This window comes from Burkholderia sp. Ac-20344, from assembly GCF_017104975.1.
Taxonomy (GTDB): Bacteria; Pseudomonadota; Gammaproteobacteria; order Burkholderiales; family Burkholderiaceae; genus Burkholderia.
Window position 1 is genome coordinate 1 of the sequence record NZ_JAAGPP010000036.1, and the last position, 55,533, is coordinate 55,533.

Here is a 55,533-nt window from a genome sequence, read left to right on the forward strand (position 1 = left end):
CGGGCGGCAGCGGCCGCGCGGGCACCGCGCGCCAGAAGCCGCCGCGCGCGACGAGCAGTACGATCCAGATCATCAGCGACAGGCCAGACACCAGGAAAGCGAGGGCCAGCATCATCGGCGCGCCTCCTGCGGGGCGCCGGCATCGGCAGAATCAATAGGGGTCAGGAACAAAACGCCCGAAACCGCACGGGCGGCCGGGCAATACGCGTAAGAATCGACGGTCATCGAATGGCCTTGAAATGAGCGCGACGCCGGGCAGCCGGAGCGGCTGCCCGCGAAACCGCCTAGTTTACTGGGTTCCGCGCGCGCCAGCGCCGACGCGGCTCTCCCGCAAATGCAACACGGCAGACACAGCACCGAAGCAAGGACTGCCCGATAGGGTTAAAATGCGCGATTAATTCGGGGTTCCGGGGCCTGGCCGGCCGGTTCGTTCCTGCCTTCATAACATCAAGCCGGGGCGAGCGAGCAAGTGCCAGCTCCTCGAACCCCGGCGTCTGTCGTCGGAGTTCGCTCACTTATGCGAGTCATCCTTGCCCAGCCCCGCGGCTTTTGTGCGGGGGTTGTCCGTGCGATCGAGATCGTCGATCGCGCGCTGCAACAGCACGGTGCGCCGGTCTATGTGCGTCATGAGATCGTGCATAACCGGCATGTCGTCGAAAATCTGCGTAATAAAGGGGCACGATTCGTTGAGGAACTCGACGAGGTGCCCCACGGCGCTGTCGCGATCTTCAGCGCGCACGGTGTCGCCCAGACGGTCGAGCGCGACGCGGAAACGCGTGGGCTCGACGTGCTCGACGCCACCTGCCCGCTCGTCACGAAAGTGCACGTGCAGGGCCGCCAGTACGTCGCGGCGGGCCGCCGGCTGATCCTGATCGGCCATGCGGGCCACCCGGAAGTCGAGGGTACGATCGGCCAGATTCCGGCCGAGGTGATCCTCGTGCAGAGCGAAGCCGAAGTCGATACGCTGACGCTGCCCGTCGACACGCCGGTCGCGTACATCACGCAGACCACGCTGTCGGTCGACGACACGCGCGGCATCATCGAAGCGCTGCAGCGCCGGTTCACCGACCTCGTCGGCCCGGACACGCGCGACATCTGCTACGCAACGCAGAATCGCCAGGCCGCCGTGCGCGAGCTGAGCGAACAGGTCGACGTGCTGCTCGTGGTCGGTGCGACGAACAGTTCGAACTCGAACCGCCTGCGCGAGATCGGCACCGAAAGCGGTGTGCCGAGCTACCTCGTCGCCGACGGTTCGGAAGTCAAGGCCGAATGGTTCGCGAATGCGAATACCGTTGGCCTGACCGCCGGGGCGTCCGCGCCCGAGGAGATGGTCGAAGATGTAATCGGCGCGTTGCGCGCGCTGGGGCCCGTCGACGTCACGACGATGTCGGGCCGTGAAGAAAAAGTCGAATTCAAGCTGCCGGCGAAGCTCACGCAAGCTGTCGCCCGCGAAGTTTAAGGAGGACATCTCTTGTCTATTCCGCTGCTCCAGCAAGTCCGCGTCGGTGCGTACATCACGCGCCAACACCTGTCCGGCAACAAACGCTATCCGCTCGCGCTGATGCTCGAGCCGCTGTTCCGCTGCAACCTCGCGTGCAACGGCTGCGGCAAGATCGATTACCCGGATCCCATCCTGAACCAGCGCCTGTCCGTCCAGGAATGCCTGGAAGCGGTCGACGAGTGCGGCGCACCGATCGTGTCGATCGCAGGCGGCGAGCCGCTGCTGCACAAGGAAATGCCGGAAATCGTCCGCGGCATCATGAAGCGCAAGAAGTTCGTCTACCTCTGCACGAACGCGCTGCTGATGGAAAAGAAGATGGACGACTACCAGCCGAGCCCGTACTTCGTCTGGTCGGTCCACCTCGACGGCGACGCACAGATGCACGACCACTCGGTGTCGCAGGAAGGCGTGTACGACAAGGCCGTCGCGGCGATCAAGGAAGCGAAGCGCCGCGGCTTCCGCGTGAACATCAACTGCACGCTGTTCAACGATGCGATCCCCGAGCGCGTCGCGAAGTTCTTCGATACGCTGAAGCCGATCGGCGTCGACGGCATCACCGTGTCGCCGGGCTACGCGTATGAACGCGCGCCGGATCAACAGCACTTCCTGAACCGCGACAAGACGAAGAACCTGTTCCGCGAGATCCTGAAGCGCGGCGAAGGCGGCAAGCGCTGGTCGTTCAGCCAGTCGTCGCTGTTCCTCGACTTCCTGGCCGGCAACCAGACGTACAAGTGCACGCCGTGGGGCAACCCGGCGCGTACGGTGTTCGGCTGGCAGAAGCCGTGCTACCTGGTCGGCGAAGGTTACGTGAAGACCTTCAAGGAACTGATGGAAGACACGAACTGGGACAACTACGGCGTCGGCAACTACGAGAAGTGCGCGGACTGCATGGTCCACTGCGGCTTCGAAGCGACCGCCGTGATGGACACGATGGCGCACCCGCTGAAGGCGTTCGCCGTGAGCCGCAAGGGCATCAAGACCGACGGCCCGTTCGCACCGGACATTCCGATCGACAAGCAGCGCCCGGCCGAGTACGTGTTCTCGCGTCACGTCGAGATCAAGCTCGAGGAAATCCAGCGCGCCGGCAAGGGCAAGCTGCAGAAGGCGGCGAAGCCGGCAGCAGCAGCCTGAATGCGTTTCGCCACGCGGGGGCCATGCCTCCGCGCCGGCGGGGAAAAAATGAAGCGCCACGGAGTCCGCTCCGTGGCGCTTTCGTTTTGGGCCGTGGTTTCGAGTCGCGTTTCGCCGTCACCGTGTTGAGTGCCGCGACAGCCACGCATTCGCTGAAACAACGCGACTGCGTCGCCGCGCCGGTGCGGTCGGCCCTGTCTCCTCCATCCTCCCTGCGAAACCGGTGCGATCTTACGCGGCCAGCGATTCGGCCGCATGCACGCGCATCTTCTCCGCCGCGCTCGCAACGAGCGCCGGCTGACCGCTCGATGCGAACGCGCAGACGTGCTCCCACAGCTCGGCCAGCCGATGCCGCGTGAGCGTCGTGACGCACGTGTCGTTCGCCGCAAGCACATGCTCGAGTACCGCGCACTCATCGTCGCGCAGCGTCCATGCGCCGCTTTGCGCCGCGCGCGCCACGCCCGCATCGAGCGCACGCTCCGCGTCGACGCACAGGTCGATGTCCGCGTCCGCGCATACCGCATCGTCGAGCGCCAGGAACACCAGGTAGACGCTCGTGCGCAAGCGCATCAGCAGCGCTTCGTTGCCATGCCCGCCACGCAGCGCGACGAGCGCCATGTGGCATTTCAGCGAGATGTCGCGCGCATGCACGGGCGGCAGCGGCAGCAGCCACTCGCGGGTCAGCGGCACGTGGCGACGGTTCTTCCGGGTGCCCTTCATGATTGGCCCCCGCTTGCGGGCGCATCGCCCGCCGCGACGGCCGGCCATGCGATGCGGCACGCAACGGCGTCGCGGCGCACATGGCGCACATGGCGCGGATGTTTCGCACGACGCCGCGCGCCGTGCCCATCGTCCCGCCGCTGCGTCGCTCGCGCGTCCGGCAGCCGGCGCGGTGCCGACGCGCGCACGACGCCGGCAAATCGGATCGGGCAAGCCATGCTCGTCTCCTGCATCAGAACGTGTTCTCGCCCTTCAGGTAATACGCGGTCTTCACGAAGAACGCCTTGACCGGATGGCCGCCCTGCACATCGCGCGCGGCGCGCGCTTCCATCTCGGCCCGCTCTTCGCGCGACCGGTCCGGCACCGGATTGCGGACACGTTCGAGGGCACGCTGCATCGCGAGCGGATAGTTCTGGTTGCCGGCCGACGTCGCGCGATAGCCGGCACGCGTCATTTGCATCAGTTGCGCGTCGGTTTCGGCACGCGCCGCCGACCAGGTCGGCTGTGCGGCATACGGCGCGCCATCGGGTACGGCCGACTGTGCAAAGCTGACGGCGGGCAGCGCAACGAGTGCGCAGGACAGTACAGCAACGGGAACGAGGGATCGCATCGTGGCCTCCAGGTGGTTGTCCCCGCATCGATCGGGTTCGACGATGCGGGGACAACCATCGTATGTCGCGCTGCATTCCGCTTGAATAGCCGATTCTGCAATTGATATTTTCGGCTTCGGGAATCGGTGCGCAAACCGCGTGATGCGCGAATCCCGCCAAACCGGAATTTCTTTATTTCATTCAACGCGCTGATCGCATTTGTTCAGACGATCCGGAGCAGCGCATGCAGCGCTTTTTCAATTTCCGAAATGACGTGTTGCCGATGCGATCACGGCCGGCGTACCTTCCGACAAGGCTTCCGGCGTGATATCGCGCGTGCGGATACCGGATATCCCAAGCACCGGCCTTATCGAATCGAACGATTCTCCTGATTCAGGACAAGTCGTCGCGTCCGGATTGCCGGATCGCGACACGACGCGCACAGCAAGGACGCGCGATAATCATCCATCGGCCGTTTCGCACGGCACCTCATGCATTCCCATTTTTTTCGAGTCCTTCCATGGCTGCCCTCGACACCACCGCCATCCACAGTTGGCACGCGCACGTCTATTTCGATGCGGCCAGCCGCGACGCGGCCTGGGCATTTCGCCAGGTCGTCGACGAACGGTTCGGCGCGGTCATCGAACTCGGCCGCTTTCACGAACGCCTCGTCGGCCCGCACCCGGCGTGGTCGTACCAGATCGCGTTCGACGCCGCGCGCTTCGACGACATCGTGCCGTGGCTCGTGCTGAACCACGGCGCGCTCGATATCTTCCTGCATCCGAATACGGGCGACGAACTGCGCGACCATCGCGATTGCGCGGCGTGGATCGGGAAGTCGCATGTGCTGAATCTGGACGCGCTGGCCGGATAACGGCCGGCACGCGGCCACCCGCGCCGCGGCGACATCCACGTTTCGGGTTGACGTGAAACGTGTCGCGGCGGCGCGCCCCTACAGTGGGTTCCGTTATCGATGCTTCCGGAACCCGCCATGACACACACCGACGCCGATGCCCGGCACATTCATGAAAACTGGCACGCGGCCGTGGTCGCGCGCAACGTCGATGCGCTGATGGCGCTGTATGCCGACGACGCGGTGCTCGAAACGCCGCTGGTCGTCGTCACGCTGCCCGGTCACGGCTCCGGCGTGCTGCACGGCAAGGCCGCGATCCGCGCATTCTTCGCGGCCGGCCTGCGCAATCCGGGTAACGGGCTCGGGCGCTGGTACCGCACCGGGCTGTTCTTCTCGAACGGCCGCCAGCTCACGTGGGAATATCCGCGCGCCACGCCGGACGGCGACCAGGTCGATCTCGTCGAGGTGATGGATCTGCGCGACGGGCTGATCGCGCATCATCGCGTGTACTGGGGATGGGTCGGCTTTCTCGCGCTGCAGGCCGCCACGCGCCGGTAACGCACGCGCCGTCAACGGATCAACGCTCGCCGCCGCTCACGCGACATACATCGCGACACTGACGAACTGGCACAGGCTCCCGGCCAGCACGAACAGGTGCCAGATGCCGTGCCCGTGGCGGATACGCTCGTCGTTGATGAAGAAGTAGATCCCCGCGCTGTAGATCAGGCCGCCGGCCACGAGCCACGCGGTGCCGACCGGCGGCAGCGCATGGATCAGCGGGCGCACCGCGACGAGCGCGAGCCAGCCCATCGCCACGTACAGGATCATCGACAGCATGCGCGTGCGCCGTCCGAGCGTCAGTTCCTGCACGATGCCGAACACGGCCAGCCCCCAGCTCACGCCAAACAGCGACCAGCCCCACGGACCGCGCAGCGTGACCAGCGTAAACGGCGTATAGCTGCCGGCGATCAGCAGATAGATCGCCGAGTGGTCGCATTTCTGCAGGATCGCTTTCAGGCGCGGGCTGCGCACGCTGTGATACAGCGTCGAGATCGCATAGAGCAGGATCAGCATCGCGCCGTACACGCTGAAGCTCACCACCTTGTACGGATCGCCTTCGAGCGCGCCCATCGTCACGAGCGCGACGAGACCGACCACCGACAGCACAGCGCCGACGAGATGGGAAATGCTGTTGAAACGCTCACCGACATGCACGACGTGTTCTCCTGCGGGTCCATCGGGAAAAGTGAACCCTATGATACCGGCCGCCGGCCGTTGCCGCGCTGCGCGCCGGCAAACGACGCGGCGATTCCCGCTGCATGCGCGCCGCCGGTGCGCCAAAGAAAAAGCGCCGCGAAATCCTTCGCGGCGCTTCCCTGTCGATCACCGAACCGCGATAGCGGTGCGGTTCAACAGCACTTCCCTGCCCCCGACCCGTACCGCGCATTCTGACGCTCGCGGAAGAATTCCTCGTACGTCATCGGCTCGCGGTCCGGATGGGTTTCGCGCATGTGCGCGACATAGGTGTCGTAGTCGGGCAGGCCGACCATCAGCCGCAACGCCTGCCCGAGGTAACGCCCCGCACTGCGCAGGTCGCTGCCAAGATCGCTGAACATCGCGGCCTCCCCTTAACGTCCGCTGCCGAGCGCCTGCGCGACCGGCGCCGCTTCGTACGGCGTCTCGCGCACGGTCGGCTTCGATTCGCGGCGCGCGCGCAGCACGGCGATCACGCCGTACACCGCGATGCTCACGACGACGAAGATGAACAGCCCGGCCAACGCCGCGTCGATGTAGTCGTTGAAGATAATCCGCTTCATCTGCGCGATCGACTTCGCCGGCGCGAGCACCTTGCCTTCATCCACCGCGGCCTGCAGCTTCGCGGCGTGCGCGAGGAAGCTGACCTTCGGGTTCGCGTCGAAAATCTTCTGCCAGCCGGCGGTCAGCGTGCAGATCAGCAGCCATACGGTCGGCACGATCGTCACCCACGCATAGCGCTCGCGCTTCATCTTGAACAGCACGACGGTGCCGAGCACCAGCGCGATCGCGGCGAGCATCTGGTTCGAGATGCCGAACAGCGGCCACAGCGTGTTGATGCCGCCGAGCGGATCGACCACGCCCTGGTACAGGAAGTAGCCCCACGCGGCCACGCACAGCGCGGTGGCGACCAGGTTCGCGGGCAGCGACTCGGTGCGCTTGAGCGCCGGGTGGAACGTGCCGAGCAGATCCTGCAGCATGAAGCGGCCCGCACGCGTGCCGGCGTCGACGGCCGTCAGGATGAACAGTGCCTCGAACAGGATCGCGAAGTGATACCAGAACGCCATCATCGCTTCGCCGCCGATCACCTGGTGCAGGATGTGCGCCATGCCGACGGCCAGCGTCGGCGCGCCGCCCGCGCGCGCGACGATCGTCGTTTCGCCGACGGCCTTCGCGGTCTGCGTCAGCATGTCGGGCGTCAGCACGAAGCCCCATTGCGTGACGGTGCTGGCCACCGCTTCCGGCGTCGAGCCGAGCACGGCGGCCGGCGCGTTCATCGCGAAGTAGATGCCCGGCTCGATCACGCACGCGGCGACCAGCGCCATGATCGCGACGAACGATTCCATCAGCATCGCGCCGTAACCGATGAAGCGCGCGTTGGTTTCGTTGTCGATCAGCTTCGGCGTCGTGCCCGACGAGATCAGCGCATGGAAACCCGACACGGCGCCGCACGCGATCGTGATGAACAGGAACGGGAACAGGTTGCCCGACCACACCGGGCCCGTGCCGTCGACGAACTTCGTCAGCGCGGGCATCTTCAGCTCCGGCGCGACGACCAGGATGCCGATCGCGAGACCGAGGATCGTGCCGATCTTCAGGAACGTCGACAGGTAGTCGCGCGGCGCGAGCAGCAGCCACACCGGCAGCACCGATGCGACGAAGCCGTAGCCGATCAGGATCCACGTGAGCTGCGTGCCCGTGAACGTGAACCATGCGGCGAGCGTCGGCGAATCGTGCACGTGCTGGCCGAACGCGATCGATGCCATCAGCAGCACGAAGCCGATGATCGACACTTCGCCGATGCGGCCCGGACGGATGTAGCGCGTGTAGACGCCCATGAACAGCGCGATCGGGATCGTCGCGGCGACGGTGAACGTGCCCCACGGCGAATTGGTCAGCGCCTTCACGACGATCAGCGCGAGCACCGCGAGGATGATCACCATGATCAAGAACGCGCCGAACAGCGCGATCACGCCGGGCACCGTGCCGAGCTCCATCTTGACGAGATCGCCGAGCGAGCGGCCGTCGCGGCGCGTCGAAATGAACAGCACGATGAAGTCCTGCACCGCGCCGGCGAACACGACGCCGGCCAGGATCCACAGCATGCCGGGCGTGTAGCCCATCTGCGCGGCGAGCACGGGCCCGACGAGCGGTCCGGCGCCGGCGATCGCGGCGAAGTGATGGCCGAACAGCACGTACTTGTTGGTCGGCACGTAGTCGAGGCCGTCGTTGTACTTGACGGCCGGCGTCATCCGCAGCCCGTCGAGCTGCATCACCTTGCTGGCGATGAAACGGCTGTAGAAGCGATACGCGATCAGATACACGCAGACTGCGGCGATCACGATCCAGAGGGCACTGACGCGCTCGCCGTGTGCGAGTGCGATCGTGCCGAACGCGAACGCGCCGAGCAGCGCGACCGCGATCCAGAGCAGGGTACTGGAAGCCCGATTCATGGCGTCTCCTGGTCTCCAATGTGGTTTTAGATGGCATGCGGCGAGGGTGCCGCACACACGTGACGTCGATGCGTCGTGCCGCGGTCTCGCGGAGACCGGGGCGATGGGCCGTAGTATTCCGCGCGACCGGGGCGGCTTACAAGCGGATAACTACGTATGCGAAGCTACGTAGAATTACGTAGATGCACGGTGCTGGCACGACATCGTGCGGCGATTGATCGCGAACGGCGAGCGACGTACAGTGTTTGCCTGCCCCCTTCCGGAACTGTCATGCCGCTCGGATTTCAGAAGATGAACGCGAATGGCGATGACTTCGCCATCGTCGACCTGCGCGGTCACGACCAGGATCAAGCGCACCACATCGCCCCTGACCTGGTGCGGCGCATGGGCGACCGGCGTTTCGGCATCGGCTTCAACCAGCTCGCGGTCGTGTCGGACTGCGACGACGCGGCGGCCCGCGTCGCGTTCTGGAACGCGGACGGCTCGCCGCTCGACACCTGCGGCAGCGCGACGCGCGGCGTCGCGTGGCAACTGATGCGGGAAACCGGCCTGTCGTCGCTCGTGCTGCGGACTCCCCGCGGGTATCTCGTGTGCTCGACGGAGGCGAACGGCCTGATCACCGTCGAGATGGGCCGGCCGCTCACCGGCTGGCGCGACGTGCCGCTCGCCGACGCACTCGACACGCTCGCGCTGCCGCTGCCCGGCGCGCCGGCCGCGTGCAACATGGGCAATCCCCATTGCACGTTCTTCGTCGACGATCTCCGCGCGCTCGATGTCGCGGCGCTCGGCCCGGCCATCGAAACGCATCCGCTGTTTCCGCGGAAAACCAACGTGCATTTCGTTCAGGTCATCGATCGCACGCATATTCGCCTGCGCATCTGGGAGCGCGGCGGCGGCGTGCCGCTCGGTTCGGGATCGTGTTCGTGCGGGGCGGTCGTCAACGGCATCCGGCGCGGGCTGCTCGACGAGACCGTGCGGGTCGAGTGCGACGGCGGCGACGTGACGGTGCGTTGGGATGGCGCCGGCAGCGTATTCCTGAGCGGGCCGGTCGCGTTCGGGTTCAGCGGAACCTGGCTGGGCGAGCAAGCGCCCGAGGCCTGAAGGTCCAGGCCGGCGCACGAGCCTCTTGAGCGTGTGGTCGGCTGGACCCAGCCCGGCGCGTTGCGCGCCGGGCCGTGCAAATCAGTGCTGGCTCAGTGCTTGTCGTCGACCTTCTTCGGCTTCGGCGGCGACGGCACCTTCGCGTACTGGAACGCGGGCGTCGACTTCAGCGCGTCCTTCGTCGCGCCCGGCAGGTAGATGTTGCCGTTGCGCACGTCGAGCGACGCGATCGGCACCGCGACGTCGTGCGCGGCCACGCCGAGGAAGCCGCCGGCCGACACGATCGCCGCCGACACCGAGCCGTCCGGTGCGACGATCAGGTCGCGCACGGTGCCGACCTTCTGGTTCGCGTCGTTGTACACGGTCTTGCCGAGCACGCTCTTCTTCACGCTCCAGCCTTCGAGCAGCGCCTGCGATTGCTCGACGGTCACGCTGAGCGGCTGCGCGCCGGCGATCTGCGCATGCGCGCTGACGCTCGAGGCGAGGACGGTTGCTGCGATGAGGGTCTTGTAGAAAGCCATGCTGTCAGTTACTCCGGTGAATTGTTGTCGGTGTCGGCGGCCGGCCAAGCCGCCGCCGTGCATGCGCCGCGCGAAGCACGGCGGCTCGCGCACGACGCATCGCACCGGCCCATGTTAGCGCCACTCGCGCAACGCTGCATTGGACGCGATGACGCAGCACCCGTCACGCGTTGCGCGAATACACGCGCCGATGCCGCACCGCCTCCGCCAGCACGTCGAGCACCGGCTCCGTCTGCGTCCAGCTCAGGCATGCATCGGTGATCGATACGCCGTATTTCAGCGGCACGCCCGGCTTCAGGTCCTGGCGTCCGGCCTCGAGATGGCTCTCGACCATCACGCCGACGATCCGGTGCTCGCCCTGCGCAAGCTGCCGCGCGAGATCCTGCGCGACGTCGATCTGCCGGTCGTGCGACTTGTTCGAGTTCGCGTGCGAACAGTCGACCATCACCTGCTCGCGCAAGCCGGCCTTGCGCAGCACCGCGCAGCTCGCCTCGACATGTTCGGCGTCGTAGTTCGGGCCGTTCTTGCCGCCACGCAGGATCACGTGCGCGTCGTCGTTGCCGCGCGTCTCGAAGATCGCGGCCATCCCCATCTTCGTCATCCCCATGAACGCATGGCTCGCAGCCGCGGCGACGATCGCGTCGGACGCGACCTGCACGCCGCCGTCGGTGCCGTTCTTGAAGCCGATCGGGCAGCTCAGGCCCGACGCGAGCTGGCGATGGCTCTGGCTCTCGGTCGTGCGCGCGCCGATCGCGCCCCACGCAATCAGGTCGGCGATGTACTGCGGGCTCAGCAGGTCGAGAAATTCGGTCGACGCCGGCAGGCCCAGCGCGTTGATGTCGAGCAGCAGTTGCCGCGCGGCGCGCAGCCCTTCGTTGATGCGGAAGCTGCCGTCGAGGCGCGGGTCGTTGATGTAGCCCTTCCAGCCGACCGTCGTGCGCGGCTTCTCGAAGTAGACGCGCATCGTGATCAGCAGATCGTCCTTCAGCGCCTCGGCGGCGATCTTCAGGCGGCGCGCGTATTCGAGCGCCTGGTCGTGATCGTGGATCGAGCACGGGCCGACGACGAGCAGCAGCCGGTCGTCGCGGCCGTGCAGGATGTCGCCGATCGCGCGGCGCGTATCCTCGACGAGCGTCTGCGTGGCGACCGGCACCGGCAGTTCGTCCAGCAGCAGCGCCGGTGAAATCAGCGGGCGCACGGCGCCGATGCGAACGTCGTCGATGCGCGTGGTGTCCTGCGTCGCGTCGGCGCTGCCTACCTCGCGATCGTGAGAAGGATTGTCGAGGTTCTGCATGGTGATTCTCCGGGGGGCGTCTGGAATGATGGGCAGACTCGATTATGGCACCCGGGCGGGACGGCGGCGGGTTGCGGCGGGGGGACGGCCGCGGTCATGCGCCCCCGGTCAATCCCGGAAAGTAAAAAGGCGACCCATGAAGGGTCGCCCGGCCATGCGCCGCGTCGTGCGGTGCGGTGCGGTGCGGCTAGTGCAGCGTCTCGGGCGCCAGCGAATTGCTCGGCAGCAGCGACGTCAGCCAGCAGTTGCTCGGCGCGGCTTTCCCGTTGAAGCGGTCGTAGAGCCACGGCAGCATCCCGGCCACCCACGGCACGATCGCCCCCGCATGCTCGAGCGGATACTCGGTGTACGTGACCGGCGTGCCGCTGGCGCAGAACTTCTGCGCCAGTGCGCGCACATCGTATGCCAGCATCACGCCGTCGCCCACCTGGCTGCTGAAGGTGCCATCGAGCACGCCAGCCGTACCCTGGCCGATGAACATCGGGATCGTCGGCGACGCGGCCAGCCCGGCATTCACCTTGTTCGCATACGTCACGTACGCGGGAATGCTGTTGATGTCGTGCGCGTATTGCGGCTTGAACAGCGTGCCCCAACGCAGCCCCGTGTACTTCGGCAGGATGTATGCCAGCGACTGGCTCTGGATGTCCTTGAACACGGCGACGCCGGTATCGCTGAGATACGGCGTCAGGTCGAAGCCGTAGCCGCGCGACAGCCCGGCCAGCGCGGCCGCGGCCACGCCGCCCCACACGATGCTGCCGTCGACGTAGCGCAGGTTGTGTGCGGGGTCGACCAGCACGCCGCCTTCCGCCGCGCCGACGAGCTGCTTGTTGATCTCGGGCGCATAGCTCGGCGCGAGCTGCGCGGCCCAGTTCGTCGCGATCGCGCCGCCGGAATAGCCGATCATCGCGACCTTGCTCGACGGATTCAGGCCGGTCGACGGCGTATTGAGCGCCGCGCGGATCGAATCGAGCGTCGTCATCCCGTATTCGGGGCCGGCGGCAAAGTCGGCCGTCTGGCCTTCCGTATCGGGCACGATGACGTTGTAGCCGAGCAGCAGCAGCGTCGACAGCGGAATCGATTCCGCGCTGTAGAGCAGCGTGCCGACGTTGATGATCTTGGTGACGTCACGGTCGCCGGCGATCACCTGCGACGGCTCGTCGTACGGGTTCAGCGAATCGTAGGCCGACTGGTACGAGATGGCCTGGCCGTTGCTGACCGGGCTCCGGATCACGGACGTCACGTTGACGACCGGCTGGTTCAGCGCGTTATGGGTGCGATACAGCAACTGCTGCGCGGTCAGTGCGGTGGGAATGCCGGCCACGTGATAGGTGACGTTGCGCGTCTTGAGCACCGTGCCCGGTGGAATCGATGCCAACGGCGTGGTGCCGGTGTACGCGTAGAACGGGTCGGACACGGTCGGCGCGGCGGCGCCGGCCGGCGGTGCGGCGATGGCCAGCGCGGCGGACACGGCGGCGGCGACCATCATGAATCGTCTGGAGGACATGGTTGGGGCCCCTGGGACAACTGCTTTCATCGAAGGAAGTTCGGCGGTGTTGCAGACCATCGTGTGTGCCGCTTCAAAACCGTTTCCGAGCCATCGACTGTCTCCTGTGAATGAGTAATCCAGGCTGTTCCGAATCCGTAATTTTAGTAGGAGTGCAAACCGGATGAATTGAAGCACAACGAGCGCGCGTTCGATGGGCGTTTTCCATTGTTTGAAGGTAAACGTCTAAATCCGCCGCGCGATGCGGGCGCGCCCTGACCGTTCGGCCGACTGTCCGCGTTTTGCCGAAGTGCCGTACGATCACGGCTGTCCGGTGCCGAAGGCCGCGTCGTGCGACGCCGGCCGCACGGCGCACCGCCTGCCTTCGACCGATCGTTCCCTGCCCAACCGACACGCCACGATGACCGTCTCCGAACTGCTCCGCGCCATCCGCCAACCGTATGCCGACCTGCTCGCGAAAGCAGCTGCACAACCGGCCGTGATCGTCGAACCGGCCTACCGGCGCGCCGACGGCACGCTCGCCACCGAAGGGCCGCTCGCGTTGCCGTGTCGGGCCGACATCATCGCGACCGAAGGCGAATCGGCCGGCCAGCCGACGATGGTCGATTCCGCCACGCAGCTGGCGTTCGAACCGTTGGCATTCGACCTCGAAACGGCGGCCGTGTCGATTCGCCCGTTCGTATGGGACTGGGCCGCGATCGAGGCCGACGGCCTCGACGAAAGCGCGGCGGCCGATGCGTTCAAGACGTGGTTCTTCGCGTGGTTCGATGCTGACGATGAAAACACGCCGGCCGAAGACGGCCTGCATGGCATCGCTCACACCCTGTCGGAACCGGTTCGCACGGTACAGGGGTGGCGCGTCAACGCGGATCTCGGCTCCGCGCCCGAGACGGCCGTCGAAGATCTGCTGTTCCGGCTGGTCGATGCGGGCGCTACGCGTATTGTGCTCGGTTGATACCGCACTTCATCCTTCCCCCGTCCATCATGAAAAAAACCTTCACCGCTCTACTGCTCTGCGCGTCGCTACCCGCGTTCGCCAAGGTCTCCACCGAGGTGTACTGCTTCAAATCGGACGGCGACAAACCCGTCCGCTTCGAGATGCGCACCTACTACGACGACACTGTCGATTGGTCGGGAGCTATGGTCCGGTATGCGAAAGCGAAAGCAGCGCTGCCGCTGGTGGTCGAGCACGTGGACGAGGAAGTGCTCGCCGAGGGCCGCCCGCACCAGTTCACGACGACCTGGGTCGAGATGGTAGACGGCAGGATCAATGGGCGTTACGAGATGATGTCGCAGGGCGCGATGATCTATTCGATGACCTATACCAGCGCGCGCACCGGCAAGCAGACCGCGTTCGGCCGTGCGCTGGACGTCGATGCCTCCGAACAAACCGGGTGCCGCTGGTGATGCGCCCGCTGATCCGGATCACGTGGGTGCTGGTCGCGCTGCATGCGGGCATCGCGAATGCAGCGCCGCGCACGGTCTACGAAGGCACGCTGCAAGGCGCCGGCGCCGTCGTGATGGAACTCGACGATCGCCCGGCCGCCGATGGTTCGATCTCGGGCCGCTACTTCTATGCGCAGCACGGTGTCGATATTCCGCTGCACGGCACGCCCGCGAAACTGGTCGAGCCGCTCGTGAGAACGCAGTTGCCGGACGATGCGCGTAGTCCATTGGGAGTCCGCGAGCAGGCCGATTTCGATCATGCCGCGGCCACCTGGCAGGGCACGCGGGACAAGGCCGGCTATCGCGGCCGCTGGACCGATGCGCGTTCCGGCAAGACACGCGCGTTCGCGTTGCGCCGCGTCGCCGGATACGACCCCGACGCAGTCGCGCCCGGCTCCGTCGAGGCGATCACCGATCGCATCGCCGGTGGCGTCGGCAGCGGCATCGCAAGCGGCGCGGCCATCGATATGCGGCAGGCGCCTTATGCAACGCTGAAGCTCGCCGGGCACGCGCAGCCGGCCGGCCCCGAGATCGGAAGCGGGACCGTCGCGTACCGGATGTGGCGCGATCCGCGCACGAAGCTCATGTATCCGCGTCTGAGCCGCCATCCCGATCCGGCGATCATGGCACGGGTCAATCGCCTGCTCGAGCAGCAACATTGGCAGATGAATCTCGCCGCACTCGCATGCGCGTCGACCCGCTACACCGACGACGGGCCGGCCGCCGGTTCGCTCGGCGACTACGACGATGAACACGTGACGGTCACGTGGCTGTCGCCTGCGGTACTCGGCATCGTCGAATCGGGCAGTACGTACTGTGGTGGCGCCCATCCGAACAATCACTACGATCCGGTCACGTTCGACCTGCTGCGTGGTACGTACCTCGACTGGAATCGCGTGATCGACGCGACTTCGCCAAGCAAGGAGGGCGCGCCGGACACGAGCCCCGCGCTGGTGAGTTTCATTACGCGGTTGCGCGACAAGGCCACACAGGGTGAACGAGTGACGGACGGCGAAGGCGATTCGCTGTCGTGCGCCGACGTGCTCCCCGAATATCTGGCGTTCGAACTCGATGCACCCGGCAAGCTGTCATTCGCCGTATCCGGCATCGGGCACGCGATGGGCGCCTGTCTCGGGCCGCAACTCGACGCTTCGTTTGCGGCGCTGGCACCGATCCTGAAACCGGGCGGTTCGCGTTATCTTGTACCGGGCGTCAAGCTGAAGTAGCGCAGCGATGCGGGCGGTATCCGCATCGCTCCCCGGCCCGGCCGCACGGCGGTGGAGCCGGGCGACGCGCACGCACCGCAATCGCCTGGGTCAGGACGCGTCGCCTTGCGCGTCGACGTCGATGCCCAGTTCGCTGGCCATCCGTTGAACCAGCGCATTCAGCCGCGCCACTTCATCCGCGAGGCGTTTCTGTTCGGCCTTCAGCGCTTCGAATTCGGAAGGCGGCACCGAATCCGCGCCGCCGCCGGCATCCGCGCTCGCGAAGTCGGCCATGTTCACTTCACCGCACATCAGGTGCATCCAGCGATTCTCGCGCGCACCCGGTGCACGCGGCAACCGGACGACGAGCGGCTGCGCGCGCGCCGCGAGTTCGTCGAGGAACGCCTCGACCGACGAGATATCGGCGAAGCCGTGCAGGCGCGCGCTGTTCAGGCGCAGTTCGGCGGCCGTCTGCGGGCCGCGCAGCAGCAGGATCGTCAGCAGCGCGATCGCCTGGCTCGGAATGCCGAGCACGCGGTTCATGTTGTGCTCGAAACGCGGCACGCGGCTGCTGCTGCCTTCCATCACGATGCTCAGGTGCTTCAGCCCGTCGAGCGCGGTCGTGACCTCATCCTCGCTGACGTTCATCACCGGCGAGCGCGCGGTTTTCTGGTTGCAGCCCGCGGTCAGCGCATTCAGCGACAGCGGATAGGTGTCCGGCACCGTGTGCTGTTTCTCGACGAGCACACCGATAATGCGGGCCTCGAGGGGCGTGAGTTCGCGAAGGGCGCGTGGCGTGGGCGTATCCGGCGTGGTGTTCATGGTGGCGTCGCAGCGTGAAGCAGGTGAAGGGAAACGATCGCGGCCCGTCCGGCGTCTCGCACGGGCGAGCCATATGATAGCTCGCGTTGCGTGGCCGGGCGCCGCGCGGCGTGCCGGCGCGCGCACTTGCCGCAGCCGGCTTTCATCCAACGTATCGGCAAGCGGGTGCCGCGCGGCGTGGGATACGCATGGCACAGCAGATTCCGCGTCCGCCCACACGGCTGCGTTTGCACGCCGCGCATGCGGGCGCTACGATATGCGTCACCCCGACGTCTGCGGCGCCGCGCAACCGCCTTCGCACGCAATACCACGCATCGCCCGTCACGCACGCCATGCCGCCACGCATGCGCACCGCTCGTCGACGCCACTCATCCGTCCACCCCTTCGCCCCGTTCATCGCCATGACCTCATCCTCCGCACCGCACGTACGCGCCATCGTCACCGGACACACGCGCGGCCTCGGGGCGTCGCTCGCCGAACAACTGCTGCTGGAAGGCATCGCCGTGCTCGGCGTGTCGCGCAGCCGCCATCCGACGCTCGCGTCGCAAGCCGGCGACCGTTTCGCCGAAATCGAACTCGACCTGTCGGACACGTCGGCCGTCGCGGCCTGGCTGGCCGGCGATACGCTGCGCCGCTTCGTCGACGGCGCGTCGATCGTGCTGCTGTTCAACAACGCGGGCATCGTCGATCCGATCGGCCCGCTCGCCGCGCAGGATCCGGCGATCGTCGCGCGCGCGGTCGGCGTGAACGTCGCGGCACCGTTGATGCTGTCGGCCGCGCTCGCGCAGGCGGCGTCCGCCACGACCGAATGCCGGATCCTGCACGTGTCGAGCGGCGCGGCACGCAACGCGTACGCGGGCTGGAGCGTCTACTGCGCGACCAAGGCCGCGCTCGATCACCATGCGCGCGCGGTCGCGCTCGACGCGAACCGCGCGCTGCGGATCTGCAGCGTCGCGCCGGGCGTCGTCGATACGGGCATGCAGGCGACGATCCGCTCGACCAACGAAGACAACTTCCCGATGCGCGAGAAATTCGACCAACTGAAGTCGAGCGGCGCGCTCGCGACGCCCGAGGCGGCCGCGCGACAGCTGATCGGCTATGCGCTGAGCGATGCATTCGGTTCGGCGCCAACGGCCGACGTGCGGGAACTGCCGAGCCACTGAGCCACTGAGTCACGCGGCCGCGCGGCCCGTCAACGTCCTTCGAGCCGCTTCGTCCAGTCTTCGACCTGCCGCTCCGTCCGGCGCTTTTCGAGCATCTTGCGCCAGCCGGGCGGCAGTATCGGAACGTCGCACAGCGCATCGAGCGCAGTCATGTCGAGCGTGCGCCGGTACAGCACGTCGAGCACGGTCGACAGCGGCCATTGCGGATAGCGGCGCTCATGCAGCGCCAGCACGTCGCCCGGCGCCACCCAGCCTTCCTGCAGCACACGGTAGTACCAGCCGGTCCGGCCGCTTTGCTGCACGAGCGCGGCCATCCGCGGATGATCGAAACGTGCGTTGAGCTTCCAGCACGGCTGCCGCGACTGCGACACCTGAAGCACGGCGCCGCCCAGCGTGAACTCATCGCCGAGACACACGTCGTGCTCGGTCACGCCGTGCGTCGACAGGTTCTCGCCAAACGCGCCCGGTTGTGCGAGCACGTCGCGCGCGCCGATCTGCGCGGCCCACCACGCATAGTGATCGTACGCATAGTGGTGGACCGCCTTGTCGATGCCTCCGTGATGCCGCGCATCGGCCTGCTCGTCGCCGGCGAAGCCGAGCGTACCCAGCCACACGCGCGCACCGACCGGCTGCTTGTCGATCGCACTGGCGTGCGGCGTGCCGGCCAGCGGCCGGCTCTTACCGACCCGCACCGCGCCGATGGCGGCCGAAATCGCCGGCCATGCTGCATCGCTCATGTCGTCACGCCGTCCGGCAACGCCGCGAGCAGGCGTTCGAGCTCGCGCGTACGCGCGTCGCCGAGCGGCATCAGCGGCTTCCTCGGTTCGCCCGCATCGAAGCCGCGCAGGCGCAGCCCGGCCTTCACGGTCACCGGCAACCCGCCGTTGACGATGAACTGCAGCAGCGGCAGCTGCGCATGAAAGACCGTCCTGGCGCGCGCGAGGTCGCCCGCGCGCATCGCGTCGAACAGCGCCAGCGGCAACGCCGCATTCAGGTTCGGCGCGGCCGTGCACCACCCCGCCGCGCCTGCCGCGAGCGCGGCGAGCGCCATCGGATTGCTGCCGTTGTAGAACGGGATCGCGCCGTCGCTCAGCTGCGCCAGCCGGTGCATTCGCCCGATGTCGCCGGTGCTCTCCTTCACCATCGTCACGTTGTCGACGGCCCGGCAGATCGTCGCGATCAGGTCGGGCGACATGTCGACGCCGCTCGTTGCGGGATTGTTGTACAGCATGATCGGGATGCCGATGGCGTCGCCGATCGCGCGATAGTGCGCGACGATCTCGTCGTTGCCGAGCTTCCAGTAGGACACCGGCAGCACCATCACCGCATCGGCGCCGGCCTGTTCGGCGAAGCGTGCGCGGCGCACCGCGCCCGCCGTGGTGAGATCGGAAATGCCGACGACGGTCGGCACGCGCCGGCGCACCGTGCGGATCGACGCGGCGGCGACGGCCTCCCATTCGGCGTCGCACAGGTACGCGCTCTCGCCGGTACTGCCCAGCGGCGCGATCGCATGGACGCCGTCGGCAATCAGGCGTTCGATCAGCGCATCGAGCGCGCTCAGGTCAATATCGCCGTCGGCGGAGAACGGCGTAACCGGGTAGGCAATGATGCCTTTCAGCAGGATGGACACGATAGGGTTTCCTCAGTGATGGTCGGACACGGCAGCGACGAATCGCCCGCTCATCCGACGCAGTCTTGGTGCGTACGCAATGCCCTGCGCGCGTAGTAGTCGAACGTCACGGCATCGCGCTTCGGCTTCGAAATCCAGTCGTGCGCTTCGCGCGCCAGCGCGGGCGGCACCGGCTTGATCTCGCCGGCCGCCATCGCAAGCAGCTGCAACTTCGCAGCCCGCTCGATCAGCAGCGCGAGAATGCACGCTTCCTCGATCGTCTTGCCGACCACGAGCTGGCCGTGATGCGACAGCAGGATCGCGCGCTTGCTGCCGAGCGCCTTCGAGATGATCTCGCCCTCCTCGTTGCCGACCGGCACGCCGGGCCAGTCCTTCAGGAACGCGCAATCGTCGTACAGCGGGCAGGTATCCATGTGCGACACCACGAGCGGCTGCTCGAGCATCGACAGCGCCGCGACATGCGCCGGATGCGTATGGATGATGCAGTTCACGTCCGGGCGCTCGCGGTAGATCCACGTATGGAACCGGTTGGCCGGATTCGGGATGCCCTCGCCGTCGACGACGTCGAGATCCTCGTTGACGCGCAGCAGGTTCGCGGCCGAGATCTCGTCGAAACCGAGCCCGAGCCGCTGCGTGTAGTACGTGCCGGCGTCGCCCGCACGGCAGGTGATCTGCCCGGCCAGGCCCGAATCGTGACCGGCGTCGAACAGGATCCGGCACGTGAGCGCGAGCTTCTGCCGCGCGGACCAGCCGCTGTCGCCCACCTCGTTGTCGAGACGCCGCTCCGCCAGCGCGACCAGCGCCTCCTTCGTCAGACTCAGCGTTTCCGCCATGTTCGCCTCCTGAATGGATCGGGTCGGCCGCGCCGTCCGCGGCCGTTTCCCCGGAGAGTCGAGACACACGATACACCATATGACACATTGTGTCATGCGTTACAATCGGTTTTTCGAAGGACACCTGGCGCCCCATGACGATTCGCCTGAAGCTGCTCAGAAAACAGAAGGGCTGGACGCTCGATGTGCTGGCCGACGAGACGGGCCTCACCAAGAGCTACCTGTCGAAAGTCGAGCGCGGCCTGAGCGTGCCGTCGATCGCGGTTGCGCTGAAGCTGTCGAAGGCACTGAACGTCGACGTCGAGCAGTTGTTCTCGGAAAGCCGCAACCGCGAGCTGATCACGGTCACGCGCGCCGGCGAGCGCACGGCGATGGGCGCGGCGGGCGACAGCCACGCGCACCGCTTCGAGAGCATCGCGGCCGGCGTCGCGCCGAAGAAGATGCTGCCGTTCGTCGTGCATCCGCCGCACGAGTTCGTCGCATCGACGTTCCGTGAGCACGAGGGTGAGGAATTCCTGTTCGTGCACAAGGGGCGTGTCGAAATCGAATTTCCGAACGAGACGGTGCAACTCAAGACCGGCGATTCAGTCTATTTCAACGCACTCATCCCGCACCGCACGCGCAGCCTCGGCGCCGCGCAGGCGGAGATCCTGGTCGTCGTCAGTCACGACGACTAGCATCGTCACCTCTTCGCGCAAGGATCCCCGATGGTCACGAAGGCCACCGCACCGTTCCAGCAGATCAAGACGCTCGTTCGCCAGAACGTCGAATCGGGCGACTGGCGCCCCGGGGACCGCATTCCATCCGAGCTCGATCTCGCCGCGCAGTTCGGCGTCGCGCGCATGACGGTCAACCGCGCGCTGCGCGAGCTGACCGAGGAAGGCGTGCTGAAGCGCATCGCGGGCGTCGGCACCTTCGTCGCCGAAGTGAAGCCGCAGTCGAACCTGCTGATGATCGCGCACATCCGCGACGAAATCCGTGCACGCGGGCACGAATACCGCTGCCGCGTGCTGAGCCAGTCGAGCGAACCCGCGTCGTTCGACGTCGCGGCCGCGTTCGGCCTGCCGGTCAATACGCCGGTTTTTCACGTGGTGTGCGTGCACGAGGAAAACGGCCGCCCGATCCAGCTCGAGGATCGCTACGTGAACCCGGCCGCCGCGCCCGGTTTCATCGACCGGGATTTCCAGGTCGAACCGCCGTCCGAATACCTGTACAACAACGTGTCGCACTACGAACTGGAGATCGAGCACGTGGTCGATGCGTCGCTGCCGACCGGCGAACAGGCGCGGCTGCTCGACATGCGCGCGGACGAGCCATGCCTCACGCTCACGCGCCGCACCTGGACGAACGGGCTGCCCGTCACGTTCGTGCACTTCCTGCATCCGGGCAACCGCTACCGGCTCGGCTCGCGCTTCAAGCCGGGCGCCGGACGCCACCCGACCTGAATCTTCGTTACACCCGGCGCATGAACGAGCAAGGCGGCCGCTTCGCCACGAAACGGCCGCCTTGCTCGTTACATTCGGCTGTCAGATTGCGCCGGCCTGCCCCGTGCCGCGCGACCACACGACCGGAAACAGCGGGTGATCGAGCGGCGCGCCGTCGGGCAGTTGCGCCGCGAGCCCGGGGAAATCGGGCGACGTCTTCCAGCGGCGCGGCGCGTGACGGACATCGTCGCCGACGAACCGGATCGAGAACGCGCGCCGGCGGTTCTGCGTCCCGCCCGACGCGTGCAGCGTGAGCATCCGGAAGCACACCATGTCACCGGGCTCGAGCGCCCAGTGGCGGATCGGAAACGCCGCGCGATCGCCTTCGATGTCGGGCAAGTCGGCCAGGCTGCCTTCCGGAAACCACTTCGCTTCCTTGTCCATGAACGTGCGCGGCATCAGCCACGGCCCGCGATGCGAGCCCGCGACGAATTCCAGCGTCGATTCCAGCGGCACCGGATCGACCGGAATCCACATGCTGACGTTGTCGTCGCCCTCGATGTTGTAGTACGGCTGATCCTGGTGCCACGGCGTACGCTGCCGCGTGCCGGGCTCCTTCACGAGCAGGTGGTCGTGATGCAGCCGCACGTGCTCGGTGCCCATCAGCGCGGCGGCCACCGACGGCGCCGGCGAGCGCACGATGAAGTCGCGATACGCGTCGTTGTGCTGCCAGTTGCAGAAATCCTCGAAGAACCAGCCCGGATCGTCGGGCCGGCTCGCGACTTTCGCGCGCGCGCTCGGCTGCGCGAGATTCGTGTCGATGCCGGCGCGCAGCGCGGCGACTTCGTCGGGCGAGAAGATGCCCTTGATGCAGACCGCCCCTTCCTCGCGGAACGCGGCGATCAGTTCGGGCGTCACGGCTTGCGCGACGCGATCCTGGATACTCGTCATGGTGTGCCTGTCGATGGAATGAGTGACGGGGTCACGGTGCCGAAGTCAGCTGCTGCTTCGCGCCGTAGATGTCGAAGTCGAAATATTTCGCGGCGATCTTCTGGTACGTGCCGTTCGCGCGGATCGCGACGATCGCGTCGTTCAGCCGCTTCTTCATCGCGTCGTCGCCCTTGCGCACGCCCATCGCGACGCCGTAGCCGGTGATCCGCACGTCGGTCACGTCGGGCCCCGCGAACGCGTAGCCCTTGCCGCGCGGCGTCTTCAGGAACGAGTAGCCGGCCTGCGTTTTGTCCTGGAAGGTCGCGTCGAGGCGGCCGTTGACGAGATCCTGGTACACCTGGTCCTGGTTCTGGTACGAGACGATCGTCACGCCCTTGGTCGCCCATTCGGCCTTCGCGTACGCCTCCTGCGTCGTGCCCTGGTCGATCCCGACGCGCTTGCCCGCGAGCGACGCGGCGGTCGGCAGCAGCGTCGAGCCGGCCGGCGCGACGAGCGCACCCGGCGACGCATACAGCTTGTTCGAGAAGTCGATCTGCTTGAGCCGCTCGTCGGTGGCCGTCATCGCCGACATGATCACGTCGAACTTGCGCGCGCGCAGCGCCGGGATCATTCCGTCGAAGCCCTGCTCGACCCACACGCACTTCGCATGCAGCTGCTCGCAGATCGCATTGCGCAGGTCGATGTCGAAGCCGGCGAGCGAGCCGTCGGGCTGCTTCGCCTCGAACGGCGGATACGTGGGGTCGATGCCCCAGCGGATCGTCGACGCGTCCTGCGCGAACGACACGAGCGGGGCGAACGCCAGCGCGGTAACGAGAAGCTTTGCAGTGCGGTTCATGGCGGGTCCTTGAAGGTCTCGACGCGGCGGGCGAACGCCGGCGTCCGGTGGGGCGGTGCGCGAAAGGCAGGGACTTCGATGAAACTGCGATGCAGTCTAGACTGCCTAATTTTCGAGCGCAAGCGGGGGGAAACGGGGGCGGGGTGGAGGGAGGGCCAGCCGAGACTTGAATCGGGAAGGAAGAATGCAGTGGCGCCTGCAACGTGCCTGTTTGGCTGGGATTTTCTTGCATTCTTGGGGGGTTGACCCTGCGCGACGCACGCCCGCCACAGGGCGTGTTGTTCCGGATATCTGTGAGATGGCGATGTCTATACCGGGGACCCCAGCACGGTCTCGCCCAATGCTTGTCCAGCCGCGTGGCCGATGCACCCTATACAACGATGGAATTCCCCAAGGACGAAAACTCGCCCAAATATGTAAGATATACTTTACATCCGAGATCGCTATACCCGCGCCGGGAGGTCGCCATGCAACTCTATGAAATTGGCCAGGCTGTTGCGAAACGGCGGGCGGAACTCGACCTCACACAGGCTCAACTTGCGAAGCTCGCCGGCTTGTCTCGCCTCACCGTGAACCAGCTCGAATCGGGCAAGGTCAAGGATCTCGGCGTCAACAAGCTGATTCCGCTGCTCAGCGTGCTCGGCATTGAACTCCTGGCGCTACCGCGGCAGCCGCAAAACGGTCTCTACCAGGCCGTTGTGAGCTCAAACGTCAGCTACAAGGGTGAATTGACCGAACGACTGCTGGCCGACGCGTTGGCTACCGGACGGATTCCGACGGGCTATGAATCGCAGTTTTCCGTCATCCTCGACGAAGTGCCGCTGCCGGTGGTGGTGAAAGCCGCCGAGGAAGCAGCCGAGCGCTCAGGCACGCCCCTTCGGACCATCTGGAAAAACCTCGCCGCATGGTCGAAGGATCTTCATCTGTACCGGGAGGTATGGGCATGACTGCACCCTCCACCTTGCCCGACGGTCCGTGGCAAGGTCTCTTCCGTCACGCGCTGGCACTGATCGAAGAGATACGGAAGCACGGCACGTCGAATCCGTTCTGGACCTTTGGCGGTGGCACAGTCCTGATGCTGCGCCACGGCCATCGCGTCAGCAAGGATGTCGACATCTTCGTACCGATCCACAGTATCTCGGGTGCGTGAATCCACGCATCAGCGACACGGCAGCCGACATCGCGACGAACTACGAGGAACACGCGGGGTTCGTGAAGCTCGTGCTGCCCGACGGCGAAATCGACGTCGTGGTCTCCCGGAATCTGACGTCTCCCGGCTACGACGAATGGATGCTGATGGATCACGTCGTCAGGGTCGAGACTTCCGCGGAGATCGTCGCCAAGAAAATGTGGCACCGTGGCGATCGACCGACCGCGCGTGACCTGTTCGATCTGTGCCTGGTCATCGAGCGTGAACCAGAGAGCCTGATGGCAGCCGGTGCATTCCTCGTCCGGCATCGTGATACGTTTCTGCGTCTGCTCAAGGCGCATCGGGCGTTCGTACAGCCACGATTCGACGACCTCCGGACACTCGGCTGCACGCCGTCGTTCGACTGTTGCGTCGAACTGGCCGAAGCATTCCTGCGGAAACTTCCCGGCGGCACACCCGAACAAAAATCGCGCCGCAGGTGCCCCCTACCGCGCCCCCGCCGCCCCCAACACCCGCTCGTTCGCCCCGTACCCGCGCCGCCGCGCATGCTGCAGCGGCGTCGCACCGTTCGAATCGGCCAGATTGACGCTCGCGCGCCCGTCCACGAGCAGCTGCACGATCCGCATGTACCGCTCGCTGCCGTCGCCAAGCATGATCGCCTCCAGCAGCGCGGTCCAGCCGAGCCGGTTCGCATGGTCGACGTTCACGCTCGCATCGAGCAGCGTGCGCACTTCGCCCGCATCGCCGCGATCGGCCGCGCTGCGCAGCCGGCCCTCGAGCGCGCCGCCGGCGGCGGCGGCCACCGCCGACGTGAGCGTGGTCAACGCAAACGAGCCGATGATCGCGATCCGTTTGAAAAACATCCCGCTCCCTCCTTGCGTGCCGCGCACGCCGATGCGCGGCCGATGCCATGCGTCAGGCGCCCCCGTGGCGCCGCGCCGCGCAACGCCGCGCCGGGTCCGGCGAAACCGCGATTGCCCGCGGTGTCCGGCCATGTTAAAAGTCGTCGCACGCATTTGGAAATGAAATGTTCGAATCCACAGAAGTGCATAAATGAATAGACCCCTGTTCGACCTCGACCTGCTGCGCGCGCTCGTGATGGTCGCCGACTGCGGCAGCTTCACGACAGCGTCCGCGCGCCTGCATTCGACGCAGTCGACGATCAGCCAGAAGGTGCGCCGGCTCGAGGAAATCGCCGGCCACCGCCTGCTCGACCGCGGCACGCGCGACGTGCGGCCGACCGACGCGGGCGTGACGGTGCTCAGCTATGCGCGTCGCATGATCGCGCTGAACGACGAAATGCTGGAAGCGCTGTCGGGCGCCACGGTCGCGCTGACGATCCGCCTCGGCGTGCCCGACGATTTCGCGGCGGGCCGCACGACGCATGCGCTCGCGGCGTTCAAGCGCGCGCATCCGCAGGTGAAGCTCGAAGTGATGTGCGGGCTGAGCCGCGACATCAGCGCGGCATACGACCGTGGCGAGCTCGACCTCGCGCTGATCAAGCAGCGGCGCGACAGCCGCGAGGCCGTCGTGCGCTGGCCCGAGAAGCTGCGCTGGATCGACAGCGCGAAGCATCCGTCGATCGATCTCGACCCGGTGCCGATCGTCGTATTCCCGCCGCGCGGGCTCTATCGCGACGACATGATCAAGGCGATCGAGGAGCGCGGCCGCCGCTGGCGGATCAGCTTCACGACGTCGAGCCTGAGCGGCATCCAGGCCGCCGTGGCAGATGGGCTCGGCATCAGCGTGCTGCCGGCGCGCGTGGTGACGGACGAGCACGTCGTGCTGACCGCGAAGCAGGGCTTCGCGCCGATCGAGCACATGGATATCGCGATCCTGCATCGGCCGACGGCCGACCCGATGGTCAGCGAACTGACGAAGGCGCTCGCGACGATGCTGGAGCTCGAGGAGTAGCAAGAAGGCTGGATGCGGCGGCAACGTGAAGGACACCGCAGCGGCACCGGCACGGTCGTTGCGATGAGATTGCGGGCACCCGCCACCCGTCAGAACATCGTATTCCCGTTCGCGGCCTGCTCGGGCACGGGTTGATTGACGTCCCAGTGCTCGACGATCTTGCCGTTCTCGAGCCGGAAGATGTCCATGATCGCGCTGCCGCGCGTGCCGGGTTCACGCACCGCATGCACGTGCAGGATCACGTAGTCGCCGTCGACGAACGAGCGCCTGATCTCGCTGTGCGACTGCGGATATTTGTCGCGCAGGAACGCGACGAACTTGCGAAAGCCGTCGCGGCCGTCGGCCGCGTTCGGGTTGTGCTGCACGTAGCGATCGCCGACGTACGCGAGCGCGGCGTCCGCATCCTTCTCGTTCAGGCCTTTTTCGTAGAACGCGAGCACCGTCCGCCGGTTGGCTTCCTGCTGCGCGTCCGTGGGCCCCGCCGCCACCGCATGCGCGGCGCTCATGGCGAAGAGGGCCGCCGCCATCCATCGTGCGGCCTGTGCCGCTCTCGTGCGTCGCATCGTCGTCTCCCGGGAAGTCCGGCTGAAAACCGGATCATACCGGGGCGACGCGGCGCTCAGGCCTCACTCAAACCAGCGCGCCGTTACGCGCAACGATCTTCCCCGACGACACGACGAGCCGCCGCACCGGCCGCGCAACGACGGCCTCGGCGAATGTCAGCGCATCGACCAGCACGACGTCCGCGCGGCTGCCCGGCTGCAGCCCGTAACCGTCGAAGCCGCAACCGCGCGCCGCGCTGTGCGTCACGCAGTCGAGCGCGACTTCGAGCGCATCGTCGCGGCGGAAATCGTTGCGCATGCCGATCAGCATCGCGCGTTCGAGCATGTCGGGCGACCCGTACGGCGTCCACGTATCGCGCACGCCGTCGTTGCCGCCGATGACCGTCACGCCCGCCGCGCGGCACGCGGCCACCGGCGGCACGGGCACCGCCGCCGGCGCGGTCGTGACGAGCCCGACACCGAGTTCGGCCATCCGCGCGAGCAGCGCATCGCGCTCGCGTTCGGCGGCATCGCCGAGACAGAACCCGTGGCTGATCGTCACCTTGCCCTGCATGCCGTGCGCGGCCGTGCGCTGCAGGATCAGGTCGAGCGAGTACGCGCCCATCGATCCGCGCTCGTGCAGGTGAAGGTCGAGCCCGCGGCCGTGGCGTTCGGCGATCGCGAACAGCACGTCCACCGCCTCGACCGGATCGCCTTCGATCGCGCACGGGTCGAGCCCGCCGAGCAGATCGGCACCGGCGGCAAGGGCTTCGGACAGCAGTGCGTCGGTGCCCGGCCGCTTGAGCACGCCCGACTGCGGAAACGCGACGATCTGGATCTCGACCTGCCCGCGCAGCGTCTCGCGCGTCGCGAGCACGCCGTGCAGATGCCGCAGCCCGGCTTCGGTATCGATGTCGACGTGCGTGCGGATGCGCGTCGTGCCGGCCGCGAGGAACGCGCGCGCCAGCGCGAGCGACGCGATGCCCGCGTCATGACCGCTCGTCGCGCGATAGTGGCGCTCGTTCTCGATCCGGTCGACGAGGCGCGGCCCGACCTGGTTGCGATACCACGGCATCCCCCAGTGCGTCTTGTCGAGGTGCGTGTGGCCCTCGACGAGGCCGGACAGCGCGAGCGCGCCCGCGCCGTCCTCGATCGCGCAGCCGGCGGGCGCGTCGAGCGACGGGCCGACGCGCGCGATGCGATCGCCTTCGATCAGGATGTCGAGCGCAGCGTCGGCGCTCGGACGGACGTTGCGGATCAGCAGGTTCGTCATGTCGGTTCCGGTGGGGTCAGTGGGGTCGGTCGGCGCAATCAGTGCGAAGGGAGCACGGCGCGTGCCGTGCCGCCGGTCAGATCGGTCGGCGCGTGAAGCGCAGCGCGGGAGCGAACGGCGCGCCCGTGTCGCTTTCGCCGCGGCGGAACACCCAGCGCTCGGCCGGCACGCCCGCGACGGCCGCCGCCGCATTCGGCGCACGCACCGCGACGAACGTCGCCTCGCAGCCGACCGCGATTCCATAGTTGTCCTTGCCGATCACGCGCGCGCCGGCGTGCGTCGCCATGTCCAGCGCGATGCCGAGCGCTTCGTCGGTGTAGAAGCCCGACCGATAGCCGACCATCATCGCGCGTTGCAACATGTCGCCGTTGCCGTACGGCCACCATGCGTCGCGGATGTTGTCGTTGCCCGCGAACACGTGCACGCCCGCGTCGCGCAGCGGCTGTACCGGCGGAAACGCGCAGTCGCCCGGCGCATTCGTCAGGATCGACACGCCGGCTTCGGCCAGTGCCGCCGCGGTGCGTTGCACGTCGCCATCGCTCACCTGGCCGAGCGCGTACGCATGGCTCACGTTCACACGGCCGCCGAGCCCCGCCGCGCGCGTGCGCGCCGCGATCCGCAGCAGTTGCGCGATGCCCGTCTCACCCGGCTCGTGCAGGTGGATGTCGATCTTCGCGCCGCGCTTCTCGGCGATGCCGAACACGATGTCGAGCTGGCCGTCCGCATCGCCGTCGAGCGTCGTCGGGTCGATCCCGCCGACCACGTCCGCGCCTTCGCGCACGGCTGCATCGAGGATCTCGGCGGTACCCGGGCACGTGACGACGCCGGCCTGCGGGAACGCGACGAGTTCGATATCGACGATCCCGCGCCATTGCTCGCGCGCGGCCATCACGGCCTGCAGGTTCGACAGGCCCGTGGTCGCATCGACGTCGACGTGGCTGCGCATCGCGACCGTGCCGAATGCGGCGGCCTGCGCGATCAGTGCATTCGCGCGTTCGACGATCGGCGGCGCGGCCGCGAGCTGGCGCTTCTCGACCGCGAGCCGCTCGCGCAGCGTGCCGACCGGTTCGTGCGGCACCCAGCGATCGCCGACGAAGCTCTTGTCGAGGTGGATGTGGCCGTCGACGAAGCCGGGCAGCACGACGCGGCCGTCGAGGTCGATCGTTTCCGCGCCGGGCGCGGCGGCGCAATCGGCGCCGATCGCGGCAAAGCGGCCGTCACGGACGACGAGGTTGATGGGCTGGCCGCCGGCGTCGACGGCGTTGATGAAGATACGATCGGTCATGGCTCGGAATGTGGGGCGGTCGCGGCACGTCACCGGCGCGGACTGGGGAAGGAACCGCAGCCGGCGCGGCGCGACCGTTGGCAGGGAATCCGGCCACGATATCGAACGCCGTCGCCCGAGACCAATTAAATGTCGCGATGCCGCGCATTCGATTTCGCGATGCGCGGCGTGCGCGCCCGCCGAACCTGGCGCGGCGATGGGGCAGGATCGCGGTGAAGAACCGCGGAAAAACCGATGGCCGCGCAGCGTCGGCATCACCGGAAAGCGGGCGTCCGGCGGCCGTCTCGCGCCCTCGCCGGGCCTCGTTTCAGCGCCCCGCCCGGGCAGCGATTTACGCGGCAACAGACTTTACACGTTGTTACCCGGCCGCACCGGACGCGCCACCGGCCATTCCTTATACTCACGCCGAGTTCGCCACCCGTCCCGGCTTTCGTCGGCGAACCCGTTGCCGATGCAGGAATCATCATGATGCGCATGCCTTCCACGAAGACCGTTCTGTTCGCCTCGCTCGTCGCCGTCGCGGCGCTTCCGCTGACCGCCTGCGTCGCGCCGGGTTACTACGGCGCGCAGCCGGGGTATCCGCAGCAGCAGCAATACGCAACGCCCGGCTACGCGCAGCCCGCGTATTCGCAACCGGGCTACGTGCAGCAGCAACAGCCGTATCCGAACCAGGTGCCGCAACCGTATGACCAGTACGGCAACCAGCAGCAATACGGAAACCAGTACGGCAACGGCTACGGCACACAGTACGGCACGGTCTCGAACATCCAGCCGGTCAACGGCTCGGTCGGCCCGTCGGGCGTCGCCGGCACCGTCGTCGGTGCGCTGGTCGGCGGCCTGGTGGGCAACCAGTTCGGCCGCGGCCACGGCCGCGATGCGGCGACCGTGATCGGCGCGCTCGGCGGTGCGGTGGCCGGCAACCAGATCGGCCAGCAGATGGGTGCCTCGCAAGGCCCGAGCAGCTACCGGATCGACGTGCAGGTGAGCGACGGCACGATGCGCTCGTTCGACGTGCAGTCGCCGGGCAACCTGCGTCCGGGCGACCGCGTGCAGATCAACGGCAATCAGCTGGCGCGGTATTGATGCCGCGTGTGCGTAGTTCGCTCGCAGAGCCCGATGCGTGGCATCGGGCTCGTTTTGTTTCTCCCGCTCGTCGACGACCTTCGTCGCGTCGCGCGCATGGCCTGATCGATGCGCACCTGCGACGCATCGCGGCTTCGCGACCGCCTCGCCCGATCGTTCCGTCATCGCACAACGCCTTCGCTGCTCACGTGGCCGCGACAGCAAATCTTCCGATAATCAAGCGAATTCGCGAACCTGCCGCCGCCTCGGAAGCCTCGCGACTTCAGCGAAGCAGAGCGATGTTCTCATCGATTCGGCTTTGAATGGTGCGCAGCGTTTCTGCGGTGATCACATCCGGGTACCCATTCCTGGCCAGGGTCGCAAACTGGCTGGCCACGTTGCAAAACCGGTCGATGATGCCAGCGGCTGCCGCCGCTGAAACTTCGGCTTCCTCAGCAAGTCGGAGCACATCTGCTCTGCGGATCTCCAGGGCCGCCCCCATGACGTCCATCTGGTGGTACCCACCCGGCCCCTCGCAAAATGTGACGTCGTAGGCCGGCGCCAGCCTCCATTCACCGGAGGACGACATGATATAGGCGAAATTCTTGGGGTGATCATCCCGATTGTTGAACGCGATATTGAACACGGCTCGTTCGAACGCCAGCCCCTTCTCCCGGACATCATTGGTGCACATGTGTGTCGCGCGCAAGAAGTTCACGTAGTCCAAGGCCCCTGGGGTTTTGTAGTCGGCACCGGTAAACGCGGCAAGACTTTGCATGGGCACGCGCTGCTCGCCCTGTCGATCAAACCGTCTGGAGGCGAATGCCGCCATCCCGTTCGGTAAACTGAAATACGACGTATCCGGGGTCTCGATACCGCACAGGCGCAAGCATTCGGCATAAACCATTTCGATAGCGCAGACCTCCGGGTGTTCTTGCTGCGCCGGGAACTTGACGAGCCAGGCCTCAAAACCGGGCACTGCGGCAGTGGTAAGGGCGCCGGAGCGCGGATCACGATAGACCAGTGCTTTGGGTCGGGCGCCTTGCGGAGAGCCGCCTATCTGCAGTAACTGCTGAAGGAACGTCCCGCCTTCACCATTGAGGACTGCTTGCACCTCTGCCGCGAGCTGATCGAGGGGAATGTGGATCTGCGCCTCCTGAACCTCCGGCGCCACGGGCTCGAATGACATGGCCCCCATCGCATTGCCGCCAATGTAAGCCAGCCGCTCGAGCGGTCCGATGCGTGCCGCGTTGAGGCCTCGGCGCTTGAACAGACGATCCATCAGCAACATGCCCCAACCGTCGGGCAACGAGTCATAGACCGGCCCGGGCAGGCCAAGCTGATGGCGCGGGAAGTCGCGACGTAGCTTGGGCCCATTCAATGGCAGCGCGTAGGAAGAAAGCTCCAGCCCTCTCTTCTTTGCCTCATCGCTATACTCGAACACAATCAACGGGCGAGCCGTGATGGCTGTCGTGGAGACCATCGATCCCCACCGCCAATGTTCCCCCCAGCCATCGTAGTAAACGTCTACGCGCTCAATCATTTCTGGTTGCCCTCTTGGAACGCCGACGTTTGGCGCTTTTCTCGTACCGGAGAATGTCCTCGAGGCTATCCAGCTTCGGCAAGAAAAGCCCTTCGAGTTCCTTGCTTCGTCCAAGAACCATGGCCACACGGACTACCGTCTCGAGACTCACATTGCGCCCCGCTTCCAGGTTGGACACGGTATTGGCGCCGACGCCGGCGCGTGCGGCCACATCGGCTTGCGTCATCTGCAATGCCAGCCGCTCCGTGCGGAGTCGCTCGCAAAGCAGTTTGACGACTTCGCCAGGCTTGCTGAAGCTCAAATCCAACATATTGTGCCTTCCCGCTCGATAGGCCTCATAACTCACAACATTATAGAGTTAACTGCCACTCTCGCCCAAGACATTTAATTCTCGATTATTGTGTTTTATCTAGGCGATTTCGTATGATTCCCACAACTAAGGGGAATTAACGTTCGAGATCGTGATCACTCCCCAAATCGAGGGGCGCGCTCGAGAATCGAAGGGCTGCCCCGTCCCCACGCCGTCAGGACGATCCGGTGGATCTGGATATGGATCGGCGCTTCAATTCGTGTCGCTGATGCTTCGTCAACCCGCGTCTGTCGCCGCGCGATATTGCAGACATCCTGAAGCGCACCGCCCGCTTCCCCGCGGTCGCGCAAACCACACGCTCGTGTCGCGTGATTCCTCCCGGACGAGGCATCCTCGATGCACGGGCGGCGATCAACGCGGCGGCCGGTACGCGAATCGGCGGCGCATCGTAAGCCGCGCCCCGATCGCTCCGCCATCGCTTGTGGTATCCGCCGAGACGCGCGATGCCGCCAACCCGCTCACGCGGCCGCAGGATTCCGATTAGCATAGGCACGATGCGTCGCGCGCCCGATACGGCGTGCGTCGCCTCATGCAGCATTCCGCCGGAACGCCCCCAATGACGATCACGACCCGCCTGCTCGACGCGGCCGACGCCGCCCGTTTCCAGACCGTTCGCCTGCGCGCGATCGACACCGCGCCCACCTCATTCCTGCCGACGCTCGACGAAGAGTCGCAGGTGCCGGTCGACGAATTCGCGACGCGCATCACGCCGACCCACGAACGCGCCGTGTTCGGCGCGTTCGACGGCGATACGCTCGTCGGCATCACCGGCGTGCGCCGCGACGCGCGCGTGAAGATCTCGCACAAGGCGACCATCTGGGGCGTATTCGTCGAGCCCGCGTATCGCGGGCAAGGCATCGCGCAAACGCTGCTCGAAAGCGCGACCGCGCACGCGGCGCAGGCGTGGCAGTGCAAGCAGCTGATGCTGTGCGTGAACGAGGTCAACGCCACCGCGGAGCGGCTGTATGCGTCGCAAGGGTTCGTCCGGTTCGGCACGGAACCGCGCTCGATGTTCGTCGATGGGCGGTTCTACAACGAACATCACATGGTCAAGACCCTCGCGTAACGCGGTACGGCGGCGAACGGGCATCGTCAGACGCAGCCAGGCGCGTCCTTGTGCCCGCTTCGTCCGCACCCGACCCGACGCCAAAGATGTGAGCGCCCACGAACTTTCCATGCAATAAAGCGGGCCGGGCCGCCCCGCACCGGTTTATGCGCAAAAACTTTTAGAAAAAATATCTGCGCCTCGGCGCTGGCCAATGCTGTCGCGCCAACGCCAACCCGCCTCGGTCATTCCGCCTCTGTTCATCCCCCCGGCGCCCGCGCTATCGTTTCCGTACCTTCACAGCCCAGGAGCTGCCTTTGCCTTCCCGTCACGGAGTCGACCTCATCCGCGCCCGCGCACTGTTCGATCGCGAGCGCCGTGCATTCACCGAAGCCATGCCGGTCTCCCGCGCCCTGTCCGCGGAAGCGTCCGAGCATCTGCTGTTCGGCGTGCCGTTGCACTGGATGCAGGACTGGTCGACGCCGTTCTCGCTGTATGTGAAGGAGGCGCGCGGCGCGACGTTCACCGACGTCGACGGCCATCGCTACGTGGACTTCTGCCTCGGCGACACCGGCGCGATGTTCGGCCATGCGCCCGAACCGGTCGCGCGCGCGCTCGTCGAGCAGGCCACGCGCGGCTACACGACGATGCTGCCGAGCGAGGATGCCGCGTGGGTGTCGCGCGAACTCGCGCGCCGTTTCCGGCTACCGGTCTGGCAATTCGCGCTGAGCGCGAGCGACGCGAACCGCTTCGTGCTGCGCTGGGCGCGCGCGGCCACCGGCCGCAACACGATCGTCGTGTTCAACGGCTGCTATCACGGCACGGTCGACGACGTATTCGTCGATCTCGTCGACGGCCGCCCGGTGCAGCGCGACAGCCTGCTCGGGCAGTCGTACGACCTGCTCGCGAACACGCGCGTCGTCGAATTCAACGACCTGGCCGCGCTCGAAGCGACGCTGAAAGGCGGCGATGTTGCCTGCGTGCTCGCCGAGCCCGCGATGACGAACATCGGGATGGTGCTGCCCGATCCGGGCTTCTGGGCGGCGGCACGCGAACTGACGCGCCGCTACGGCACGCTGCTCGTGATCGACGAAACGCACACGATCAGCAGCGGCCCGGGCGGCTACGCGGTCGCACACGATCTCGAGCCGGACATGCTGGTGGTCGGCAAGCCGATCGCGGGCGGGGTGCCGTGCGCGGTGTACGGGTTCAGCGCGGAATTCGCCGATCGCGCGAAGCAGGCGAAGGTGAACGCGCCGCCCGGCCATTCGGGCATCGGCACGACGCTCACCGCGAACATGCTCGCGATGCGAGCGACGCGCGCGACGCTCGCCGAAGTCGCGACCGACGCGGCGTATGCGCACATGTTCGAGCTCGCCGCGCGGCTGGCGACGGGGCTCGAACAGGCGATCGCGAAACACGGGCTGCCGTGGTGCGTGACGCGCATCGGCGCGCGCACCGAGTTTCAATTCGCGCCCGTGCCGCCGCGCAACGGGACGCTCGCCGGTGAGCAGCTCGACAGCGAGCTCGAACACATCGTGCACCTGTACCTGCTGAATCGCGGCGTGCTGATCACGCCGTTCCACAACATGATGCTCGTGTGTCCGCAAACGACGGCCGACGATGTCGACCGGCTCGTCGCGCAATTCGACGCGTGTCTGGGCGAGCTGGTGTGATGCAGTGACATTCGCGGCGGGATGCACATCGCGCGCGTGCGGCCGCGACGCGTTGCGTGCGGCGTCGCTTGTGTCGCTGACAGTGAAACGGAACGCCGCACGGCGAGCCGTTTCCCGTCGCATGCGAATCATGCAGCAATGGGCTACGCCGCCTTCAACGCGCGCCGTGCCACTTCCGCGAAATACCGTGCCCCCACCGGCAGGATCTCGTCGTTGAAATCGTAGCCCGCGTTATGCAGCGGCACGCCGCCGTGCCCGGCCGCCTCGCCGTTGCCGATGAACACGAAATTGCCGGGCACGGCCTGCAGGAACGCGCCGAAATCCTCCGAGATCATCATCGGCTGCACGTCGGCGTTCACCGCATCCGCACCCGCGACCTGCGCCGCGGCCTGCACGGCCGTGTCGACCCATTCCGGCGAGTTCACCGTCGGCGCGAACTCGTGCGTGTACTCGAACGTGCAGGTCGCACCGTGCGTGCGGCAGATCCCTTCGCTGATCTCGCGCATCCGCGTTGCCAGCAACGCCTGCACGTCGCGCGAATAGCTGCGCGTGTCGCCCTTGATCGTCACGGTCGACGGCAGCACGTTGCGCAGCCCGTCGGTGATGAACTCCGTGCACGAGATCACCGCCTGCTGGCCCGGATCGAGATTGCGCGACACGATCGTCTGCAGCGCGAGCACGATCTGCGCGCCGATCACGATCGGATCGATGCCCATATGCGGACGCGCCGCATGCGTGCCGCGCCCGTCGATCCGGATCACGAAGTTGTCCTCGCTCGCCATGATGCCGCCGGCGCGCGTCGAAAACGTGCCCGCCCGCATCCCCGGCATGTTGTGCGCGCCGAAGATCGCATCGACCGGGAAGCGCTCGAACAGCCCGTCGGCCATCATCGCCTTCGCGCCGCGGCCATGCTCCTCGGCCGGCTGGAAAATGAAGCGCACGGTGCCGTCGAAATCCTTGCGCTCGGCCAGCAGCTGTGCGGCGCCAAGCACCATCGACATGTGGCCGTCGTGCCCGCACGCATGCATCTTGCCGGGCGTGCGCGATGCGTGTTCGCGGCCCGGCGCGTGCTCGGCGATGTTCAGTGCATCCATGTCCGCGCGGATGCCGATCGCGCGCTTGCCGGTGCCCGCCGTCAGGTTCGCGACGAGCCCCGTGCCGCCGATCCCGCGATGCACGTCGAGCCCGAGCGCCGTCAGGATGCGTGCGACGTAGTCCGACGTGTTCACCTCTTCGAATCCCGTCTCCGGATGCTGATGCAGGTGGCGGCGCCAGGTCTTCAGTTGCCCCTGCAGCGTGCTTTCTTCGGTTGCGTCCATGTCGTTGGCCTCGTCGGTCGTAGTCGGTCGGGATCGGTCGTGATGCCGTTCAGGCCGCGACCGCCGCGCGGTTCAGCCAGTCACGCTGCCGCGCGAGCACGGCGTCGGCCGTCTCGCCGACGCAGCGCCGGTACACGGACGGCGCCGTCGCGCCTTCCGTATTGATCGCCAGCACGCGCGAATGCGCATCGAGCCCCACCTGCCGCGCGAGCGCCGGGTCGCGCATCAGCACTGCGAGCCCCGCGACGCCGGCCGCGCCCGATTCGCCGGCCACGATCGGCACGTCGCGCTCGCTGCCGGCCGCGAGGCCGCGCATGGCCTGCACCGCGTCTTCGTCGTCGATCAGCATGAAGTCGTCGATGCACATCTCGAGGAAATCCCATGCGAGCGGCGACGCCTCGCCGCACGCGAGCCCGGCCATCACGGAATCGACGCTGCCGGTCGCCTTGGTCGCACGCCCCGCGAGCGCACTCTGGTACAGGCAGTCGGCCTGGCGCGGTTCGACCACGATGAAATGCGGCCGCTGCACGCCGTCGCGCTCCCAGAGATAACTCGCGACGCCCGCGGCGAGGCCGCCCACGCCGCCCTGCAGGAATGCGTGCGTGAACGGCCGGCCGTCCTCCTGCGCCGCCTGCGCGGCGGCCTCGGCGGCGATCACGCCATAGCCCTGCATCACGTCGCGCGGAATCGCTTCGTAGCCGTCGTACGACGTATCCGACACGACGTACCAGCCGTTCGCCTGCGCGAGCTGCGCCGCGCAGACGACCGACTCGTCGTAATTCCCCGCGATGCGCACGATCCGCGCGCCGTACGCGGAGATCGCCCGCTCGCGCTCGGCGTCGACGTTCGCGTGCAGCACGATCACGCACCCGCAGCCGATCGCGCGCGCGGCCGCGGCCAGCGCGCGGCCGTGATTGCCGTCGGTCGCGCTGATCACCGTCAGGTCGGCCAGTTCCGCCGCATAGCGGCCGGTGACGAGCCCTTGCGGATCGAGATCCTGCGTGCGCCGCAGGCGCTTCACGAGCCGCACCAGCGCGATCGGCGCGCCGAGCGCCTTGAAGCTGCCGAGCGGCGAGCGGCACGACTCGTCCTTCACGCTGACGCTCGCGACGCCGAGCCGCGCGGCGAGATCGGGCAGCGCGCGCAGCGGCGTGCGCGCGTGGCCGACGAGCGGCCAGTGCGACAGCCACGCGCCGCTTTCGTCGGCCGATGCGATGTTCATCACGCGGCGCAGCGCGTGGGGATAGGCGGCGCGCGATGCGCGGGGGTTGGCGATCAGCATGGCGGGCAGCACTCCGTGAGTCGGTTCGGGTCGGGCGCGCACGGGTTGCACGCGCCGCCGGTTCGAAAAATAATATTGCGCATGCGGGTCAATAAAATCGCTAATCCGGCAGCCGCCACGCAAAAATTTCTCATTCTTTCGAGGCTTCACGCGCCATCATGACCACCCCACTCGATGCGTTCGATCGCAAGCTGCTGATGGAAATCCAGCGCGACGCGCAGACGCCGCAGAGCGAACTCGGCGCGCGCGTCAACCTGTCGACCGCGGCCGTGAACCGGCGCCTGAAACGTCTCGCTGACGATGGCGTGATCGAGCGCTACACGGCCGTCGTCGCGCCGGACAAGGTCGATCATCCGCTGACGATCGTCGTCAACGTCGAGGTCGAAAGCGAGCAGATCGACCAGCTCGACGCGATGAAGCGGACCTTCGAGCGCTGCCCGCAGATCCAGCAGTGCTACTACGTGACGGGGGAATGGGATTTCGTGCTGATCCTGGCCGTACGCAACATGGATCAGTACAACGCGCTCACGCGCGAGCTGTTCTTCGCGAACAACAACGTGAAGCGGTTCAAGACGCTGGTGAGCATGAGCCGCGTGAAGGTCGGGCTCGAGGTGCCGGTCGAACCGGGCGAGTGAGTGAGCGTTTGCACACATGAGGCGACCGGCATGCCATGGCGCACACCGGCCGCCTCCCATCGACGGCTACGTCAGCGACAACTGAAGCTCGCCGCCGAATTCACGTCGCCCGAGCCGTTGTAGCGCGCCACCTGCGGATACGGGCACAGCGGCCGCGTGCGCCCCGCGCCCCACGACGCGGGCACATCCGCATTCGGCACCGCGTTCGTCGTATCGCGCGCGGCGGCCACCACCGTGCCCGGCGCCTGCCCTTGCTCGACCCACGCGACGAGCGGCGTCAGCAGGTCGAACTGGTCGGCCGCCGGCCCGCCCGAGCAGTGGTTCATCCCCGGCACCGGATAGAAGCGCGCGAAATCCGACGCATCGCCGCCGTTCGCCTGCGCGACCCGTGCATACCAGTCGCGCGTGTCGTCGAACGAGAACACCGGGTCGCCCGTGCCGTGATAGACGAGCAGCTTCGCACCGCGCGCCTTCAGCGCGGACAGGTTGGTCTCGTCGGGCGGCGTCATGAACGACCACGCGGATTGCGTGTACACGCCGTTGCTCGCGAAGATCGCCGGCGCATCGTTGTCCATGTCGAAGCCGAGCGCGAAGCCGGACAGGTTCGCGAGCGTCGCGGCGGTTTTCGGTGGCGTCATGAACGTGAACGCCATCGCGGCCGGGTCGAGCGTGATCGAATTCGACTGCTTCCACGCGGCCCAGCCGCCGCCGGCAATGCCCGGATCGTACGGAAAGCCCGCGTAGAGCGCCGTGCCCGCACTGTTGCGTGCGCCCGTGAACACGTTCTCGAGCGCGGTCTTTTGCGCGGTCGTCAGGCAGGCGCCCGTGCGCGTGCCGTTCGCGCAGGCCGGGATGTCCGACTCGACGCTGAAGTGCGCCTGGCACGCGGCGACGTCCTGCACCATCCCGTCGGCCGTGCCGTCGAGCGCATCGCATTTCTCGAGGATCTTCGCGCCGACGAACCGCCGCTCCGTATCGTTGAAGCCGCTGCGGATATCCGGCAGCCCGTTCGATCCGGTCGCCGACGCGATCTTCGCGAACTGCTGCGCGCCGTACATCTCGCCGATCGCCGCCTTCGGCAGATGAAAGCCCGGATCGCCCGCGATGATGCCGTCGTAGTCGGCCGGGTTGCGCACCGCCGTGACCATCGCATGACGGCCGCCGTTCGAGCAGCCGCCGAAATAGCTGCGGTCGGGCGCCTTGCCGTACGCGAGCCGGATCACCTGCTTCGCCATCGGCGTGAGCGCGTCGACCGCGCCGTAGCCGTAGTCGATGCGCGCCTGCGGATCGATGCCGAACAGCGGGTTCTGCGCGGCACTGTGCCCGGAATCCGAGCTGATCACCGCGAAGCCCTGGTTCAGCGCATCGGTCAGCGGCCCGCCGCCGCCGATCTCGCCGGTCGCGATCACGACGTTGCCGTCGAGCCCGCCGTTCGCCTGGTAGAAGAAGCGGCCGTTCCACGCCTTCGGCAAGCGCATTTCAAAGCCGATCGCATAGGTCTTGCCGTCGACCGCGCTCACGCGCTCGTTCATCTTCCCTGCGATCACGCAGTGCTCGGCGATCGGCTTGCCGGCCACCGTGAGCGCGCCGGCGGCCGCAGTCGTCACCGATGTGAACGACGTGTTCGCATACGCCAGCTTCGCGGCGAGTGCGTCGCAGGTCTGCGCCATCGCGGCCGGCGTCGCGGCGCTCAGGTGCGTCGGCCTGGCGTTGACCGAATCGTCGCCACCGCAACCGGCGAGCATGGCCGCCGACAGCGGCGCAATACAGAGGAATGCAGATTTCCTGTTCAAGATAGCTCCCGTTTGTCAGGCTGCCGCATCAGAACATGTGCCGGACGCCAACCATCGCGCCGAGCTGTCCCATCCCTGCGCCGGGCGTCGTGCCGGCCCCGCCGCCGCTGACCGCGTAGCGTGCATGCGCGCTGTTCCACAGATACGACGATTGCGCGTAGACGGCCGTGCGCTTGGTCAGCAGATAGGTTGCGCGCAGCGTCGCCATCGTCGCGCGCGTGTCGTGCGCGCTGTTGACGATCCGGTAGCCTTCGCCATCGACGATGAAATCGGGCTTCACCGCATAGGACGCACCGACGAAGAACAGGTCCGAATGCGCGCCTGGCGCGGCCGGCGAACCGGTCGACACGCGCCGCCCGATCCAGCCCGCGCCGATCCGCGCGCCCGCCGCCTGCGCATACGCGCTCACGTGCGTGCGCGCATCCTTGCCGCCGCTGCTCGTGAACGCGACCGGCGCGACGCCGTCGAAGAAGTTCGCAGCCGCGCCGGTACCGCCGCGCTGCTCCTCGTACGACGCCGCCGCACCGAAATACGCGCTGTCGTACTTGAGCATCACGGACCAGTTGCGGCACTGCACCGCGTCGCCCGGCACCTGGCCCGCGCAAGTGCCCTGTCCCGGCGAGTTGCCGGTGCCCGCGCCGTCGCGGCCGAACGAATACGCGGCGCCGAGCGTCACGCCGCGATACGTGCCGACGTAGGTCACCGCGTTGTCGGCGCGGCCGTTCGGCACGTACGCGTCGAGCGAACCGAGCCCGTAGATATCGGGGCCGATGATGTCCGCGCCCTGCAGCGCGAGGTAGGTCATCGTGTACTGGCGGCCGAACGCGAGCGTGCCGAAGCCGCCCTTCAACCCGACGAACGCCTGCCTGCCGAACAGCCGGCCGCCCTGGCCGAGATCGCCGCCGCGCACGTTGAAGCCGCTTTCGAGCGTGAATACCGCCTGGTAGCCGCCGCCGAGATCCTCCGCGCCGCGCAGCCCCCAGCGCGACGGCAACTCGCCCGTCACGCCCGGCATGCGCACCACGTGGTCGCCGGCCGCGTTCGCGTGCGACACGAACTCGACGCCCGTGTCGATGATGCCGTACAGCGTCACGCTCGACTGAGCGTGCGCAACCGGCGCGGCCAGCGCGCAGCATGCGCCGGCGGCCAGCAGGCCGTTCCTGGTTGTCGTCTTCATTTCGTTGTGTCTCCAGACCTTGAGTAAGCGCGCTCTGACGGCGCACATTGATAAAAAACGAAACGTCAGTCGCCGGCTTGCGGGCGGCGAATCAGCATCAGCGCGGCGACGGCCGCGACGAGCGTGACGGGGATGCTCGCGCCGATCACGACCGGTGCGCTGCGGCCGGCGGCCAGCAGCGTCGCGGCCGCGAGCGGCCCGACCACCGAACCGAGCCGGCCGACCGCGACCGCCGCGCCGACGCCCGTGCCGCGCATCGCGGTCGGGTAGTAGATCGCGGCGAGCGCATACAGCACCGACTGTCCGCCGACGACGAACATCCCGGCCGCGAACGCGGCGGCCGCGAGCGACCCGAAGCCGGGCGCAGCCGCGAGTGCGGCGAGCGACAGCACGATCCCAACGTACATGCCGCCGACCACGCGCGACGCGCGCATCCGGTCGAGTGCCGCGCCGATGCCGAGCGCGCCGAGCCCCGCGCCGACGTTGAACGCGATCTGCACGAGGCCGACGTGCGCGCGATCGAGGCCGCGCGCGGCCATCAGCGACGGCAGCCAGTTGAGCAGGAAGTAGAGGACGATCAGCGTGCAGAAGTAGCTGACCCACAGCGCGACCGTCGAAGTCGTGCGGCCGTCGCCGAACAGCGTGCGTGCGACGCTGGTGCGCGCGGCCGGCGTGCCGGCGACGTCGAGATACGCGCGCGATTCCGGCAGGAACCACGCCAGCAGCGGCACGAGCAGCAGCGGCCCCGCGCCGCCGACATAGAAGATGTGCCGCCATTCGGTGTCGCCGGCGAGCAGCACGCCGATCAGCGACGCGATCACGCCGCCGAACGGGATGCCGCAGTACATCGTCGCCACCGCGCTGCTGCGCGAGCGCGGCTCGACCGCTTCGGACGACAGCGCGATCAGGTTCGGCATCGCGCCGCCGAGGCCGATGCCGGTCAGCACACGCACGACGACGAGCATCGCGAAGGTCGACACCTGCGCGGTGGCGATCGACAGCAGCCCGAACAGCGCGGCCGACGCGATCAGCACGCGCTTGCGTCCGATCCGGTCGGCGAGCCGCCCGCCGAGCATCGCGCCCGGCAGCAGCCCGAAGGTGCCCGCGCTGAACGCGATGCCCATCTGCGACACGTTCAGCCCGAATTCATGCGCCATGCGCGGCGCGGCGACGCCGACCGACTGCAGGTCGAGTCCTTCGAGAAGGGCGACCGCGAAACACAGCGCGAGCGTGGTCGCGACCGTGGGTTTTTCGGCAACGTAAGTGTTCATCGTGTCTCCAGTCCCATGTCTTGTCGTCGGCGGCCCTGCAACGGCCGCTGCGCGCCGTCGCCGGCCAGTGGCGAAGCGGCGCGCGAGGTGTCGTCCGAACGGCCGCCTTTATCAGGCAACCTGATTCACTGGCCGCAAGAATGCCCGCCGGTATCGTGGCCGGCCGGTCGTCATGCCTGCTTGCTTCGGTTTGCTTCTACTTACGCGTAAATCACGTCGGGATCACACCGCGTCGGGTCGTACAGCGCGTCGATCGTCGCCGCGCGATGCTGCTGCACGGCCGCCTGGTTCAGCGAGCCCTTGTCGGTCGCTTCGCCGAGATCGAGCGACGGCGGCGTCTCCATCAGCCGGATGCGCGCGACGAACGTCGAACCACCAGTCGCGTTGCGGTTCAGCGCGGCGAGCCACGCCGCGAATGCCGCACGCACGGCCGGCGCGCGCAGCACGTCGGCCACGGATGCATCGGCGGCGAGCCCCGCCAGCGCACGACACGCGTCGACACGCGGAAACACCAGCAGCCCGATGTCGTCGCGATTGATCCCGGTGACGACGACGTCCTGCACATACGGCGCACCGCTCGACACCGCGTTCGCACGCAATGGCCCGACGCTGACGAAGGTGCCGCTGCTCAGCTTGAAATCCTCGGTCAGCCGCCCGTCGAACTGCAGCCCGAGTTCCGGCCGCTCCGGATCGACGAACGTGCCCGCGTCGCCGCTGCGGTAATAGCCGTCGTCGTCGAACACGTCGCGCGGATCGACATCCGCATGCCAGTAGCCGCGCATCACGTTCGGCCCCTTGAAGCGCAGTTCGAGCTTGCCGCCGCACGGCACGAGCTTCGCGTCGCAGCCGGGCGCGGGCAACCCGATATAGCCCGAGCGCATCACCGGCCCGGTCGTGAACAGGCACGACGGCGACGCCTCCGTCATCCCGAGCCCCGCCATGATCCGGATGCGCTCGCCGCAGTGCGCTTCGGTCACGCGATCCAGCCGGTCCCACGCGGCCTGCGACAGCCCCGCGCCGCCGAAGAAATACAGCTTCACGCGCGAGAAGAACGTATCGCGCAGCGCGGCGTCGCGTTCGAGCGCGGCAGTCAGCTCTTCCCAGCCCTTCGGCACGTTGAAGTAGATCGTCGGCGCGATCTCGCGCAGGTTGCGCACGGTTTCGTCGAAGCGGCCCGGCACCGGGCGGCCGTCGTCGATATACAGCGTGCCGCCGTTGTACAGCGCGATGCCGAGGTTGTGGCTGCCGCCGAACGTGTGGTTCCACGGCAGCCAATCGACCAGCACCGGCGGCTCGCGCGTGAGCTCGGGCATCGTCTGGCGCAGCATCTGCTGGTTGCTGCACAGCATCCGGTGCGTGGTCGGCACGGCCTTCGGCCGCTTCGTCGAGCCCGACGTGAACAGGATCTTCGCGAGATGGTCGGGGCCGATCGCCGCATGGAGCGCGTCGATCGTGCGCGGCGCAGTCGCGAGCAGGCGCGAGAACGGCACCGCGCCGCCCGACGCGTCGTCGTCGCGCGCGACGATCAGCGCCGCATCGGCCGGCAACGTCGCGTCGAGCGCGCGGGAAAACGCCGCACGTTCGGCGACGAACACCGCGCCCGGCCGCAGCACGCCGAGCGTGTGACGCAGCTTGCCGTAGTCGGTCGACACGAGCGAATACGCGGGCGAGATCGGCGAGTACGGCACGCCGGCCAGCATCGCGGCGAACATCAGTTGCAGATGTTCGAGATCGTTGCCGGACAGCACCGCGAGCGGGCGTTCGGCCGACAGGCCGAGATCGGCGAGGCCCTGCCCGAGCGCACGGGCGCGTTCGAGCATCTGCGCGTACGTGATCTCGATCCAGCGGCCATCGTCGCCGCGCCGCGCGGCCAGCACGCGGTCGGCGTGTGCTTGCGCACCGTTCACGAGGCAGTCGGTCAGGCGTGCCGGATAGGCACCGAGCGGCTCGCGCGAGCACAGCGTCCACCCGCCGTCGGCCGTGCGACGGATCTCGGCGGCGCCGACGGCGACCGCCGCCGCGCGATAGCGCACGCCGCCTGCCTCGTGCTCGACCGCCGGGTTCAAAGGCTTCGATGCCTTCATCGTCAACTCGCTCATATCGGGTAATGGCGCGGCGAAGTCTGCACGGTGATCCAGCGCAGCTCCATGAACTCGGCGATCGACGCGCGGCTGCCGAAGCGGCCGTAGCCGCTTGCCTTCGTGCCGCCGAACGGCATCTGCGCCTCGTCGTGCACGGTCGGGCCGTTGATGTGGCAGATCCCCGATTCGATCCGGCGCGCGACCGCCATCGCGCGCGCGACATCGCGGCTGAACACGCTCGACGACAGCCCGAACTCGCTGTCGTTCGCGAGCGCGACCGCTTCGTCGTCGCTGTCCGCGCGCAGGATCGCGACGACCGGCGCGAACGATTCCTCGCGATACAGCCGCATGTCGCGCGTCACGCCATCGACGATCGCCGGCTGCATCGTCGCGCCTTCGGCGCGGCACCCGAGCGGCAGCTGCGCGCCGTGTGCGCGCGCATCCTCGACGAGCGCCGCCGCACGCGCGGCGGCCGCCGCGTCGACCATCGTGCCGAGCGGATGGCCGGCCAGCGGATCGCCGGCGATCAGCGTGCGCGCCTTCGCGGCGAGGCGTTCGACGAGCGCATCGGCAATCGGCCGCGCGGCGATCACGCGCTCGGTCGACATGCAGATCTGCCCCTGGTTGAAGAACGCGCCGAACGCGATCGCGTCGACGGCCGCGTCGAGATCCGCGTCGTCCAGCACGAGCACGGGCGCCTTGCCGCCGAGTTCGAGCAGCACGGGTTTCAGGTGAGCGGCCGCGTGGCGCGCGATGATGCGTCCGACATGCGTCGACCCGGTGAAGTTGATGCGCTTCACGTGCGGATGCGCGATCAGCCGCTCGACGAGTTCGGGTGCGTCGGCCGCCGCATGCGTGATCACGTTGACGACGCCCGCGCCCAGCCCCGCTTCGTCCAGCACCGCGCCGATCAGCGCATGCACGCCCGGGCATGCCTCGGATGCCTTCAGCACGACCGTGTTGCCGCATGCGAGCGGCATCGCCAGCGCACGCGTGCCGAGGATCACCGGCGCGTTCCACGGCGCGATGCCGAGCACGACGCCGCACGGCACGCGCATCGCCAGCGCGAGATTGCCGGGCACGTCGGACGGGATCACGTCGCCGGCGATCTGCGTCGTCATCGACGCGGCCTCGCGCAGCATGTTCGCCGCGAGCGTCACGTTGAAGCCGATCCAGCCCGGCGTCGCGCCGGTTTCGGCCACGCCGGCCGCGATGAACGCGTCGATGCGTGCATCCATCAGGTCGGCCGCCTTCAGCAGCAGCCGGCGGCGCTCGGTCGGCGCAAGGGCCGACCATGCGGGAAACGCGCGGTGCGCGGCATCGATCGCCGCGTCGGCGTCGGCGAGGCCGGCCGCCGGCGCGCGTGACGCCAGCGCGCCCGTCGCGGGATTGAATCGGTCGAAGGTGCGCCCGTCGCGGGCGGCGCACCACTCACCCGCGATCAGCATCCGTCTGTCGGTCATGTTGTCTCCTGCCATGCAATCTCTCGTCCGGTTGCGTCAGCGCTTGTAGGCCTGCAGGCCCGGCTTGATCGTCTTGTCGTCGAGGAACTGCTTCAATCCCTGTTCGCGGCCGTGTTCCGGATCGCGCAGTTGCGCCTGGTCGAGCTTCGCGTACAGGTAATCTTCGCACTGCTCCCACGTGAGCTCGCGCGAACGCTTGAAACCATGCTTCGCCGCGCGCAGCACGACCGGGTTCTTGTCCATCAGCCGCGCGGCGAGCGCGATCGTCGCGTCGCGCAGCCCAGCGAGCGGCACGCTGCTGTTCACCAGGCCCATTTCGGCGGCTTCCACGCCGGTGAACGTGTCGCCGGTCATGATGTAGTGCAGCGCGCGGCGGTGCCCGACCGTGTCGGCCATCGCCTTGCTGACGAGGTTGCCGGGCGGGATGCCCCAGTTGATCTCCGACAGCCCGAACACCGCTTCTTCAGCGGCGATCGCGAGGTCGCACGCGACGAGCGGCGAGAACCCGCCGCCGAAGCACCAGCCGTTCACCATCGCGATGGTCGGCTTGCCGTACATGCGCAGCCGGCGCCACTGCCATTCGGACGCATCGCGCCGCACCTTTTCCTGCATGGCGTCGGAGCCGCCGTCGATCTCGCGGAAGTATTCCTTCAGATCCATGCCGGCCGTCCAAGCGGCGCCCGCGCCCGTGAGGACGAGCACCTTCGCCTCGTCGTCGAACTCGACCGCGTCGAGGACCTGCAGCATCTCCTGGTTGAGCGTCGGGCTCATCGCATTGCGCTTGTCCGGGCGGTTCAGCGTGACCCACGCGATGCCGGCCTCCACCTTCACTTCAACGGTCTGCCAGCGGTTGTCGTACTTGCTCATATCGTTTCCTGTCGTTCGTTCCTGTGCGATTCGGTGCGCAGCATCCCTGCTGCGGACGGCTTCATTTAATATCAGGCTACCTGATATTGCAAGCGGCATGAGCGCCGGTGTAAACCCGGATCGGAAAGCGGCGGAAACAACGGAATCAGGGAACGGTCAGGCGACCGGCAACGCGAATGCGGGCCGCACGGGCCCGTGCCATGAAGGTTCCGGAAGGGAGTCAGCCGCGCAGGTTGCGCGAGAACAGTTCGAGCGCGCGTTGCACGTGTGCGGCGTCGTCGGCGGAGAGGTCGCCGAGCATTCGTGTCTCGAGCGGGCGCAGCACGGCTTCACATTCGCGCAGCATCGCCGCGCCTTCGTCGGTCAGCGTCAGCAGGATGATGCGGCCGTGCGACGGGTCGGCTTCGCGCGTGACGAAACCGCGGGCGGCCATCACGCTCATTACCTCGTTCGCCGATTGCGGCGTGATCCACGAGCGCTCGGCCAGTTGCGCGTTCGACGACGCGCCGCGCGCCTCGAGCACCGACAACGCCGTGTATTGCGCGAGCGTGATGCCGAGCGGTGCGAGCGCGTCGGTCATGTGGCGGCGCAGCAGCCGGTCGAGGCCGCCGATCACGTAGGTCAGGCGCTGCTGCACACGCGGCTTCGGCTTGTCGCCCGCGGCGCGGGCGGCGGCGTTCTTTGCGGCGGCTTTTGCAGCGGTTTTCGGATTCGCGGGCTTGGTCGGTGCGGAACTCATGGTGCGGGCGGAATGGAATTGCGGGCCATCTTACCAGCACGTCGGGGAGGCGAACGGAGTGTTCCAGGAATGCCGGACAGCCGCTGCGCGCTCACGCACGCGCGGCGGACTGCAGGCCGGGCCGCGAAGCCAGCCGCGTCAGCGGCATCCCATGAACGGCATCCAATACGCGATCAGCGGCGCGGCGTCCCCGCGAACCGCGCCGTCGGCAACCCCGCATGGCGCGTTTGCGCGACGAACACGCCGCCCGCATCGGCATCGCTCGCCAGCGCGTCGTCGCTCAACCCGACGCGCGCGCTCGTCACGTACAGCCGCCCGTCGCCGTCGATCGCCGCGCAGCTCGGCTGCGCGGTCGGCACCGCGACGCGTTCCGTCTCGACGCCGTCCGCCGCGTAGCGCACCACCCGCCGGCCGCCCCACTGCGCGTTCCACAAGCCGCCGTCGCGGTCCATCGTCGAGCCGTCCGGGTCGCCGTCCGCATCGGTCAGCCGTGCGAACGGCCGTACACCGGCCACACCGGCGCGGCTGTAATCGCACACGAGAATTTCTCGCACGAGCGAATCGCAGAAGTACATCTTCGACCCGTCCGGCGAGAACGCGATGCTGTTCGCGATCGCAGCCGGCGGCAACGCGAGCCGCTCCAGCGCGAGGTCGGCATTGAGCCGGTAGAACCCGCCGACCGCTTGCGGCGGCTCGCTACCTTCATCCTTCATCCCGAACACGAACGCGCCGGACGGATCGCAACGCCCGTCGTTCAGCCGCGTCGGCAGATCGGGCTCGACGTCGACGATTCGCGTGAACGCGCCGCTGCGCAGGTCGAAGAACGCGAGATGCGTCGCGAGCCCGACGAGCAGCACGTCCGGATCGTGCGTCAGTGCGAAACATGCGAGCCGCTCGGGCATCGGCCAGTGCGCGAGGTCCGAACCGTCCGCGCGGCAGCGCCACAGTTGCGCGCCTTCGATATCCACCCAGTAAAGCGTGTGCGTCCTGTCGCACCACGTCGCGCCTTCGCCGAGCGTGTTGCGGGTGTCCGCCAGCAGCGTCGCCGACGCGGCCGGATCAATCTGTTGCATTCCGTCTCCCGATATTTGTCGCATTCGCAGGCAGCTGCGCTTTCGTCAGATCTTCATCGCGCGCCGCTGGTTGCGACGATACTGGTCGAACAGCACCGCGAGCAACAGAATTCCGCCGCGTATCAGATATTGGTAAAAGGTCGGCACGTTCAGGAGACTCATCGCGTCCTGTACGGAGCCCATGATCAGCACGCCGACCAGCACGCCCGAGATCGTCGCGACGCCGCCCGTCAGCGACACGCCGCCGAGCACGCACGCGGAGATCACGCCGAGTTCGAGCCCGACCGACGTCTTCGGATCGCCGAGGCTCATCCGCGACGCGAGCATCACGCCCGCAAAGCCGGTCACGAGCCCCTGCAGCACGAACACGGCGATCTTGATGCGCATCACCGGCAGCCCCGCGAGCAGCGCGGCCTCGCCGTTGCCGCCGACGGCCAGCACGTTCTTGCCGAACACCGTCTTGCGCAGCAGGAAGCCGAACACGACGAAGCCGACGATGTTGCTCCAGATCGGATACGAGATGCCGAGGAACGACCCGCCGCCGAGATCGAAGAAGCGTTCCTCGGAGATCATCACCGCGTCGCCGTTCGACGTGATGAACGCGAGCCCGCGCACGACTTCCATCATCGCGAGCGTGACGATCAGCGAGTTGATCCTGTAGCGCGCGATCAGCACGCCGTTCACGAGCCCGACGGCCCCGCCCGCGAGCACGCCGGCCGCGATGCCGAGCACGACGCTGTGCGTCGCGGTGATCAGCGTCGACGCGACGACGCCCGAGAACGCGACGATCGACGCGACCGACAGGTCGACCTCGCCGAGTGCGAGCACGAACATCATCGTCACCGCGATCGAGCCGATCAGCGTGACCGACAGCAGCAGGCCCTGGATATTGCGCGGCGTGAGAAAGTCCGGCACCGTCAGCGACAGCGTCGCGAACAGCACGAGAAACACCATCACGATGCCGGAGCGGTTGATCAGTTGCCACAGGCCGCCGCGCGCTCGCGCGGGCGCGGCTGCGGCATCCGGGGATGGGGAAGTACGTTGGGGTTGCATGGCCTGGCTCATTTCGTTTGCATCCGTTTGATCGTTGCGGGGCGCTAGCGCGGCAGCGCGAGCTTGATCAGCGCGTCGGGCGTCGCCTGCGCCTTCGCGACCTCGCCCGCGATCCGTCCTTCCTTCATCACGACGATCCGGTCCGACACGCCGATCACCTCGGCCAGGTCGCTCGACACGAGGATCACCGTGCGGCCCGCTTCCGCGAGTTCGTAGAACAGGTTGTAGATTTCCGCGCGCGCGCCGACGTCGATGCCGCGCGTCGGCTCGTCCATCAGGAACACGTCGATGCGTTCGGCCAGCCAGCGCGCGAGCACGACTTTCTGCTGGTTGCCGCCGGACAGCGCGCCGATCGGCGTGTCGCCGTCACGGGTCTTGATCGCGAGCCGCTCGATGTAGCGTTGCGCAAGGTCACGTTCGCGCCGCGCGTCGAGCAGCATCCGCGCCGGGCTGAAATGCCGGCGCGCGCTGATGTTCAGGTTGTCGGCCACCGACGCGATCGCGACGATGCCCTCCTGCTTGCGGTCTTCCGGGCACAGCGCGAGGCCGGCGCGCACCGCGTCGCGCGGGCTCCCGAACGCGACGCGCTGCCCGTTCAGCTCGACGTGCCCCGCACTCGGGCGCGCGGCGCCGTACAGCAGCTTCATCAGCTCCGAGCGGCCTGCGCCGACGAGCCCGAAGAAGCCGACGATCTCGCCGCGCCGCGCGGTGAACGACACCGGCTCGGATAACCCGGGCCCCGCCAGCCCTTTCGCCTCGATCAGCACGTTGCCGGCCGTGCGCGGCCGGTAGCCGTACACGTCCTCGATCGAGCGGCCGACCATGCAGCCGATCAGCCGGTCGCGATCGAGATCGGGAACGGAATCGAACGTGTCGATGCGGCGGCCGTCGCGAAACACGGTCACGCGGTCGCACAGTTCATACACTTCCTCCATCCGGTGCGTGACGTAGATGATTGCGCGGCCTTCCGCGCGCAGTGCGCGGATGATCCGGAACAGTTGCGTGGTCTCGCGCGCGGACAGCGAACTCGTCGGCTCGTCGAACGCGATCACGCGCGCGTCGCGCATCAGCGCCTTGCCGATCTCGATCATCTGGCGCTGGCCGATCGACAGGTACTTCACCGGAATGCCCGGGTCGATGTGCTCGCCGAGCCGCTCGAGCGCATCGAGGGCGCGCGCGGCAAGCGTGCGTTCGTCGACCACGCCGAGCCGGCTCGGCAGCTGCCCGAGCATCAGGTTTTCGGCGACCGTCAGCTCGGGCACCAGATGCAGCTCCTGGTAGATGATCGCGATGCCGGCCTCGAGCGCCGCGCGCGTCGACGCGAAGCGCTGCACCGTACCGTTCAGCGTCAGCGTGCCGGCCTGCGGCTGGTTCACGCCGGACAGCACTTTCAGCAGCGTCGACTTCCCCGCGCCGTTCTCGCCCATCAGCCCATGCACTTCGCCCGCGCGCACCGACAGCGACACGGCGTCGAGCGCGCGCACGCCCGGGAACGTCACCGTGATGCCGTCGAGCGCGAGCAGCGCGTTGCCCGGCGGCGACGCGCCGGCATCGCTGCCGGATACGGCCGTCATCGTCTGCGTCGTCATTGCGTTCTCGCCTCGCGCGCTCAGATGCCGAGCTCGGCGCGCACGGCCTGCCAGTTCGTGCGCGTCATCAGCTTGCCGCTCGTCTGCGTGTCGGCCGGCGGCGTCTTGCCGTCGCGAATCCACTCGACGAGATTCTGCGTGCTGTCCTTGCCGTGGTTCGTCGAGCTGACTGCGATCGTCCCGAAGAAGCCGGTCGGCTCCTTCTTCTGGAATTCGGCGAACGCCTCGCCCGCACCGTTGATGCCGACGCCGATCACGTCGGCCGCCGGGATATGCAGCTGCTCGGTCGCGCGCACCGCGCCGAGCACCGATTCCTCGTTCAGCGCGTAGACCACCCATTTCTTCACGTTCGGATGGCGCGCGAGCACCGGCGCTGCCGCGCTGAAGCCGCCTTCGTCGTCGGTCGTCTTCTGCGGCGCGTCGAAGATGTTCTCCTTGCGGAAACCGTTCGCGAGCAACGCCTGCGTCGCGCCGTCGGTGCGCAGCTTCGCGGTCGGCAGCTCGTTGTTCGTGATCCGCAGCGCGCCGACTTCCTCGGGCTTCCAGCCGCGTCGCTTCATCTCGTCGGAAATGGCCTGGCCGACCTGGTTGCCGATCTTGGTCGCCGACATCCCGAGGTGCGGCACGTTCGACAGCGGCTTGCCGGTCGAATCGACGAGCTGGTCGTCGACCGTCACGAACTTCATGTTGTAGCGCTTCGCACGCGCGGCGATCGCCGGGCCGAGGCGCACGTCCGGCGCGCAGATCACGAAGCCCTGCGCCCCCTGCGACCCGAGGTTGTCGATCGCGGCCAGCACCTTTTCGCCGTCGGGCGTGCCGATCTTCACGACCGAGAAATTCTGCTTCTGGCCGAGCGCGGACGCCGCGTTCTGCTCGTTGATGAACCATGCCTGCTCCGGCATCTTCACCAGGAAGCCGATCTTCAGCGGCGCGTCGGCGCGCGCGGCGCCCTGCATGCCGAGCGGCGCGATGCAAAGCGCGGCCAGGAGCGCGCGCAACGTATGGCGGCGAATCGTGTGGGTCGTGCGGTTCATTCGATGTCTCCTTGATGTCGGCTGGTGCCGTAATGATTCGTCGTGCGCGATCGCGCCGCAGCGCGCGCGCATTGTTCAGCGGCCGAACGCGTCGGTCTGCACACGCCGGCCGAACAGGAACGCGTCGGCGACGAGGCGCAGCGGCCGGACGTCGACGTCGCTTTCGCCACGCGCGATCAGCGCATGGAAGTGCGCATACAGCGCCGGATATTCGCGTTCGGGCCCAAGCTCGACTGCCTCGCCGGCAATCGACAACTGCGCGCCGCCGCGGCTGATCGCGAGCACGCCGTCGGCCGTGTCGACCGCGATCTCCCACTGCTCGACCGGGCCGTGCCGCCAGTCGAATTCCGCGCGCACCGGCACGCCGTCGGTATCCGCGCAATCGAGTTCGGCGGCGATCGGGGTCTGCACGTCGCTCGGCACGATGAGCGTCGCCTCGCGCAGCACGAGCTCGCGCGGCAGGATCCGCGTGACGATCGACAGCGCGTTGATGCCCGGGTCGAATACGCCGAGGCCGCCCGGCTCCCAGATCCACTGCTGCCCCGGATGCCAGCGCCGCACGTCTTCCTTCCAGCGCACCTGCACCGCGCGGATCGCGCGCGTCGCGAGCCATGCGCGGGCGGGCTCCACCGCACTCGCGCAGCGCGAATGCCAAGTGGCGAACAGCGTGAGGCCGCGCTCGCGCGCGAGCGCCTCCAGGACGGCCACTTCGCCGAGCGTCGCGCCCGGCGGCTTCTCGAGCATCACGTGCTTGCCGGCTTCGAGCGCGGCGCGCGCCTGCGCGTAGCGCACCTGCGGTGGCGCGCACAGCGACACGGCGTCGAGCTCGCGCTCGGCGGCCAGCAGCGCGCGCAGATCGCGATAGTTGCGCACGCCGTCGACTTCCGCATGGCGGCTCGCGCATGCGGTCAGCCGGAAGCCCGGTTCGGCGTCGATCGCCGGCAGATGCTGGTCGCGGGCGATCTTGCCGACCCCGACGACACCCAGCGAAATCTGATCACTCATCGTGCATGCCTCCTTCGCGAATCGTTCGGTGATCGTTCAGCGCGCCCAGCGCAGCACGAGCGGATCGAGCCGGCGCGCGATCGCGAGCAATTCCGCGCGCGTGTCCGGATGCAGTGCCGGCATCGGATGCCGCGGCCGCTCGCACGCGATCACGCCACCTTCGCGCATCAGCGCCTTCGCGGTGAGGATCCCGGACTGGCGGTTCTCGTGGTTGATCAGCGGCAGCCACGCCTGGTAGTGCGCAAACGCGTCGTCATGGCGCCCTTCGCGGAACGCTTCCAGGATCGGCCGGATCCCGTCCGGAAACCCGCCGCCCGTCATCGCGCCGGTCGCGCCCGCATGAAGATCGGCAAGCAACGTGATCGCCTCCTCGCCGTCCCACGGCCCCTCGATCGCGTCGCCGCCGAGCCGGATCAGCTCGCGCAGCTTGTTCGCGGCACCCGGCGTCTCGATCTTGAAGTATGCGACCTGCTCGATCTCGCGCGCCATCCGTGCGAGAAACGGGGCAGACAGCGCCGTGCCGCTCGCGGGCGCGTCCTGGATCATGATCGGGACCGCGATCGCATCGGACACGCGGGCATAGAACTCGAAGATCTGCGCTTCGGGCACGCGGAATGTCGCGCCGTGATACGGCGGCATCGCCATCACCATCGCCGCGCCGAGCTGCTGCGCGCGCAGGCTGCGCGCCGCGCACACCTGCGTGCTGTAGTGCGATGTCGTGACGATCACCGGTACGCGGCCCGCGACGTGTTCGAGGATCGTGCGCGTGAGCACGTCGCGTTCGTCGTCGGTGATCGCGAACTGCTCGGAGAAATTCGCGAGGATGCACAGCCCGTCAGAGCCCGCGTCGATCATGAAATCGACCGCACGCTTCTGGCTCGCGAGGTCGAGTTCGCCGGTGTCGGAAAACGTCGTCGGGACGACGGGGAAGATGCCGCGATAGCGCGGCGTGCTGCTCGATGTCATGGTTCGGTCCTGCGCCGGCCCCTGTAGCGGCCGGCCGTCATGCGTTCACGGTTTTACGAAGCGCAGGCCCGGAAAGCCCGCAACCGGCTGCAGCGCAGCCGCTCAATGCGAATGGCTCGGCACGTCGGCGCCGCGCGTGCCGACCAGGAAGTCGAGGTCGCACCCCTCGTCCGCCTGCAGCACGTGGTCGATGTACAGTCGTGCATAACCGCCCTTGCCGAGCTGGCCGGCCACGCCCGGTGCCGCGGTCGGATCGACGTCCGACAGGCGGCGCTGCAGTTCGTCATCCGTAATGTCGAGATGCAGCGTGCCGGCCTCGCAGTCGAGCTCGATCCAGTCGCCGTTGCGCACGGCCGCGAGCGGACCGCCGGCGGCGGCCTCCGGCGCGACGTGCAGTACGACCGTGCCGTACGCGGTGCCGCTCATCCGCGCGTCGGAAATCCGCACCATGTCCTTCACGCCCTGGCGCAGCAGCTTCGGCGGCAGCCCCATGTTGCCAACCTCGGCCATCCCCGGATAACCGCGCGGCCCGCAGTTTTTCAGCACGAGCACCGAACTGGCGTCGACGTCGAGCGCCTCGTCGTTGATCGTCGCCTTGTAGTGGTCGAGGTTCTCGAACACGACCGCGCGGCCGCGATGCTTGAGCAGTTCCGGGCTCGCCGCCGACGGCTTCAGCACCGCACCGCGCGGCGCGAGATTGCCGCGCAGGATGCGGATGCCGCCGTCCGCGATCAGCGGCCGGTCGAGCGGGCGGATCACCTCGTCGTCGTAGTTCGGCGCTTCGCGCACGTTGTCCCACAGCGACTTGCCGTTGACCGTCAGCGCATCCGGGTTCGGCAGCAGCCCGCCTTCGCCCAGCCGGCGCAACACGGCCGGCAGCCCGCCCGCGTAATAGAACTCTTCCATCAGGAAGCGCCCCGACGGCATCAGGTCGACGATCGTCGGCGTGTCCCGGCCGATGCGCATCCAGTCTTCCAGTTCGAGCGGCACGCCGATGCGGCCCGCGATCGCCTTCAGGTGAATCACCGCATTGGTCGAGCCGCCGATCGCCGCATTCGCGCGGATCGCGTTCTCGAACGCGGCGCGCGTCAGGAC

The 55,533-nt window shown here is 67.5% G+C and carries 54 protein-coding genes and 1 pseudogene (1 of these 55 only partly in view); 19 read left to right on the plus strand and 36 right to left on the minus strand.

Annotated elements, in window-relative coordinates; all coding sequences use genetic code 11:
• Positions 1–517 precede the first annotated feature (517 nt).
• Positions 518–1,459, plus strand: a complete 942-nt coding sequence (gene ispH / locus G3N64_RS14195) for a 4-hydroxy-3-methylbut-2-enyl diphosphate reductase (RefSeq protein ID WP_205784519.1) — start codon at positions 518–520, stop codon at positions 1,457–1,459.
• 12 nt (positions 1,460–1,471) lie between these two features.
• A complete protein-coding gene (gene hpnH, locus G3N64_RS14200) occupies positions 1,472–2,632 on the plus strand; it encodes an adenosyl-hopene transferase HpnH (protein ID WP_039349540.1) in 1,161 nt (386 codons plus the stop codon).
• 231 nt (positions 2,633–2,863) lie between these two features.
• On the opposite strand, the gene G3N64_RS14205 is transcribed toward hpnH, so the two are convergent.
• Both G3N64_RS14205 and G3N64_RS14210 read right to left on the minus strand, forming a co-directional pair.
• Entirely contained in the window at positions 2,864–3,352 is a 489-nt protein-coding gene (locus G3N64_RS14205; RefSeq protein ID WP_205784520.1) for a hypothetical protein, read from the minus strand.
• Positions 3,353–3,584: 232 nt separating this feature from the next.
• Positions 3,585–3,962, minus strand: a complete 378-nt coding sequence (locus tag G3N64_RS14210; protein ID WP_205784521.1) for a hypothetical protein — start codon at positions 3,960–3,962, stop codon at positions 3,585–3,587.
• Between the two features lie 500 nt (positions 3,963–4,462).
• Here G3N64_RS14210 and G3N64_RS14215 point away from each other — a divergent pair, with 500 nt between their 5' ends.
• Together G3N64_RS14215 and G3N64_RS14220 are read left to right on the plus strand one after the other, a co-directional pair.
• Positions 4,463–4,816, plus strand: coding sequence for a DOPA 4,5-dioxygenase family protein (locus tag G3N64_RS14215; RefSeq protein WP_205784522.1), 354 nt, complete (start codon positions 4,463–4,465; stop codon positions 4,814–4,816).
• Positions 4,817–4,933: 117 nt separating this feature from the next.
• On the plus strand, positions 4,934–5,353 hold the full coding sequence (locus G3N64_RS14220) for a nuclear transport factor 2 family protein (RefSeq protein WP_205784523.1): 420 nt from the start codon (positions 4,934–4,936) through the stop codon (positions 5,351–5,353).
• A 36-nt stretch (positions 5,354–5,389) separates the two neighbouring features.
• Here G3N64_RS14220 and G3N64_RS14225 read toward each other — a convergent pair whose 3' ends face one another.
• The 3 genes from G3N64_RS14225 to G3N64_RS14235 form a co-directional block, all read right to left on the minus strand.
• On the minus strand, positions 5,390–6,010 hold the full coding sequence (locus G3N64_RS14225) for a hemolysin III family protein (protein WP_085038110.1): 621 nt from the start codon (positions 6,008–6,010) through the stop codon (positions 5,390–5,392).
• 194 nt (positions 6,011–6,204) lie between these two features.
• Complete coding sequence (locus G3N64_RS14230) at positions 6,205–6,411, minus strand: YbdD/YjiX family protein (protein ID WP_006480280.1); 207 nt, start codon at positions 6,409–6,411, stop codon at positions 6,205–6,207.
• A gap of 12 nt (positions 6,412–6,423) precedes the next feature.
• A complete protein-coding gene (locus tag G3N64_RS14235) occupies positions 6,424–8,502 on the minus strand; it encodes a carbon starvation CstA family protein (protein ID WP_205784524.1) in 2,079 nt (692 codons plus the stop codon).
• Positions 8,503–8,772: 270 nt separating this feature from the next.
• On the opposite strand from G3N64_RS14235, the gene dapF reads away from it, so the two are divergent.
• Complete coding sequence (gene dapF / locus G3N64_RS14240; protein ID WP_205784525.1) at positions 8,773–9,603, plus strand: diaminopimelate epimerase; 831 nt, start codon at positions 8,773–8,775, stop codon at positions 9,601–9,603.
• A gap of 92 nt (positions 9,604–9,695) precedes the next feature.
• On the opposite strand, the gene G3N64_RS14245 is transcribed toward dapF, so the two are convergent.
• The 3 genes from G3N64_RS14245 to G3N64_RS14255 form a co-directional block, all read right to left on the minus strand.
• Entirely contained in the window at positions 9,696–10,124 is a 429-nt protein-coding gene (locus G3N64_RS14245; protein WP_205784526.1) for a PRC-barrel domain-containing protein, read from the minus strand.
• 163 nt (positions 10,125–10,287) lie between these two features.
• Entirely contained in the window at positions 10,288–11,418 is a 1,131-nt protein-coding gene (locus G3N64_RS14250) for a 3-deoxy-7-phosphoheptulonate synthase (RefSeq protein ID WP_241020964.1), read from the minus strand.
• A gap of 187 nt (positions 11,419–11,605) precedes the next feature.
• Complete coding sequence (locus G3N64_RS14255) at positions 11,606–12,922, minus strand: lipase family protein (RefSeq protein WP_205784527.1); 1,317 nt, start codon at positions 12,920–12,922, stop codon at positions 11,606–11,608.
• Positions 12,923–13,322: 400 nt separating this feature from the next.
• On the opposite strand from G3N64_RS14255, the gene G3N64_RS14260 reads away from it, so the two are divergent.
• From G3N64_RS14260 to G3N64_RS14270, 3 genes are read left to right on the plus strand one after another with little or no spacing between them, the layout of a single operon-like run.
• A complete protein-coding gene (locus G3N64_RS14260) occupies positions 13,323–13,877 on the plus strand; it encodes a hypothetical protein (protein ID WP_205784528.1) in 555 nt (184 codons plus the stop codon).
• A gap of 29 nt (positions 13,878–13,906) precedes the next feature.
• Complete coding sequence (locus G3N64_RS14265; RefSeq protein WP_205784529.1) at positions 13,907–14,329, plus strand: hypothetical protein; 423 nt, start codon at positions 13,907–13,909, stop codon at positions 14,327–14,329.
• The gene (locus G3N64_RS14270; protein ID WP_205784571.1) at positions 14,329–15,594 is read left to right on the plus strand and encodes a hypothetical protein; all 1,266 of its coding nucleotides are present in this window, start codon (positions 14,329–14,331) and stop codon (positions 15,592–15,594) included. Before G3N64_RS14265 ends, G3N64_RS14270 begins: the two co-directional genes overlap by 1 nt.
• Before the next feature lie 90 nt (positions 15,595–15,684).
• On the opposite strand, the gene G3N64_RS14275 is transcribed toward G3N64_RS14270, so the two are convergent.
• Positions 15,685–16,395, minus strand: a complete 711-nt coding sequence (locus G3N64_RS14275; protein ID WP_205784530.1) for a YceH family protein — start codon at positions 16,393–16,395, stop codon at positions 15,685–15,687.
• 401 nt (positions 16,396–16,796) lie between these two features.
• Here G3N64_RS14275 and G3N64_RS14280 point away from each other — a divergent pair, with 401 nt between their 5' ends.
• Positions 16,797–17,558: an SDR family oxidoreductase gene (locus tag G3N64_RS14280; RefSeq protein ID WP_205784531.1), complete on the plus strand. Its 762-nt coding sequence runs from the start codon at positions 16,797–16,799 to the stop codon at positions 17,556–17,558.
• Positions 17,559–17,587: 29 nt separating this feature from the next.
• Here the strand turns inward: G3N64_RS14280 and G3N64_RS14285 are convergent, their stop codons facing one another.
• The 3 genes from G3N64_RS14285 to G3N64_RS14295 are packed head-to-tail and all read right to left on the minus strand — an operon-like array spanning position 17,588 to position 20,021.
• The gene (locus G3N64_RS14285; RefSeq protein ID WP_205784532.1) at positions 17,588–18,295 is read right to left on the minus strand and encodes an MOSC domain-containing protein; all 708 of its coding nucleotides are present in this window, start codon (positions 18,293–18,295) and stop codon (positions 17,588–17,590) included.
• Positions 18,292–19,188 (minus strand): dihydrodipicolinate synthase family protein, encoded by an 897-nt coding sequence (locus tag G3N64_RS14290; RefSeq protein ID WP_205784533.1) that lies wholly within the window; start codon positions 19,186–19,188, stop codon positions 18,292–18,294. The genes G3N64_RS14285 and G3N64_RS14290 overlap by 4 nt, the downstream gene beginning before the upstream one ends.
• A gap of 50 nt (positions 19,189–19,238) precedes the next feature.
• Complete coding sequence (locus tag G3N64_RS14295; RefSeq protein ID WP_205784534.1) at positions 19,239–20,021, minus strand: aldolase; 783 nt, start codon at positions 20,019–20,021, stop codon at positions 19,239–19,241.
• Between the two features lie 134 nt (positions 20,022–20,155).
• Between G3N64_RS14295 and G3N64_RS14300 the strand changes: the two genes are divergently transcribed.
• Together G3N64_RS14300 and hutC are read left to right on the plus strand one after the other, a co-directional pair.
• The gene (locus G3N64_RS14300) at positions 20,156–20,698 is read left to right on the plus strand and encodes an XRE family transcriptional regulator (RefSeq protein ID WP_205784535.1); all 543 of its coding nucleotides are present in this window, start codon (positions 20,156–20,158) and stop codon (positions 20,696–20,698) included.
• A 30-nt stretch (positions 20,699–20,728) separates the two neighbouring features.
• Entirely contained in the window at positions 20,729–21,466 is a 738-nt protein-coding gene (hutC, locus tag G3N64_RS14305; RefSeq protein ID WP_205784536.1) for a histidine utilization repressor, read from the plus strand.
• Positions 21,467–21,547: 81 nt separating this feature from the next.
• Here hutC and G3N64_RS14310 read toward each other — a convergent pair whose 3' ends face one another.
• Together G3N64_RS14310 and G3N64_RS14315 are read right to left on the minus strand one after the other, a co-directional pair.
• Positions 21,548–22,396, minus strand: coding sequence for a phytanoyl-CoA dioxygenase family protein (locus G3N64_RS14310; protein WP_205784537.1), 849 nt, complete (start codon positions 22,394–22,396; stop codon positions 21,548–21,550).
• 31 nt (positions 22,397–22,427) lie between these two features.
• Positions 22,428–23,231: an ABC transporter substrate-binding protein gene (locus G3N64_RS14315; RefSeq protein ID WP_205784538.1), complete on the minus strand. Its 804-nt coding sequence runs from the start codon at positions 23,229–23,231 to the stop codon at positions 22,428–22,430.
• 467 nt (positions 23,232–23,698) lie between these two features.
• On the opposite strand from G3N64_RS14315, the gene G3N64_RS14320 reads away from it, so the two are divergent.
• The 3 genes and pseudogenes from G3N64_RS14320 to G3N64_RS40400 all read left to right on the plus strand — a co-directional run.
• Positions 23,699–24,178: a helix-turn-helix domain-containing protein gene (locus G3N64_RS14320; protein WP_205784539.1), complete on the plus strand. Its 480-nt coding sequence runs from the start codon at positions 23,699–23,701 to the stop codon at positions 24,176–24,178.
• Entirely contained in the window at positions 24,175–24,381 is a 207-nt protein-coding gene (locus tag G3N64_RS40395) for a nucleotidyl transferase AbiEii/AbiGii toxin family protein (RefSeq protein WP_346778815.1), read from the plus strand. The genes G3N64_RS14320 and G3N64_RS40395 overlap by 4 nt, the downstream gene beginning before the upstream one ends.
• A 146-nt stretch (positions 24,382–24,527) precedes the next feature.
• A pseudogene (locus G3N64_RS40400) lies at positions 24,528–24,683 on the plus strand (nucleotidyl transferase AbiEii/AbiGii toxin family protein); the annotation flags it as partial.
• A 183-nt stretch (positions 24,684–24,866) separates the two neighbouring features.
• Here the strand turns inward: G3N64_RS40400 and G3N64_RS14330 are convergent.
• Complete coding sequence (locus G3N64_RS14330) at positions 24,867–25,244, minus strand: ankyrin repeat domain-containing protein (RefSeq protein WP_205784572.1); 378 nt, start codon at positions 25,242–25,244, stop codon at positions 24,867–24,869.
• 190 nt (positions 25,245–25,434) lie between these two features.
• On the opposite strand from G3N64_RS14330, the gene G3N64_RS14335 reads away from it, so the two are divergent.
• On the plus strand, positions 25,435–26,295 hold the full coding sequence (locus G3N64_RS14335) for a LysR family transcriptional regulator (RefSeq protein WP_205784540.1): 861 nt from the start codon (positions 25,435–25,437) through the stop codon (positions 26,293–26,295).
• Positions 26,296–26,384: 89 nt separating this feature from the next.
• On the opposite strand, the gene G3N64_RS14340 is transcribed toward G3N64_RS14335, so the two are convergent.
• From G3N64_RS14340 to G3N64_RS14350, 3 genes are all read right to left on the minus strand, one after another.
• Positions 26,385–26,858, minus strand: coding sequence for a nuclear transport factor 2 family protein (locus tag G3N64_RS14340; protein WP_205784541.1), 474 nt, complete (start codon positions 26,856–26,858; stop codon positions 26,385–26,387).
• A 67-nt stretch (positions 26,859–26,925) separates the two neighbouring features.
• Positions 26,926–28,110 carry an amidohydrolase family protein gene (locus G3N64_RS14345; RefSeq protein ID WP_205784542.1) on the minus strand — a complete coding sequence of 395 codons (1,185 nt, stop codon included), beginning with the start codon at positions 28,108–28,110 and terminating at the stop codon, positions 26,926–26,928.
• 76 nt (positions 28,111–28,186) lie between these two features.
• A complete protein-coding gene (locus G3N64_RS14350) occupies positions 28,187–29,395 on the minus strand; it encodes an amidohydrolase family protein (protein ID WP_205784543.1) in 1,209 nt (402 codons plus the stop codon).
• A gap of 465 nt (positions 29,396–29,860) precedes the next feature.
• On the opposite strand from G3N64_RS14350, the gene G3N64_RS14355 reads away from it, so the two are divergent.
• Positions 29,861–30,478 (plus strand): glycine zipper 2TM domain-containing protein, encoded by a 618-nt coding sequence (locus tag G3N64_RS14355; RefSeq protein WP_205784544.1) that lies wholly within the window; start codon positions 29,861–29,863, stop codon positions 30,476–30,478.
• Positions 30,479–30,740: 262 nt separating this feature from the next.
• On the opposite strand, the gene G3N64_RS14360 is transcribed toward G3N64_RS14355, so the two are convergent.
• Complete coding sequence (locus G3N64_RS14360; RefSeq protein WP_205784545.1) at positions 30,741–32,000, minus strand: type II toxin-antitoxin system HipA family toxin; 1,260 nt, start codon at positions 31,998–32,000, stop codon at positions 30,741–30,743.
• The gene (locus tag G3N64_RS14365; RefSeq protein ID WP_346778816.1) at positions 31,993–32,307 is read right to left on the minus strand and encodes a helix-turn-helix transcriptional regulator; all 315 of its coding nucleotides are present in this window, start codon (positions 32,305–32,307) and stop codon (positions 31,993–31,995) included. The genes G3N64_RS14360 and G3N64_RS14365 overlap by 8 nt, the downstream gene beginning before the upstream one ends.
• Before the next feature lie 619 nt (positions 32,308–32,926).
• Between G3N64_RS14365 and G3N64_RS14370 the strand changes: the two genes are divergently transcribed.
• Positions 32,927–33,436, plus strand: coding sequence for a GNAT family N-acetyltransferase (locus G3N64_RS14370; protein WP_205784547.1), 510 nt, complete (start codon positions 32,927–32,929; stop codon positions 33,434–33,436).
• A 296-nt stretch (positions 33,437–33,732) separates the two neighbouring features.
• Positions 33,733–35,091, plus strand: coding sequence for an aspartate aminotransferase family protein (locus tag G3N64_RS14375; protein ID WP_205784548.1), 1,359 nt, complete (start codon positions 33,733–33,735; stop codon positions 35,089–35,091).
• A gap of 143 nt (positions 35,092–35,234) precedes the next feature.
• Here the strand turns inward: G3N64_RS14375 and G3N64_RS14380 are convergent, their stop codons facing one another.
• Both G3N64_RS14380 and G3N64_RS14385 read right to left on the minus strand, forming a co-directional pair.
• A complete protein-coding gene (locus G3N64_RS14380; protein WP_205784549.1) occupies positions 35,235–36,410 on the minus strand; it encodes a M20 aminoacylase family protein in 1,176 nt (391 codons plus the stop codon).
• Positions 36,411–36,459: 49 nt separating this feature from the next.
• Positions 36,460–37,692, minus strand: a complete 1,233-nt coding sequence (locus tag G3N64_RS14385; RefSeq protein ID WP_205784550.1) for a diaminopropionate ammonia-lyase — start codon at positions 37,690–37,692, stop codon at positions 36,460–36,462.
• A 158-nt stretch (positions 37,693–37,850) separates the two neighbouring features.
• On the opposite strand from G3N64_RS14385, the gene G3N64_RS14390 reads away from it, so the two are divergent.
• The gene (locus tag G3N64_RS14390) at positions 37,851–38,327 is read left to right on the plus strand and encodes an Lrp/AsnC family transcriptional regulator (RefSeq protein ID WP_039340400.1); all 477 of its coding nucleotides are present in this window, start codon (positions 37,851–37,853) and stop codon (positions 38,325–38,327) included.
• A gap of 71 nt (positions 38,328–38,398) precedes the next feature.
• On the opposite strand, the gene G3N64_RS14395 is transcribed toward G3N64_RS14390, so the two are convergent.
• The 14 genes from G3N64_RS14395 to G3N64_RS14460 all read right to left on the minus strand — a co-directional run.
• Entirely contained in the window at positions 38,399–40,120 is a 1,722-nt protein-coding gene (locus tag G3N64_RS14395; RefSeq protein WP_205784551.1) for a tannase/feruloyl esterase family alpha/beta hydrolase, read from the minus strand.
• 28 nt (positions 40,121–40,148) lie between these two features.
• Positions 40,149–41,297: a porin gene (locus tag G3N64_RS14400; RefSeq protein WP_205784552.1), complete on the minus strand. Its 1,149-nt coding sequence runs from the start codon at positions 41,295–41,297 to the stop codon at positions 40,149–40,151.
• Between the two features lie 65 nt (positions 41,298–41,362).
• Positions 41,363–42,568, minus strand: coding sequence for a 3-(3-hydroxy-phenyl)propionate transporter MhpT (gene mhpT / locus G3N64_RS14405; RefSeq protein WP_205784553.1), 1,206 nt, complete (start codon positions 42,566–42,568; stop codon positions 41,363–41,365).
• A 200-nt stretch (positions 42,569–42,768) separates the two neighbouring features.
• A complete protein-coding gene (locus G3N64_RS14410; RefSeq protein ID WP_205784554.1) occupies positions 42,769–44,667 on the minus strand; it encodes a feruloyl-CoA synthase in 1,899 nt (632 codons plus the stop codon).
• Entirely contained in the window at positions 44,664–46,112 is a 1,449-nt protein-coding gene (locus tag G3N64_RS14415) for an aldehyde dehydrogenase (RefSeq protein WP_205784555.1), read from the minus strand. The genes G3N64_RS14410 and G3N64_RS14415 overlap by 4 nt, the downstream gene beginning before the upstream one ends.
• Before the next feature lie 36 nt (positions 46,113–46,148).
• On the minus strand, positions 46,149–46,979 hold the full coding sequence (locus G3N64_RS14420; protein ID WP_205784556.1) for a p-hydroxycinnamoyl CoA hydratase/lyase: 831 nt from the start codon (positions 46,977–46,979) through the stop codon (positions 46,149–46,151).
• Positions 46,980–47,199: 220 nt separating this feature from the next.
• Positions 47,200–47,718, minus strand: a complete 519-nt coding sequence (locus tag G3N64_RS14425; RefSeq protein WP_205784557.1) for a MarR family winged helix-turn-helix transcriptional regulator — start codon at positions 47,716–47,718, stop codon at positions 47,200–47,202.
• Positions 47,719–47,891: 173 nt separating this feature from the next.
• A complete protein-coding gene (locus tag G3N64_RS14430) occupies positions 47,892–48,791 on the minus strand; it encodes an SMP-30/gluconolactonase/LRE family protein (RefSeq protein ID WP_205784558.1) in 900 nt (299 codons plus the stop codon).
• A gap of 45 nt (positions 48,792–48,836) precedes the next feature.
• Positions 48,837–49,856, minus strand: coding sequence for an L-arabinose ABC transporter permease AraH (gene araH, locus G3N64_RS14435; protein ID WP_205784559.1), 1,020 nt, complete (start codon positions 49,854–49,856; stop codon positions 48,837–48,839).
• A gap of 32 nt (positions 49,857–49,888) precedes the next feature.
• Positions 49,889–51,433: an L-arabinose ABC transporter ATP-binding protein AraG gene (araG, locus tag G3N64_RS14440; protein ID WP_205784560.1), complete on the minus strand. Its 1,545-nt coding sequence runs from the start codon at positions 51,431–51,433 to the stop codon at positions 49,889–49,891.
• Between the two features lie 20 nt (positions 51,434–51,453).
• Positions 51,454–52,467 (minus strand): arabinose ABC transporter substrate-binding protein, encoded by a 1,014-nt coding sequence (locus tag G3N64_RS14445; RefSeq protein WP_205784561.1) that lies wholly within the window; start codon positions 52,465–52,467, stop codon positions 51,454–51,456.
• Positions 52,468–52,542: 75 nt separating this feature from the next.
• Positions 52,543–53,472, minus strand: coding sequence for a Gfo/Idh/MocA family oxidoreductase (locus tag G3N64_RS14450; RefSeq protein WP_205784562.1), 930 nt, complete (start codon positions 53,470–53,472; stop codon positions 52,543–52,545).
• A 36-nt stretch (positions 53,473–53,508) separates the two neighbouring features.
• Positions 53,509–54,438, minus strand: a complete 930-nt coding sequence (locus tag G3N64_RS14455) for a dihydrodipicolinate synthase family protein (protein ID WP_205784563.1) — start codon at positions 54,436–54,438, stop codon at positions 53,509–53,511.
• A 102-nt stretch (positions 54,439–54,540) separates the two neighbouring features.
• Positions 54,541–55,533, minus strand: the 3' portion of a protein-coding gene (locus G3N64_RS14460) for an IlvD/Edd family dehydratase (RefSeq protein ID WP_205784564.1). Its footprint extends 759 nt past the window's final position; 993 of the gene's 1,752 nt are visible here — the last part of the coding sequence; the start codon falls outside the window, past its right edge; it ends in the stop codon at positions 54,541–54,543.

What these genes read in the sequence shown, in the direction of transcription:
- dapF (WP_205784525.1), top strand. Translation starts at nt 8,773, where the DNA reads ATGCCGCTCGGATTTCAGAAGATGAACGCGAATGGCGATGACTTCGCC.
- G3N64_RS14380 (WP_205784549.1), bottom strand. Translation starts at nt 36,410, where the DNA reads ATGGACGCAACCGAAGAAAGCACGCTGCAGGGGCAACTGAAGACCTGG.
- G3N64_RS14410 (WP_205784554.1), bottom strand. Translation starts at nt 44,667, where the DNA reads ATGAGCGAGTTGACGATGAAGGCATCGAAGCCTTTGAACCCGGCGGTC.
- G3N64_RS14355 (WP_205784544.1), top strand. Translation starts at nt 29,861, where the DNA reads ATGATGCGCATGCCTTCCACGAAGACCGTTCTGTTCGCCTCGCTCGTC.
- G3N64_RS14390 (WP_039340400.1), top strand. Translation starts at nt 37,851, where the DNA reads ATGACCACCCCACTCGATGCGTTCGATCGCAAGCTGCTGATGGAAATC.
- G3N64_RS14205 (WP_205784520.1), bottom strand. Translation starts at nt 3,352, where the DNA reads ATGAAGGGCACCCGGAAGAACCGTCGCCACGTGCCGCTGACCCGCGAG.
- G3N64_RS14285 (WP_205784532.1), bottom strand. Translation starts at nt 18,295, where the DNA reads ATGAGCGATGCAGCATGGCCGGCGATTTCGGCCGCCATCGGCGCGGTG.
- G3N64_RS14340 (WP_205784541.1), bottom strand. Translation starts at nt 26,858, where the DNA reads ATGCGACGCACGAGAGCGGCACAGGCCGCACGATGGATGGCGGCGGCC.
- G3N64_RS14310 (WP_205784537.1), bottom strand. Translation starts at nt 22,396, where the DNA reads ATGACGAGTATCCAGGATCGCGTCGCGCAAGCCGTGACGCCCGAACTG.
- G3N64_RS14420 (WP_205784556.1), bottom strand. Translation starts at nt 46,979, where the DNA reads ATGAGCAAGTACGACAACCGCTGGCAGACCGTTGAAGTGAAGGTGGAG.
- G3N64_RS14230 (WP_006480280.1), bottom strand. Translation starts at nt 6,411, where the DNA reads ATGTTCAGCGATCTTGGCAGCGACCTGCGCAGTGCGGGGCGTTACCTC.
- G3N64_RS14295 (WP_205784534.1), bottom strand. Translation starts at nt 20,021, where the DNA reads ATGGCGGAAACGCTGAGTCTGACGAAGGAGGCGCTGGTCGCGCTGGCG.
- G3N64_RS14335 (WP_205784540.1), top strand. Translation starts at nt 25,435, where the DNA reads ATGAATAGACCCCTGTTCGACCTCGACCTGCTGCGCGCGCTCGTGATG.
- ispH (WP_205784519.1), top strand. Translation starts at nt 518, where the DNA reads ATGCGAGTCATCCTTGCCCAGCCCCGCGGCTTTTGTGCGGGGGTTGTC.
- G3N64_RS14425 (WP_205784557.1), bottom strand. Translation starts at nt 47,718, where the DNA reads ATGAGTTCCGCACCGACCAAGCCCGCGAATCCGAAAACCGCTGCAAAA.
- G3N64_RS14370 (WP_205784547.1), top strand. Translation starts at nt 32,927, where the DNA reads ATGACGATCACGACCCGCCTGCTCGACGCGGCCGACGCCGCCCGTTTC.
- G3N64_RS14210 (WP_205784521.1), bottom strand. Translation starts at nt 3,962, where the DNA reads ATGCGATCCCTCGTTCCCGTTGCTGTACTGTCCTGCGCACTCGTTGCG.
- G3N64_RS14245 (WP_205784526.1), bottom strand. Translation starts at nt 10,124, where the DNA reads ATGGCTTTCTACAAGACCCTCATCGCAGCAACCGTCCTCGCCTCGAGC.
- G3N64_RS14415 (WP_205784555.1), bottom strand. Translation starts at nt 46,112, where the DNA reads ATGACCGACAGACGGATGCTGATCGCGGGTGAGTGGTGCGCCGCCCGC.
- G3N64_RS14275 (WP_205784530.1), bottom strand. Translation starts at nt 16,395, where the DNA reads ATGAACACCACGCCGGATACGCCCACGCCACGCGCCCTTCGCGAACTC.
- G3N64_RS14400 (WP_205784552.1), bottom strand. Translation starts at nt 41,297, where the DNA reads ATGAAGACGACAACCAGGAACGGCCTGCTGGCCGCCGGCGCATGCTGC.
- G3N64_RS14220 (WP_205784523.1), top strand. Translation starts at nt 4,934, where the DNA reads ATGACACACACCGACGCCGATGCCCGGCACATTCATGAAAACTGGCAC.
- araH (WP_205784559.1), bottom strand. Translation starts at nt 49,856, where the DNA reads ATGAGCCAGGCCATGCAACCCCAACGTACTTCCCCATCCCCGGATGCC.
- G3N64_RS40395 (WP_346778815.1), top strand. Translation starts at nt 24,175, where the DNA reads ATGACTGCACCCTCCACCTTGCCCGACGGTCCGTGGCAAGGTCTCTTC.
- G3N64_RS14360 (WP_205784545.1), bottom strand. Translation starts at nt 32,000, where the DNA reads ATGATTGAGCGCGTAGACGTTTACTACGATGGCTGGGGGGAACATTGG.
- G3N64_RS14330 (WP_205784572.1), bottom strand. Translation starts at nt 25,244, where the DNA reads ATGTTTTTCAAACGGATCGCGATCATCGGCTCGTTTGCGTTGACCACG.
- G3N64_RS14215 (WP_205784522.1), top strand. Translation starts at nt 4,463, where the DNA reads ATGGCTGCCCTCGACACCACCGCCATCCACAGTTGGCACGCGCACGTC.
- G3N64_RS14320 (WP_205784539.1), top strand. Translation starts at nt 23,699, where the DNA reads ATGCAACTCTATGAAATTGGCCAGGCTGTTGCGAAACGGCGGGCGGAA.
- G3N64_RS14265 (WP_205784529.1), top strand. Translation starts at nt 13,907, where the DNA reads ATGAAAAAAACCTTCACCGCTCTACTGCTCTGCGCGTCGCTACCCGCG.
- G3N64_RS14430 (WP_205784558.1), bottom strand. Translation starts at nt 48,791, where the DNA reads ATGCAACAGATTGATCCGGCCGCGTCGGCGACGCTGCTGGCGGACACC.
- G3N64_RS14250 (WP_241020964.1), bottom strand. Translation starts at nt 11,418, where the DNA reads ATGCAGAACCTCGACAATCCTTCTCACGATCGCGAGGTAGGCAGCGCC.
- G3N64_RS14255 (WP_205784527.1), bottom strand. Translation starts at nt 12,922, where the DNA reads ATGTCCTCCAGACGATTCATGATGGTCGCCGCCGCCGTGTCCGCCGCG.
- G3N64_RS14235 (WP_205784524.1), bottom strand. Translation starts at nt 8,502, where the DNA reads ATGAATCGGGCTTCCAGTACCCTGCTCTGGATCGCGGTCGCGCTGCTC.
- G3N64_RS14455 (WP_205784563.1), bottom strand. Translation starts at nt 54,438, where the DNA reads ATGACATCGAGCAGCACGCCGCGCTATCGCGGCATCTTCCCCGTCGTC.
- G3N64_RS14270 (WP_205784571.1), top strand. Translation starts at nt 14,329, where the DNA reads ATGCGCCCGCTGATCCGGATCACGTGGGTGCTGGTCGCGCTGCATGCG.
- G3N64_RS14345 (WP_205784542.1), bottom strand. Translation starts at nt 28,110, where the DNA reads ATGACGAACCTGCTGATCCGCAACGTCCGTCCGAGCGCCGACGCTGCG.
- G3N64_RS14315 (WP_205784538.1), bottom strand. Translation starts at nt 23,231, where the DNA reads ATGAACCGCACTGCAAAGCTTCTCGTTACCGCGCTGGCGTTCGCCCCG.
- G3N64_RS14260 (WP_205784528.1), top strand. Translation starts at nt 13,323, where the DNA reads ATGACCGTCTCCGAACTGCTCCGCGCCATCCGCCAACCGTATGCCGAC.
- G3N64_RS14445 (WP_205784561.1), bottom strand. Translation starts at nt 52,467, where the DNA reads ATGAACCGCACGACCCACACGATTCGCCGCCATACGTTGCGCGCGCTC.
- G3N64_RS14280 (WP_205784531.1), top strand. Translation starts at nt 16,797, where the DNA reads ATGACCTCATCCTCCGCACCGCACGTACGCGCCATCGTCACCGGACAC.
- G3N64_RS14450 (WP_205784562.1), bottom strand. Translation starts at nt 53,472, where the DNA reads ATGAGTGATCAGATTTCGCTGGGTGTCGTCGGGGTCGGCAAGATCGCC.
- G3N64_RS14385 (WP_205784550.1), bottom strand. Translation starts at nt 37,692, where the DNA reads ATGCTGATCGCCAACCCCCGCGCATCGCGCGCCGCCTATCCCCACGCG.
- G3N64_RS14350 (WP_205784543.1), bottom strand. Translation starts at nt 29,395, where the DNA reads ATGACCGATCGTATCTTCATCAACGCCGTCGACGCCGGCGGCCAGCCC.
- hutC (WP_205784536.1), top strand. Translation starts at nt 20,729, where the DNA reads ATGGTCACGAAGGCCACCGCACCGTTCCAGCAGATCAAGACGCTCGTT.
- mhpT (WP_205784553.1), bottom strand. Translation starts at nt 42,568, where the DNA reads ATGAACACTTACGTTGCCGAAAAACCCACGGTCGCGACCACGCTCGCG.
- G3N64_RS14300 (WP_205784535.1), top strand. Translation starts at nt 20,156, where the DNA reads ATGACGATTCGCCTGAAGCTGCTCAGAAAACAGAAGGGCTGGACGCTC.
- araG (WP_205784560.1), bottom strand. Translation starts at nt 51,433, where the DNA reads ATGACGACGCAGACGATGACGGCCGTATCCGGCAGCGATGCCGGCGCG.